Below are 54,833 nucleotides of genomic sequence, written 5' to 3'. Positions count from 1 at the left end.
ACACGTGGCCAAATCCGACCTCGGAACCAAGCGCATTTGCCCGACGACGGGTAAGAAGTTCTACGACCTGAACAAGAACCCGGTGATTTCGCCCTATACCGGCGAGGTCGTGCCGATTGCGCCGATTGCGCCGCCCCGGGGCCGCGGCGATGCCGCACGTGCCGCTGCCGCCGCAACCACCGCCGCCGACATGCCGGAGCCCGCCGAGGCCGAAGAGTTGGTCTCGCTCGAGGAGGCCGATGCCGAGGAGAACACCGGCAAGGTCAAGGCCCAGGTTCCCGAATCGGAAGACGACATCGAGATCGATGAGACCATCGAGGACGATGACGACGACGATTCGACCTTCATTCCGGACGAGGAAGAGGGCGATGAGGACGTTACCGACATCATCGGTGACGTCGGAGGTGATGAAGAGACTTGAGATCGTCCCAGAACTGTGTTCTGGGTCTCCCCGCGAGTCGCCCAAGGCTCGCGGGAGAGCTTGATCTGGAAAAGTAGTTTTCCGAAATGATCGTGCTCAGGCGTTAGAGTTAAGGGGCCATAGCTCAGCTGGGAGAGCGCTTGCATGGCATGCAAGAGGTCGGCGGTTCGATCCCGCCTGGCTCCACCAGCCTTCGCTTGCTTCGCAAGCTACGGCTCGGCAAGCCACGCCGAGCCCTCTCGTAGCGAAGCAAGCGAAGGCTGCCGCGGCGTAGCCCGAAGGGCGAAGCCGGGCTCTATCCGACAGTACTGATAAACCTGCCCCGAAAGCGGTATCCTGCGAAGGCTTTCTCAGCGTGGCCAGCAGCAGGGCAGCCGGATGAAATACGTCTACATTCTGGAAAGTCTCGATTCGGCGCACTTCTACGTCGGCATCACCGACGACTTGCGCGCACGATTAGCAAAGCACAACGCTGGCGAGGTCCCGCACACTTCGAAGTACGGCCCGTGGCGAATCAAAACGTATGTGGCGTTCAGCAACGAGGCGCAGGCTGTGGCATTCGAGAAGTACCTGAAGTCTGCGTCCGGCCGCGCCTTCGCGAAGAAGCGCCTCTAGCCTTCGCCCCCTACTCCCGCAGCACCGCATTCAACCGATCACGCAGCGCGACGATCTCGTTCTTCATCGCCACGAGTTCACCGACGGAGCAGGCTGATGCCGCCAGGATCGATTGCGGCACGGCTCGCGCTTTCTCCCGCAGCGCCTCGCCCTTTGCCGTCAGCGCTATCAACACCTGCCGCTCGTCTTCGGTGCTGCGGGTTCGCTTGATCAGCTCGGCGGCCTCCAGCCGCTTGAGCAGCGGCGTCAGCGTGCCGGAATCCAGGAACAGCCGCTCCCCGATATCCTTCACCGGCACGCCATCGCGCTCCCACAGCACCAGCATGACCAGATATTGCGGATAGGTCAGACCGAGCTTGTCGAGCAGCGGCTTGTAAACGCGGTTGAACGCGTGCGCGGTGGAATACACCGCAAAGCAGATTTGATTGTCGAGCCGCAGCGGAAAATCCGCCGAAGATTTCCTGGCCATCACGACCTCGTTAACGGGCAGCGTCCATGCCCCGATCTAGAGTCCCTAAGCGCTTGATTTCAATTGCATACAATCAAATTGCGCCGCCTGCAATAATATATATTGCGCACAATCTAATTGTGTGCAATATATAATCCATCGAAACGGCAAACCAAAGGGAGACCACCATGTCCGTGAACGTGCTCTACAAGACCAGCGCCAAGGCCACCGGCGGCCGCGACGGCACCGCCGCAACGCTCGACGGCGCGCTCGATGTCAAGCTCGCCACGCCGAAGGAACTCGGTGGCGGCGGTGGCGCCGGCAACAATCCCGAGCAGTTGTTCGCGGCCGGCTATGCCGCCTGCTTCATCGGCGCGATGAAGTTCGTCGCCTCGCAAGGCGGCCCGAAGGTGCCGGCGGACGCTACAGTGACCTCCACTGTCGGTATCGGACCACGCTCGGAAGGCGGCTTTGGCCTTGATATTGATCTCGCCGTCTCGCTGCCCGGCGTTCCCAAGGCGGAAGCGGAAGCCCTGGTCGCCAAGGCCCACCAGGTATGCCCCTACTCCAACGCCACCCGCGGCAACGTGGATGTGCGCCTGACGGTCGTGTAACGACCGGCGGTCATGTAACGACCGGCGTCGTCTGACAACGCGACCCGGACGGCCCGTCGCCGATACGACGGGCCGTTCACCTCGCGGAATTTTTTCGACACCTGCTACGGCGGCGGCGTCATGCGCCTGTGCGCGCGACGCCATTGCTGCCACGCCTGAAGACCGCTAGCTCAGGGCTTCCATTCTCATCCTGAGCGAAGGTTTTCTCCATGAGTTCTACCGGCGCAATGACCGGCCTGCGCGTGATCGATCTGACGCGCGTGCTCGGCGGCCCCTATTGCACGCAAATTCTCGCCGATCACGGCGCCGACGTGATCAAGGTCGAGCCGCCGGCCGGCGACGAGGTGCGCGACTGGGGTCCTCCCTTCCACGAGGAGGACGCGGCTTATTTCGTCGGTATCAACCGCAACAAACGCTCGATCGGGCTCGACCTCGCCTCCGAAGGCGGGCGCGCGGTGCTGATGAAATTGCTGGAGACCGCCGACGTCCTGATCGAGAATTTCAAGCCGGGCACGCTCGACAAATGGGGCATCGGCAACGACGTGCTGCGCGCGAGATTTCCGAAGCTGGTGCATTGCCGGATTTCCGGCTTTGGTGCCGACGGCCCGCGCGGTGGCAATCCCGGCTATGACGCGATCATCCAGGCCATGACCGGCATGATCGCGGCGACCGGCTCGCCCGAAAGCGGCCCGATGCGGATCGGTGTTCCCCTCGTCGACATCACGACAGGACTTTATGCCGCGATCGGCATCCTGATGGCGCTGTCGGAGCGGCAGCGTTCCGGTTTGGGACAGTTTCTCGAAACCACGCTGTATGAAACCGGCCTTGCGATCATGCATCCACATACCGCGAATTATTTCATGCACGGCAAGCCGCCGGGACTGACCGGCAATGAGCATCCGAATCTGGTGCCGTATGCGATCTTCCCGACCAAAACCGACAACATCTTCATCGGCGTCGGCAATGACGGTACCTTCCGCAAGCTCGCCAAGGAAATCGGCAAGCCCGAGCTCGGCACCGATCCGCGCTTTGCCCGCAACAAGGACCGCATCGCCAACCGCGACGCGCTGCGCGCCGAGCTTGCCGCCGTGTTCAGCCAGCACGAGGCTGAGCCGCTCTGCAATCGCCTGCTCGCGGCCGGTCTGCCGGCCGGCCCGGTGCAGAAGATCGACCAGGCGCTGGCCAATCCGCATACGCTGCATCGCGGCGATATCATCGAGAAGGACTGGTACAAGGGCGTCGCCTCGCCGATCCGGCTGGAGCGGACCAAGCCGAGCCTGCGCCGTACTCCGCCGAAATTCAGCCAGCACACATCAGAGGTGCTCGGCGAGTTCGGCTATTCGAAGGGCGAGATCGAGGCGCTGGTCGCCACAGGCGCGGTCTGCGGCTCCGACCGCAAGCGGTAACCGTCGGTCGCCCCTGCCTTGTGCGCAATTGCGCACAGGCGCAGGGGGCCTATACGCCGCGGCGTCGCTTTGGGGCGCCGTGGCGGCCGCCCTTCTGCAATCACACACGGCTGTGGTTATGGGCCCCTGCGTTCGCAGGGGCGACGGCTACATTTGCCCTTCGCCTATTTTCCGGCTTCCCTCCGCGGACGCTTTCCCACTACGATCCTTTCGCTTATACGGTCATTTGCACGTCATCCGGCGCTGTTATCGCGCGAAACGAAGGTGACGAACCCAACCCGGAGGGAATTCCATGGCACTTCGACAATTCGGCGCAGCGGCGACAGTGACGGTTGCGCTGGCGCTTGCAACGCCTGCCCACGCTGTGACCGAGATCCAGTGGTGGCACGCCATGACCGGCGGCAACAACGACATCGTCAACAAGCTGGCCGAAGAGTTCAACGCCAGCCAGTCCGACTACAAGGTCGTGCCGTCCTACAAGGGCAGCTACCCCGACACCATGAACGCCGGCATCGCCGCGTTCCGCGCCGGCAATGCGCCGCATATCATGCAGGTGTTCGAGGTCGGTACCGCCACCATGATGAGCGCCACCGGCGCCATCAAGCCGGTCTACCAGTTGATGAAGGATGCCGGTGAGCCGTTCGATCCCAAGGCGTACCTGCCGACCATCACCGGCTACTACTCGACCTCAAAGGGCGACATGCTGTCGTTTCCTTTCAACTCGTCCTCCATGGTGATGTGGATCAACAAGGACGAATTGAAAAAGGCCGGCATCGCCGAAATCCCGAAGACCTGGCCGGAAGTGTTCGATGCTGCCAAGAAGCTGAAGGCAGCGGGGCATGCGACCTGCGGCTTCTCCAACGCCTGGGCAAGCTGGGCGCATATCGAGCAGTTCTCGGCCTGGCACAACGTGCCGATCGGCACCAAGGCCAACGGGCTCGACGGTTTCGATACCGAGCTGAAGTTCAACTCGCCGCTGCACGTCAAACACCTGCAGAACCTCGTCGATCTGCAGAAGGACAAGACTTACGACTATGGCGGGCGCACCAGCACCAATGAGGCCCGTTTCGGCTCCGGCGAATGCGCAATCTTCCTGACTTCATCGGGCTATTACGCCACTGCCAAGGGCACGGCCAAGTTCGACTTCACGTCGGCGCCGATGCCTTACTACCCTGATGTCGCCGGTGCCCCGCAGAACTCGATCATCGGCGGCGCATCGCTCTGGGTGATGGGCGGCAAGAAGCCGGAAGAATACAAGGGCGTCGCCAAGTTCTTCACCTTCCTGTCGGATACCAACCGGCAGGCCAAGCTGCACCAGGAGTCCGGCTATCTTCCGATCACCAAGGCAGCCTATGAGAAATCGATCAAGGACGGCTTCTATGAGAAGAACCCGACCCTGCAGACTCCCTTGAAGGAACTCACCAACAAGGAGCCGACCGAGAACTCGCGCGGCCTGCGCTTCGGCAACATGGTGCAGATGCGCGACCTCTGGTCCGAGGAGATCGAGGCGGCGCTGGCCGGCAAGAAGACCGCCAAGGAAGCCCTCGATGCGGCCGTCGCCCGCGGCAATGCCATGTTGCGCACCTTCGAGAAGACTGCAAAGTAGGCGAAGCTGAACCAGACTACCGGCGCTCCCTCCCGAATTGCGGGAGGGAGCGCTCGCATCACCGGTAAGACCGCGACGCCTGAATGGAAAAGTCCACCGTCTTCAACAACCGTCTGCTGCCCTATCTGCTGCTGCTGCCGCAGCTCGTCATCACGGTTGTCTTTTTCTATTGGCCGGCGAGCCAGGCAATCTGGCAATCCTTCCTGCGCGAGGACGCGTTCGGCCTCGTTTCCGAGTTCGTCGGCCTGGAAAACTACCAGGCGCTGTTCGCTCAGCCGGAATATTACCAGTCGATGCTGACGACGGTGATCTTCTCGACGCTGGTCGCCACGCTCTCGCTGTCCATCGCACTCCTGTTCGCGACCCAAGCCGACAAGAATCTCAAGGCGGGCGGCCCTTACAAGACGCTGATGATCTGGCCCTATGCGGTGGCGCCCGCAGTTGCCGGCGTACTCTGGTTCTTCATGTTTCAACCCTCGCTCGGCATGCTCGCGCGCCCACTGCGCGGCATGGGCATCGACTGGAATCCCCTGCTCAACGGCGGCCACGCCATGACCCTGGTGGTGATGGTCTCGGTGTGGAAGCAGATCTCCTACAATTTTCTGTTCTTCCTCGCCGGTCTGCAGGCGATCCCGAGGAGCGTGATCGAGGCCGGCGCCATCGACGGCGCCCGTCCGATGCGCCGCTTCTGGACTATCGTCTTCCCGCTGCTGTCGCCGACGACGTTCTTCCTGGTGGTGGTCAACATCGTCTACGTCTTCTTCGACACGTTCGGCATCATCGACGCCGTCACCGGCGGCGGCCCTGCCGGTGCCACCACCACCATGGTCTACAAAGTCTATGCCGATGGCCGTCTCGGCGGCGACCTCGGCGGCTCGGCCGCGCAGTCGGTGATCCTGATGATTATCGTGATCGCGCTGACCGCGATCCAGTTCCGCTACGTCGAACGCAAGGTGCAGTACTGATGGTCGAGCACCGTCCCCTGAGTGATTTCATCGCCTACGCCATCCTGACGCTTGGCGTACTCATCGTCGCCTTCCCGGTCTATCTCGCGCTGATCGCCTCGACGCATGACGCCGCGACCGTGGTCGGCGGCCACATGCCGGCAACACCCGGCAGCCAGACGCTGGAAAATTACTACCGCGCGATCTTCATCGGCGGCTCCCGCACCAGCCGTGAGCCGGTCGCCAACATGCTGATCAATTCATTCGTTTCGGCGATCGGCATTGCCGTCGGCAAGATTTTTATCTCGATCCTCTCGGCTTACGCGGTGGTCTACTTCCGCTTTCCATTCCGCAAGACCGCATTCTGGATCATCTTCATCACCCTGATGCTGCCGGTGGAAGTGCGCATCTATCCGACCTACAAGGTGGTCGCCGACCTGCGCATGCTCGACACCTATGCCGGGCTGATCCTGCCGCTGATCGCGTCCGCCACCGGCACGCTCCTGTTCCGGCAATTCTTCATGACCGTGCCGGATGAACTACTGGAAGCTTCGCGCATTGACGGCGCCGGTCCGTTCCGCTTCTTCTGGGATACGCTGCTGCCGCTGTCGGTCACGACCATGGCGGCACTGTTCGTGATCCAGTTCATCTATGGCTGGAATCAATATCTCTGGCCGCTTCTGATCACCACGCAGGATTCGATGCAGACCATCGTGATTGGCATCAAGAAGATGCTCGTGGCCACCGATGAGCTCGCCGAATGGCAGCTCGCCATGGCGACGACCGTCCTTGCCATGCTGCCGCCGGTCGCGGTGGTCATCTTCATGCAGCGGCTGTTCGTGCGCGGCCTGGTCCAGACGGAGAAGTAAGGTAGTCATGGCCAACGTCACGCTTCGCAACGTCCGCAAGACCTATGCCGGTGGCTTCGAGGCCATCAAAGGCATCGATTTCGAGGTCGGCGACGGCCAGTTCTGCGTGCTGGTCGGCCCTTCCGGCTGCGGAAAATCCACGCTCTTGCGCATGGTGGCGGGGCTGGAGACCATCACCGGCGGCGAGATCGACATCGGCGGCCGCGTCGTCAACCAGATCGAGCCGGCCGATCGCGACATCGCGATGGTGTTCCAGAACTACGCGCTCTATCCGCACATGAGCGTCTACAACAACATGGCCTACGGCCTGCGCAACCGCCGCATGCCCGAGCCCGAGATCAAGACCCGCGTCGAGGAAGCCGCCCGCATTCTCGAACTCGGCGCCATGCTCGACCGCAAGCCGCGGCAATTGTCCGGCGGCCAGCGCCAGCGCGTGGCGATGGGCCGTGCCATCGTGCGGCAGCCGAAAGTATTTCTGTTCGACGAGCCGCTGTCGAACCTCGACGCCAAGCTGCGCATCGCCATGCGGGTTGAAATCCGCAAATTGCAGCGCCGCCTCTCCACGACCTCGATCTACGTCACCCACGACCAGCTCGAGGCGATGACACTGGCCGACATTCTCGTGGTCATGAATGGCGGCCAGGTTGAGCAGATCGGCAATCCGCTGGAGATTTACCAGAAGCCGGCGACTACCTTCGTCGCGTCCTTCATTGGTGCCCCGCCGATGAATCTGATGCCGCTACGTTCCGATGAGCTCAAATCGCAACTGGCCGGCGACGCCCGTGCCAATGAAGCCGGCATCCTCGGCATCCGGCCGGAGGATTTCGTCATCACCAACGAGACGGTAACCGGCGGCGTGGCGCTCGGCCTCACCGTGGAAGCGATCGAGCGCGTCGGCGCCGAAACCTTTGTCTACGGCACCAGACAGAAGGAGGAGCAGGGCGTCGCCGCCACCCCGGGCGAACTGCCGCCTGGCGAGATCATCGTCCGGATTCCGGGCGCCGTCGGCCCGGCTATCGGCGAGCGAATCAGAGCGGCGGCAGCGAGCGACAAGCTGCATCTATTTACCGCCGATGGAAGGAAGCGGGTGGGCTAAGGTTGGCATTCCGGGGCGCGAAAACACCCGCCGCGGCCGATTTACGCAGCTTTCAGAGGTGCTTGAACCCTTCCCAAATCACCCCCATATTGTTCGTTGACCGGACGGCGAGTCGGCCGGCCGGTTGAATGGGGCGCCGCAAGGGCCCCTCAAAGTCGCTTCGAGAGGACTTTGTGATGTCTCGTGTTCCTTCGTTATCCAGTCCGTTCCTGCTTGGGTTCGACGAAATCGAGCGTGCGCTCGATCGCGTCGTCAAAGGCGCCGACGGTTATCCTCCCTACAACATCGAGCGGTGCGACCGTGCCAACGGCCAGCCCGAACGCCTGCGCATCACGCTAGCGGTGGCGGGTTTTACCCGCGACCAACTCGATGTGACCACTGAGGAAAACCAGCTCGTGATCCGGGGCCGCCAGCAGGACGACAAGGCCCGGCAATACATCCATCGCGGCATCGCCGCGCGCCACTTCCAGCGCACCTTCGTGCTGGCCGAGGGGATGCTGGTGCTGGGCGCGGATCTGAAAAACGGGCTGTTGTCGATCGACCTTGCCAGGCCGGAGCCTGAAAGGGTCGTTAAGACAATAGCTATCAATGAACACGAATAATGGAACAAGTAGCGGACTCGACCGCTTAGACCCAGAAGGAGTCGAGACCATGAGTGACGTGAGTGTGACCTTCGAATCCGAAAAGGTTTCCGTTGAGGCACTGGCCCATCTTGGTGAAGGCCACATCGCCTACGTGAAACAAGTCCGTTCCGAGGACGTGCCGGGACTGTTTCCGCAGGCGCCGAAAATCGCGCCAGGGCTAAAACTGTTCGCGCTGCATGCCGCCGACGGCACCCCGATCATGCTGACCGACAGCCGGGAAGCTGCGATCGCCAACGCATGGAGCAACGAGCTTCAGGCCGTCAGCGTGCACTGACGCGACGCTTGCCGCTGTCGCTGAAGCAGCACGTGCTGCTTCAGTCGCGCGGCGGTCGCCGGGAAGCGCTGATGTGATGGCCGATTGAGGCCGCAACGAAAGTTCATCATACGCGGGCGCGTCCTTCAGGACCGGCCCGCGTATTTTTTTGCGCCCTCTCACGCCGCGCGAACGGTGGAGAGGAATTTCTCCACCTCGCCCTTGAGATGGTTGCTCTGTCCGAGCAACGAGCGGGCCAGCCCGTGCACATGCGTCGAGGCCGTGCCGGTATCGGTCGCGCCGCGGTTGACGTCGGTGATGCTACCAGCAACTTGCGTCGCGCCCTGCGCCGCCTGCTGCACGTTGCGCGAAATTTCCTGCGTCGTGGCGCCCTGCTCTTCCACGGCTGCCGCGATCGCCTGCGAGATTTCCGCGATGCGGCCGATCGTGCCGCCGATTTCCTGGATCGCCGACACCGACTGGTTGGTCGCCGACTGCATCTGGCCGATCTGGTCCGAGATTTCCTCGGTCGCCTTCGCCGTCTGCGCGGCAAGCGCCTTGACCTCGGAAGCGACGACCGCAAATCCGCGGCCCGCCTCGCCGGCGCGCGCGGCCTCGATCGTGGCGTTCAGCGCCAGGAGGTTGGTCTGCTCGGCGACCGCGCTGATCATCTTGACCACTTCGCCGATCCGGCTGGCGGACTGGGCGAGGTCGGCGATCCGTGCATTGGTCTGTTCGACCTGGCTGACCGCCTCGCAGGATATCTTGTGCGAGTCCTGAACCTGGCGGCTGATCTCCGACACCGATGACGCCATCTCTTCGGCGGCCGCCGCAGCGGACTGCGCGTTGGCCGAGGATTGCTCCGATGCGGAGGCAACGGTAGCCGAAAGCACCTGGGTCACTTCGGCGGTCTTGGTCAATTGTCCGGCCGATGATTCGAGTTCGGACGAGGCGGTCGATACGGTCTGGATGATTTTTCCGATCGCGGCATCGAAGCCGTCAGCCATCTGCTGCATCGCGGCCTTCCGTTCGCCGTCCGCCTTCTGCTTCAGGCTGGCCTGTTCCGACTCCATCGACTGCACGCGAATAGCATTGTCCTTGAACACCTGAACCGCGCGCGCCATGGCGCCGACTTCATCGCCGCGGCTGAGCGCCGGCACCGAGACGGTAAGGTCGCCGCCGGCAAGGCCTTTCATTACGGAGGTCATTTCGGCAATCGGACGAATGACGCCGAACGCCACGCCGAAAATGCCGGCGCCGATGACGAGAAACACCGCGGCCGAAACACCCCACAGCACCCATGTGAACATGCTGACGCGTCCCGTCGCCGCGACTTCCGTCGCCGCATTCTGGTCATTGGTCTGCTTGACGATGTCGTCGATGATGGCGCGGTGCGCGGCATACCGTGCGGCGATCTCGGCATAGGATTTCGCGGCCGCAGCGCTGTCGCCCTTGGCGAGCGCGGGCAACAGGCCTTGCTCAATCGCAGTCCAGAACCGTTTCACTTCGCCGTCGGATTTGTCGACCAGCTTGGTCTTGAGCACCGGGTCGAGATCGGACTTCACCCAGAATGCGTGCCGCTCATCATATTCCTTCTTGAGCTGCGCAAGCCGGTCACGATGGCCCGCAAGCTTCGCCGGGTCGTGCAGCACGAGGGTCGCCTCGAGATAGGCTTCGATGACATATTCCGGCGGCGGCAGGATGTCGGCGATGAGGTCGTTGCCGAGCTTGATCTGGTTATAAAGCGGACCGCCGACCTTGAGCTGTGACAGCCCGTAGACACTGGTGGCAATTACGGCACCGAGACCCAAGGCGGTGACCAATCCGAAAATCAATATCGCGCGCGAAATCGTCAGCCGCAGCGTCATGGCAATGTTCTCCGGGCAAAAAATGGAAAGATCCCAGCGCCCGAAATAACCGCTATTTAGCTTAAAATTGCGTTTAACCCGTTCTCTACCGACAGGAGAACCGCAGGTCGGACCTATGCCGCGCTCGCCGGCGGCAGTGCCAAGACCGAATAGATCGCCTGGGCGTCGCGCGAGGCGCGCAGCTTCTTGGCGACATCAACGTCACGCAGCAGGCGCGCGATTCGCGCCAGCGCTTTCAGATGATCAGCGCCCGCGCCTTCCGGAGCCAGCAGCAGGAAGATCAGGTCGACCGGCTGGCCGTCCATCGCCTCGAAATCGATCGGGCGCTCAAGCCGGGCGAACAGCCCGAACAGCTTTTCCAGTTTCGGCAGCTTGCCGTGCGGAATGGCAACGCCATAGCCGACGGCGGTGGTGCCGAGCTTCTCCCGCTGCAGCAGCACCTCGAATACCGAGCGTTCGTTCTGGCCGGTCAGGGCAGAGGCGCGCGCCGCCAGTTCCTGCAGCGCCTGCTTCTTGCTGATGACCTTCAACGCGGGGAGAATCGCCTCGGGTGCGACCAGATCGGTAATCGTCATGGGGCGTTCCGAGGTGAATAACCGTCAGGTTGGGAGATAGGTTCTAGAACCGGGGCGATCAAGAAGATGAGGCGGGAGGCGGGCTTAGTCCGGGTCCCGATTTGCTGGGCTTCTACTCCAACGCTTGGCCGGTGCCAACTCCCGGATGCGGGTTCCTGCACTGCCATCGTTAAGGGCGGCGGACCATAGGGAGGGCGCCCCGGGGCGTCAATGCGGTTAGCCATATAAGTCAGGGGGTAACCGCCGGGGGGTCGACCCATCCGACATTGCCGTCCGTACGGCGGTAAATGATGTTCACCCGGCCGCTGGAGCCATGCTGGAATACGATGCAGGAGGCCCCGGTCAGGTCGAGTTCCATAACGGCCTCGCTGACCGAAAGCCGTTTCAGCGACGTGGTCGCCTCGGCAATGATGACGGGGCTGTAGGAGGTGACCTCCTCGTCGCCTTCCGCCGGCGCCTCGATCACATAGCTCGGCGCGTCGAGCACCGGGGCGTTGTCGATCTCCGCCAGCGCCGCGGAGGCGGCATAGGCCTTGCGGGCGGAGCGGTCCTTGAGTCGGCTCTTGTAGCGGCGCAGGCGCTTCTCGATCATCAAAAGCGCCTGGTCGGCGCTGGCATAGGCGTCGGTGGCGTTGGAATCGGCCTCCAGCGTAATCCCCGAATCAAGGTGCAGTGCGCAATCGGTGCGGAAGCCGAAGCCGTCCTTGCTCAGCGTAATGTGGCCGGAATAGTTGCCGTCGAAATATTTCCTCAAAACCTCATCGGTGCGCTCGCTGACGCGCGAACGAAGCGCCTCGCCGACGCTGATGCTTTTGCCGGAGATTCGAAGGGTCATTGGATGCCTCGCTTGATGGCTCGACTGCTCTGGCCTTCCCGGACCGGCCTTGGGGGAACTGAGACTATCGCGATCTGAGGCGAACGCAATCAGGCTGGCGCCGTGTCGCGGGACCGGTCGGAGGAGGTGGCGGGAGCAGAAAGTGCGTTACCGAGCATGCTTTGTTTGTCACGGCGGCGCTGGACCGAGGAAGGAATACGCATGGCCTCGCGGTATTTCGCGACCGTGCGGCGGGCAATATCAATGCCGGATTCGCGCAATCGTTCCACAATCGTGTCGTCGGAGAGGATCGCGCTCGGGGCTTCCGCGTCGATCAATTGCTTGATGTGATGACGGACCGCCTCCGCCGAATGCGCCTCGCCGCCATCGGCCGACGCGATCGAGGCGGTGAAGAAATATTTCAGTTCGAAGCTGCCGCGATTGGTCGCCATGTATTTGTTGGCGGTAACCCGCGACACCGTCGATTCGTGCATCTGGATCGCGTCCGCCACCGCTTTCAGATTCAGCGGCCGCAAATGCGCGACGCCATGGGTAAAGAAGCCATCCTGCTGACGGACGATTTCGCTGGCAACCTTCAGAATGGTGCGGGCGCGCTGATCGAGCGCGCGGACCAGCCAGGTCGCGTTCTGCAGGCAGTCGCTGAAATAGGATTTGTCGCCGTCCTTGCGGATCGTCTTCGACAGCTCGGTGTAATAGACCTGATTGACCAGCACGCGCGGCAAGGTGTCGCTGTTGAGTTCGACATGCCAGCCACCGTCCGGGCCGGGCCGCACATAGACATCCGGCACCATGGTCTGCGTGCGGGACGTGCCGAATCGCAGGCCCGGCTTCGGATCGAGCCGCCGGATCTCGCCGATCATGTCGGTGATGTCCTCGTCGTCGACGCCGCACAATTTACGCAAGGCGGCAATGTCCCGCCGCGCGAGCAGGTCGAGATTTTCCACCAGCGCCTGCATCGCGGGGTCGTAGCGATTGAGTTCACGGAGCTGGATCGCAAGACACTCGCTCAGATTCCGCGCGCAGACGCCGGGCGGGTCGAACTTCTGCAGCACGGTGAGCACGGCATCGACGTCGGCCTGCGCGGCGCCCAAGCGCTCCGCCGCCTGCCCGAGATCGGGCGGCAGGTAGCCGGCGTCGTCGACGAGGTCGATCAGATATTGTCCGATCATGCGCTGTGCCGGCGCGGAGAACGCGACCGCAAGCTGTTCGGCGAGATGGCTGCCGAGCGTCACTTCGGCGGCGACGAAGGCTTCGAGATTGTAGTCGTCGTCGTTGGAGGCGCCCCCGCCCCATTCGGTATAGGCGGTGGGCGCGGCATCCTGCGCGGCACGCGCGGCGGCTTCCGCAGGCTCCTCGGAAAAGACGTTGTCGAGCGGGGTGTCCAGCGTCTGCTCGATCTCGGTGCGGCTGCCGAGGTCGCGGTTCAGCCAGTCCTCCTGGCCGGGCTCGAAGGCCTCGCCGCCCGCGCCTGCGGCCATATCGGAGGCATCGCTGCCGCCTTCATCGCCATCGTGGCCGGAATCGGAGAATTCGGCGCTCTCGGCCACCGGCTCGCCAGCGACCGGGGGTTCGGGGCCGTCGCTGGCCCGTTCCAGCAGCGGATTGCGCTCCAGCTCCTCCTCGACGAAGGCCGACAGGTCGAGATTCGACAATTGCAGCAGCTTGATCGCCTGCATCAATTGCGGCGTCATCACCAGCGACTGCGACTGGCGGAACTCTAATCTCTGTGTCAGCGCCATGAGAACAAGAACCGATCCACTGAAAGTTGGTCCGATTCTTGCTTATATTAGTCCAAAGCCCTTGTACACGTCTTGACGGATGCAAAAAACGGGCTAAGGCGCGGCCGGCAACGGCGAAGGCCGATTTCGGGCCCCGGCTCACCACAGGTTCCTGAATAAGCACAATACCTTAACGCCAAACCGTCCGGGCACGCGCTACAGTCGGAATTCCTCGCCAAGGTAAAGGCGGCGTACATCCGGATCGTTGACGATTTCTTCCGGACTGCCCTCGGTCAGGATCTGCCCGGCATAGACGATATAGGCGCGGTCGGTCAGGCCGAGCGTTTCGCGCACATTGTGGTCGGTGATCAGGACACCGATGCCACGGTTGGTGAGGTGGCGGACCAGGTCCTGAATGTCGCCGACCGCGATCGGATCGATGCCGGCAAAGGGCTCGTCGAGCAGCATGTAGTTCGGACGCGTTGCCAGCGCACGCGCAATTTCGACGCGGCGACGCTCGCCACCGGAGAGCGCGATCGACGGCGATTTGCGCAGGCGCGTGACGTTGAATTCGTCGAGCAGCGCATCGAGCTCGCGCTCGCGCTTCTTGCGGCTGGGCTCGACCACTTCGAGCACAGCGCGGATGTTCTGCTCGACGGTCAGGCCGCGGAAAATCGAGGCTTCCTGCGGCAGATAGCCGATGCCGAGCCGCGCGCGCTGGTACATCGGCAGCTTGGTCACGTCGTGACCGTCGAGCTCGATGGCGCCGCGGTCCGCCTTGATCAGGCCGGTGATCATATAGAACACCGTGGTCTTGCCGGCACCGTTTGGACCGAGCAGGCCGACCGCCTCGCCGCGGCGGACATAGATGCTGACGCCGCGTACGACCTGGCGCGTGCCGAAACTCTTTTCCACGCTGTGCACGGCAAGGAAGCCGGGCCGCTTGATCAGGTGCGGCGCTTCGCCGCCATTGGCCTTGACGTTGGCCTTGACGTTAGCCTTGGGCCGCGGCGCCGGGCCCCTCGAACGTGACCTCTCCTCGCGCGGCGGTTCGACGTCGGGCTCGACCTGCGGCAAGTCCAGCGCGGGCAGCGAGGCGGCACGCGCCATCGGCGGCGCATCGCGCACCGGGCTCGTCATCATGTCGCCGAAGGAATCGCCGAGCGCCGTGATGTCCTCGCGCGAACGCGCAAAACCGGGTGCGCCGCGTTTCGCGGGGCGTCGACGGAACATGCCGAGTAAATCCACCATCCCGCTTCGCTTAAGCCTTTCACGGTGATCCCGCGACGCGCCCGCCTGGCGAATCGCATCGCCCGCGAACCATGAATGAATGGATGTCCCCTGCCCAGCGAAACACCCCGCCGTGCTGCCCAGTAGATACAGGCTCGCACCTCAAGCTTCAACCATGCGCGGCCATAAGAATCTTTAAAGCATTGATCTGTCTTATTTTTTACCGGGGATCAGCGACGGTATGGCGACCGGAGCCTGCTTTGCCCCACCCGAGCCGGACCCGCAATTCTCTCCCTGGATGAACATGCCCTGCACCTTGCCGCTGTCGGATTCGACCCGCGACACGCCAGTGGTCATGTCGACCTTGAGGCGGTCGCCGCGGAGCACGTTCTTGCACTGGGTGAGCACAACGCCACCCACCATGGTGATGAGGTTGGCCCGCGTATCGAAGATCGCGGTCTCGCCGGTCACGACCTGGTCCTTCTGCGTCACCACGACCGAGCCCTTGGCCTCCAGCCGGCGGATCGACGAACTGCCGCCGGGGCCGGGGGTCGCGGACTGCATCGATCCGGATTTCGATCCCTTCGGCGCGGCAGGCGGCGGCGCGGCCTGATCCGAGCCGGAATCGTAAAACACCACCAGCGACTTCGAGGTCATGGTGGTGTCGCCCTGCACGACCTTCACGTTGCCGGCAAAGGTCGCCTCCTTTTTCTTGTCGCGCATTTCGAGCGACGCCGCCTCGATCTGAATCGGCTGATCGCGGTTTTGCGAAAAGCCCTGCATCGCATTCGGCACACCCGACATCGCGCCTTGCGCGAAGGCGTTACCGGAGGCGGTCAAGGCGAGCGCAAGTGCTGCTGCCGCAAAACTGCGCGAGAAGGACTGCATCATAAATTTCATTTCGTGTTGGCGGACTTGCCGGTGACGGACCGCGTCTTCGGCGGCGGCGCAGGCTCCGGCTCGGGCTCAGGTGCCGGAGGGCTTTCCATGATCAGGTTCATCACGACATTGCCTTCGAAACGAACGATCTCACCGCTGTTGATGATCCTGAGCCGATCGGCGGTCAGCGTCCCGTTCAGCAATTTGACGTCGACATGCTCGTCCGACGTCACCGAACCCTTGTTGATGTCGACATAGGCCTGCGACAGCTTCGCCTCATAGCCGGTGGAGGATTGCAGGAAGATATCCTTGCGCAGGTCCAGCATCTGCTGCTTGCTGTCGAAAAATCCGGTGCGAGCGTCCATCGTCACCGTGCTCTTGTCCTCCATCATCACCTTGGCCCGCAGCGTCTGAAGCTCGACGTGATCGGGGTTGGTCAGATCCTGGATCGCAGCCTTGGCCCACAATTCGTAAGGCCGCTGGTCGGTGGAGAAGCCGGCAAGATGCGGCGTTTCCATCGTGATCTTGGTGCCTGACACCACGAGATTGCTGATGTCGACGGGCAGGTTCGGCAGCGATTTCCAGTACGGATTCAAGAAGACCTGGATCAGGACGATACTGGCCATTGCCAATGCCACGGCTGCCGGAACCGCAACCCGCAGCATCCGCACCATCCGGCTGTGACGGGCGGCCGCGGCGAAGCGGACCTCCAGTCCGGGGTCGTAGGCTGGGTTCTGTATCGAGTTCACCGTGGCTCCAAAGACGCTCCGAGGGCGTCATTCTACCCGCAATCGCGGGATTATGCAGCCCGGACACTCGCGATGAGTGTGACCGAAACGGGGCGGACGCCGGTATCGTGGCGCTTCAAATGGTCCCGGTCACGAATGCGCGAAGATGTCCTCGGCCTCCCAGCCGCCGAGATCGAGCCTGGCCCGGGTCGGCAGGAAGTCGAAGCAGGCCTGCGCCATGGCGGTTCGCCCCTCGCGCGCCAGCACGGCATCGAGCCGCTCGCGCAGGGCGTGGAGATGCAGCACGTCGGAGGCGGCGTAAGCGAGCTGCGCCTCGCTGAGGCTCGCCGCGCCCCAGTCGCTCGACTGCTGCTGCTTCGAGAGGTCGATGTTGAGCAGTTCGCGCACCAGATCCTTCAACCCGTGGCGGTCTGTATAGGTGCGGGTCAGCCGCGAGGCGATCTTGGTGCAGTAGACCGGCTGCGGCATCACGCCAAAGGTGTTGTAGAGCACCGCGACATCGAAGCGCGCGAAGTGAAAGATTTTCGTGATGGCCGGATTGGCCAGCAGCGCCTTCAGGTTCGGCGCATCGGTGTGGCCTTGCGGGATCTGGATGACATCGGCGCTGCCGTCGCCGTTCGACATCTGCACCACGCAGAGCCGGTCGCGATGCGGGTTGAGCCCCATGGTCTCGGTATCGATCGCCACCGAATCCTTGTAGCGGGACAAATCGGGCAGATCGCCGCGATGCAGGCGGATGGTCATGAAGGAAAGCCTCGTGTCTCTAGTGGATTCGACGGGAACACTAGCGCCCGGAGCCGCGGGTGGCGAGCGGCTGGGCAAGGCTTATAGGGCGGGAATTTGAGTTCGTCGCGATCCCTGTGTTTCCACCAGGGCATTCGCCCACGTTCGATGAGGTTGTCGCGGCAATCTTGCTGGCTGAGCCTCAGGAAGTCAGGCCGATTTCTCGTCGGTCGATTTCGGCGGTTGCAGTCCCGGACTATTCGCCCAACGGTCGAGATTTTCGATGACGTCAGCATGGCTCGGCCGCCGCGGCGGGGGCGCCTGTTGCTCTTCGGAAAGTTTGCGAGGCAGCTTGATGTTCTCGGTCATGGCCATGCTCCAGGAAGCCGATCATGCACTCTGAGAGATCGCAAATCAATATCTAACTTATTGTTTTTATTTATGTATTTATCCAACTTGGCTCTGGAGTCTGGTTTGGTGGAACCGTCTTCAAAGACAAGCGTTGAGTAATTTGCTCAGTTGAATAAACTAGCTCAACTGTCTCAACCGGACAACCGCCGATGGCCGATCTCCGTGGTGAACGATTGCAGGTGATGCTCTCGCCTGAAGAACTGACGGTGATTGACGATTTCCGCTTCAAGCACCGGATGCCAACCCGCGCAGCCGCCGTACGCGAGCTGTTGAAGCTCGGACTGACCGTTTTGGCGAAGGACGGCGACGGCATGAAATCCAGCGATTATGGCGTGTTCAGCCGCGGTCCGGACGGACACCAGTCCGATCCGGATTCGGCGGCATAGCCCCGCCCGATCTATCGCGTCAGCGCGGCCGCGGGCCTCGCGCTTCAGAACAAAGTTCCGCCCGCGAACATAGTAGCCTTGCGACCCCGAACCCGGTGCACCTCCACGGCGACCAAATCCTCGGCGAATTGGCATCGAGGTGTGGGGGCTATGGTTCGCAACGTCATATTGCTGCTCGGGCTTGCCCTCGGCCTCGCCGCCTGCTCGCCATCCGACTTCGCGGCCTGCACGGCCGTTGACGGCGGCCATGACGCCATCAGCGCCTGCTCGCGGATCGTCATGGTCGCGAAAATCCCGCTGCTCAAAGCGCAATTCACGACCCACGACGTCGCCAAGGCTTACATGGCGCGCGGACGCCATCTCGCCGCCATGGGCGAACTCGATCCGGCGATCCGCGATTTCGGCGAGGTGATCCGGCGCGAACCGCGTGAGACGCAGGCTGTGCTCGAGCGCGCCGCGGCCTACCAGAAGCGCGGCGACTTCGATCTCGCCATCGCCGACCTCGGCAAGCTGATCCGCGGCGACCCGCGGCGTGCAAGCCATTACGCCGCGCGCGGCAAGGCCTATCAGGTGAAGGGCGACGACGAGAGCGCGCTCAGGGATCTCAACCAGGCGGTCGCGATGGATCCGGGCGATCCGTTCTACAGAAACTCCCGGGCGGCGAGCCACCGCCGCAAGCGCGACTACGACCGCGCCATTGCCGACGCCTCTGCTGCGATCGCGATCCAGCCCTATTTCGCCGCGTTCTATGTCGAGCGGGCCGACAGCCTGCTGCGCAAGGGCGGCAACGCCGAGCGCGTGCTCGCCGACCTCGATCAAGCGATCAAGCTCGAGCCTGGCCTAGCCAACGCGCACAGCCGCCGCGCGGTCGCCCTGACCTTGATGAAAGCGCACGGCGAGCCGCTGGCGGAAGCCGAAGAAGGCGTGCGGCTCGATCCGAAATCGGCCGAGGCGCGGGTCACGCGCGGCACGATCGCGTTCGCCGCCGGCCAGCGTGAGCGCGCGGCGGCCGACTTCGACGAGGCGATCCGCCTCGATCCCGGATATGCCGAGGCCTACGAGGCCCGCGGCATCCTGCGGCGCGCCGGCGGCGACCTCGATGGCGCCATCAGGGATTTCAGCGAGGCGATCCGCCTCGACCCGCGCATGGTCGGCCCCTATCTGCAGCGCGGCGGCATCTCTCGCGAGCGTGGCGCGCACGCCAAGGCGCTCGACGACTTCACGCTCGCGATCCGCAACGCGCCGATGCAGGCCGGCCTCTATGTCGAGCGTGCGCAAAGCAACGAGAAGCTCGGCCGGCTGCCGGAAGCACTCGAAGATTTCCGAATCGCGCGCGGGCTAGACCCGCGAATGCCTGCCGCCAGCGAAGGTTATGCGCGCATCGAGGCGGCGTTCGCCGCGAGCGGCCGGCCGAAGCCGTCGGAAAATCCGTGAGTTCGGTGCGCAAGAGGGCCTATTAGCCGCGGTCTGCACGAACGGTACCAACCGATCACTACAGTTTGAATTGAGCTCTTAAGCAGACCATAGCGCCTGCTCGCTTAGAGGTTATTTCATATCCTTGGACGCCCACGTAGGTTGTAGGCCGGAAACGGCCGGTCTCCCACTCCCGGCGGAGCATCTACCTCATGAAACGGTTCTTCCGCCGTCTGACCGCTTCCTTGAAACAGGACGATTTGTTCGAGCGCATCGTTTTCGTTTTGTCTGGTCTGCTGTTCGGTGGGCTCGGAGTCGTGCTACTGGCTTTCCTCTTGACGGATGCGAGCGCGTCACCATTGGCCAACGCTCTCTTATGGACGTTCGCAATCCTGCTCACGTCCATGGGAGGACTAATGGCTGCGCGTTGCGCCCTGCCGGCGCAATCGCGACTTGCTCGATTTCTGGACAGAAATCTGCCCGATGACGTGGGATCGGAGGGAATCGTTCTCTTGATTTTTGCTATCTATTTGCCGGCCATGTTGCTCACATTGCTGATGCGTCGTCTCGGTATTCGGGGCCAGCGCAGCAGCATATACGACAGCGGTAGTCGGATCGCACGGGCGCCGGCGCGGAAGTCCCATCGTTCGCACGGCGCCAGTCGCTAGTTCGTCGTTGCTTCTGCCTCGGCACTTCCGCCCGACAAGCTGCAAAAGCCGGTAAGTATCAATGCTTCCATCGCCGCTTCCGCCCAGACTATTCGTCATTTTTGCCAACAGCGCGCATGAAGCAGTGATTTTCAGGCGCGGACCGACCGCGTGGTATCACGTCATTCGCTGGAATACTCGGAACGATACCTTTGTCAGGGGAGCTTGGTTCAAGGGGCGCATTTTTCCCGAGAAATGCGACTTGTCACCGGATGGAGAGCTACTCTTGTACTTCGCGCATCAAGGGCGTCGCGTGCATACAAATTATACTGATGCCTGGACAGCGATCAGTCGCACTCCCTGGCTGACCGCCATAGGGCTATGGCCTCAGGGAACAACGTATGGCGGAGGCGGTCGTTTCACAGATAATCGCAGTGCCATCATCAGGGGGTGTATGAGCGCGCACCCCGATCATCCCGGCGCCGGGATTTCCATCACTTTTGGCGATGTACCTCACCATGTCTCATCCGAAGAAGTTGAAGGCTCGGAATGGTCGGGACGTGATCAGAATGGAAGATTGGTGTTCGCTCAAAATGGCCTGCTAATGCACAGAAATGCCAACGGAGATGATAATTGCCTGGCGGACTTCAATAGTTACACGCCTGATCCGCAGCCTGCGCCGCCATCCGCCGGCCGACCATTGAGCGCCCTCCGACAAAGAAGCAATCCGAGAAGCAGAAAGAAGAAGGGTCCATAGCCGGCTCGCCGCGGTCATAGCTCGCCGGGCATTCATCGCGCTGTGACCGGTTTCGTGCACCGGTCAGCGGACCTAACCAGGCCGCAGTTCAGCGAATCATGGGCAAGGGCAATGGTGCCCAGGAAAGGACTCGAACCTTCACGGCCGTGAAGCCACTGGCACCTGAAGCCAGCGCGTCTACCAATTCCGCCACCTGGGCCCGGGCGGGTTAGTAAGGAACGGTCACGCGCTTGTCAAATCGCTTCATCGCCCTCCGAATACGCTGTACAGCGGGGTCGCGTTGGCGTATCGCGAATCCGCTAAATCCCACCGATATCGTTCGAATTTGACCGGCAGGAATTGACCCGATGACATCGAACCTGGAAACGCTCGTGACGGTCTTTGGCGGATCGGGGTTTCTCGGACGAAACGTGGTGCGGGCGCTGGCCAAGCGCGAATACCGGATCAGGGTGGCGGTGCGGCGGCCGGAACTGGCCGGGCACCTGCAGCCGCTCGGCCGGGTCGGCCAGATCCACGCGGTGCAGGCCAATCTGCGCTATCCGGCCTCGGTGGAGGCGGCGATGCGCGATTCGGCGGTCGCCATCAACCTGGTTGGCGTCCTGGCCGAGAGCGGCGCGCAGACCTTTGACGCCGTCCAGGCCAAGGGGGCCGAAACCATCGCCAGGGCGGCAAGCGCCACCGGCGCGCGGATGGTGCATGTCTCCGCCATCGGCGCCGATGAGAACTCGCCCTCGGCTTACAGCCGCGCCAAGGCGGCCGGCGAGAAGGCGGTGCTGGCGGCGGTGCCGTCGGCCACGATCCTGCGGCCCTCGCTCCTGTTCGGGCCCGAGGATCAATTCACCAACCGCTTTGCTTCGCTGGCCCGGATCTCGCCCTTCCTGCCGCTGATCGGCGGCGGCGAAACCCGGATGCAGCCGGCCTATGTCGCCGACGTCGCGGCCGCAGTGGCCGATGCCGTCGACGGCAAGACCAAGGCGGGCGCAACATACGAGCTCGGCGGGCCGGAAGTGCTGACCATGCGCGAAATCATGGAAGTCATTCTGAAGATCACCGAGCGCAAGGGCATGCTGGTTTCACTGCCGTGGGGACTGGCGAAGATGCAGGCGATGTTCCTGCAATTCGCGCCGGGCCCACTGAAGCTGACACCGGACCAGGTGACGCTGCTGCAGTCGGACAATGTGGTGTCTGATACCGCCAAGGCCGCGGGTCTCACGCTGGAAGGCCTCGGCATCACGCCGGAGTCGATGGAAGCGATAGCCCCACAATATCTCTGGCGGTTCCGCGCCGCCGGGCAGTTTCAGCGCAAGAGCGCGTAGGCCTTTATAGGGTGGGCAAAGCGCAGCGTGCCCACCATCGCGAGCACAAATGTTGGATGGTGGGCACGCTTCGCTTTTCCCACCCTACGCGCACCGAATCCTACTTCCCCAGCGCCAGTGCAATCAGGCCGATCGTGCCGGCAACCACGCGCCACCATGCGAAGAACGTAAAACCGTGGCGGGTGACGTAGGTGAGGAACGTCTTCACCACGATCGCCGCCGTGATGAACGAGACCACGAATCCGATCGCGAGGACGCCGACGTGATCGAGCGTCATCTCGGCGCGGTTCTTGTAGAAATCATAGGCGAACGCACCGATCATGGTCGGGATCGCGAGAAAGAACGAGAACTCCGCCGCCGACCGCTTGTCGCCGCCGAGCAGCATCGCCGCCACGATGCTGGCGCCGGAGCGCGACACGCCGGGAATCATCGCCACGCACTGCGCGATGCCGATCCACAGATACATCATGAGCGGATACCGCGTGGCGTCATCCTCGGTCGGCTTGAGTTCGAGCTGATCGACCCACAGCAGGATCGCGCCGCCGACGATCAGTGTGAAACACACCACCCACGGATTGAATAGCAGCTCCTTGATATATTTGCCGCCGATCAGGCCGATGATAACAGCGGGCAGGAACGCCAGCAGCACGCCGATCACGAACCGGCGGTCGTCGGGATTGGTGAACATGCCGAGCGCGACGCGCCACAGCCTGGCGAAATACAGCATGACGATGGCGAGGATCGCGCCGAGCTGAATCAGGATCACAAAACTCTGCCAGAAGGCGCCATCGCCAAGGCCGAAGAAGCGTTGCGCGAGCAGCATGTGTCCCGTGGAGGAGACGGGGAGAAACTCCGTGATACCCTCGATGATGCCGAGAATCACCGCCTTCACTGCATCCGACATCATGGTGTGGTCCATTCTGGCTGGAAAAAGCGCGTCCTTCTCGCCTATTCCTCCCCATGCCGCAATCGCAAAAAAAAGCCAAAACACCATTGTCTCGTGCGCATGCTTGGCTAGTGTCCGATTCGCATGACGCGGCATTTATTGCCCTTTAAGGGTTCCTTGAACGCCGCGAGCTATCCAAGGACTACATGTACACGCTCTATCACCACCCGTTCTGCCCGCATTCGCGCTTCATTCGCCTGGTGCTCGGCGAACATGGCCTCGACCTGCGCCTGGTGGAAGAGCGGGCCTGGGAACGGCGCGAGGGGTTTCTCGTGCTCAATCCCGCCGCTACCACGCCGGTGTTGATGGCCGACGGCTTTCCGCCGATTCCGGGCGCCGGCATCATCGCCGAATATCTCGACGAGACGCACGGACTGGAAGCGGGCGACCGGCGGCTGCTGCCAGCCTCGATGGGCGAGCGTATCGAGGTGCGCCGGCTGATGGCGTGGTTCAACGAAAAATTCTTCGAGGAGGCCTCGAACCCGCTGGTGACCGAGCGCATCTACAAGCGTTTCATGAGCGAGGAGAACGGCGGCGGGGCGCCGGCGGCCGACGTGATCCGCGCGGCCAAGGCCAATGTGCGCTATCATCTGGCCTATATCGGCTGGCTGGCGCAGACGCGGAACTTCCTCGCCGGCGACCGCCTGTCCTACGCGGACCTCGCCGCCGCGGCGCATCTTTCGGCGATCGATTATCTGGGCGACGTGCCATGGAGCGAGGACGACGCGGCAAAGGCGTGGTACGCGCGGGTGAAATCCCGCCCGTCGTTCCGCCCGCTGCTGAGCGAATGGCTGGCGGGCGTGCCGGCCTCGCGGACCTACGTGGACCTCGACTTCTGAATTCGAAACTCTCGCCAGCCGATCTGAAAGACGCGCTCGCCCGCGAGGCGCAATCCCTCGGATTCGACTGCATCGGCGTCACCGATCCCGAGGCGATCGGCAAGGCGGGAAAATATTTCCGCGAATTCCTCGCTGCCGGCGGCCATGGCGACATGGACTGGCTTGCCGCGCAACCCGAACGGCGAATGGATCCGCGCGTGCTGTGGCCCGGCGTCCGCTCGATCATCATGCTCGGCGTCAACTACGGGCCCACTGAAGATCCTCTCGCGCTTCTTGCCAGGCGCACCAGCGGGGCGATCTCCGCCTACGCACAGGGCGACGACTATCACGACGTGATCAAGAAGCGGCTGAAGACGCTGGCAAGGTGGCTGGTTGCGGCCTCCGGCGAAGAGGTGAAGGTGTTTATCGATACCGCGGCCGTGATGGAGAAACCGCTGGCGCAGGCGGCGGGAGTTGGCTGGCAGGGCAAGCACACCAACCTGGTCTCGCGCGAATTCGGCTCATGGCTGTTTCTCGGCGCGATCTTCACCGCCACTGACCTGCCGCGCGATACCGCCGACACCGATCATTGCGGCTCCTGCAATGCCTGCCAGGAGATCTGCCCGACCGCGGCATTCCCCGCGCCCTACAAGCTCGATGCGCGGCGCTGCATTTCGTACCTCACGATCGAGAACAAGGGCCCGATCCCGCGCGAATTTCGCAAAGCCATCGGCAACCGCATCTATGGCTGCGACGATTGTCTCGCAGCGTGCCCGTGGAACAAGTTTGCGCAAGAAGGCCGCGAAGCGAAGCTTGCTGCACGCGAGGAGTTGCGCGCGCCGTCGCTGGCGCAGCTTGTCCGGCTCGACGACACCGCGTTTCGCGCCCTGTTTTCGAAATCCCCGGTCAAGCGCATCGGCCGCGACCGTTTCATCCGCAATGTGCTGATCGCTATCGGCAACGCGGAGGATGCGTCGCTGGCGGTTGAAGCCGAGCGCTTGCTTGACGATGCGAGCCCGCTGGTCCGCGGCGCGGCGGTGTGGGCGTTGTCGCAGTTGGTGAACCGCGAGAGATTCGACGCGCTGGCGACCGGGGCTTCGACGACTGAGCCAGATGAAAGTGTGCGGCAGGAATGGCTGCGAGCTTCGTAAGCCTTCGCTGTCGTGCCCCGCGAAGGCGGGGCATCCAGTACTCCCAGACCTCTCGGATAAATTGATATGTCTCGGCGTACTGGATCGTCCGCTTTCGCGGACGATGACAGACGCAACGAAATCCGTCATGGTCATCAGCCATGACAAAAAACCAGCCCTTCTTCACCCACGACCGCGCCAACGGCACCTTCATGCCCACGCCGGTTTCGAACGGTCCGTGGGACCCCAATTCGCTGCACGGCCGCGTCGTCATCGGCCTGCTTGCGCATGTGATCGAGCAGCGCCACGGCTCCGACGATTTCGTGCCGGCGCGGCTCACCGTCGACATGTTTCGGCTGCCTGATATCACGACGCCGATCGAGGTCAGGAGCAAGCAGATCCGTGACGGCTTGCGCATCAGGGTGGTGGAGGCCGAGTTCTTTTCCGGCGGCATCAGCATGGCGCGCGCCTCCTGCCAGCTATTGCGCAAGACGGAAAATGCGCCGGGCAATGTCTGGTCGCCGCCGAACTGGGATGCGCCGAAACCGGCGGATATTCCGAAGCCCACCGATCCCCGCCTCGGCATGAATGGCAAATGGACCACGCGACCAATCGTCGGCCACATGGGTTCGCTCGGGCCGCGGCGTCTCTGGATGAGCGAGGTGCGCGAACTGGTCGAGGGCATCCCGATGTCGCCCTTCGTCCATGTCGCGACCGGCGCGGACTTCGCCAGCCCTTTCGCCAATGCCGGCGACCAGGGCCTCGGCTACATCAACAGCGACGTCACGCTCTATCTGCACCGCCTTCCTGTCACACCCTGGGTCGGCTTCGAAGTGGTGAACCATCACGCCACCAACGGCGTGGCGATCGGCGAATGCTGGCTCTATGACGAGCAGGGACCGATTGGCACCTCGACGGTGGCCGCGCTGGCACAGCGCAAGCCGATGGCGAAGCCGCCGCCGCCGTAATCGAATCCGTCATAGCGAGCGCTCTCTCATCCGTCATTCCGGGGCATCGCGCAGCGATGAACTATGGTGCGCAATTGCGCACCTGAGAATCTCGATCCACGACCTCTGGATTCCGGGTTCGTGCTTCGCGCGCCCCGGAATGACGGTATTCATTCGGCCAAATGCCGCTTCATCTCCGGCCGCGCCTTCAGCGCCGCGCCCTGCTTGGCGACGATCTTCGTGATCCGCTCCGGCGCAAATTTGAGGTCGACAAAGGCCGGCGCGGTGTTGGCGACCTCGTGATACTCCACGATCTTGCCCTCGCGCAGCCGCATGATCGCAACGCCCTCGAACATCGCCCGTGCGCCTTGCGCTTCCGGCAGCGTCGAGCGGTAGCTGAACGTGTAGCGCGCATAGAGCGTCTCGCCGTCGCTGACGGGATCGTGCATGTCCCAGCGGAAATCGGTCGCCGTGCGATAGAACCAGTCGTCGATCATACCGGCGATCTTCGCCCGGCCTTCGAACGCGCCATAGAACACATCGTGATAGACGCCATCCTCGGCGAACAGGTCGGCGAACGCGTGGCCGTTGCGCTGTTCGACGGCGTCGCAGAAGGTGCGGAGCATGGCGGATGTGTTCATTGTTTTCCTCCCCGGCTGTCATGCCCCGCGAAAGCGGGGCATCCAGTATTCCAGAGACCGCGACTTTGATCGATAGGCCGCGGCGTACTGGATCGTCCGCTTTCGCGGACGATGACACCGTGGTTGCGGTGAGAACTCACCCCATCTCTGCCACCGCGGCCATGATGCGCGCGATGTCCTGCGGGCGGGACAGGCGGTGGTCGCCGTCCTGGATCATGGTCAGCACCACGTCCTCGGCCGGCAGCCGGTGCGCCAGTGCAAAGGCATGCTGCCAGGGCACGTCGGGATCCTGCGCGCCCTGCAGGATGCGCAGAGGGCAGCCGACCTCGATGGCACTGCCGAGCAGGAGGTGATTGCGCCCCTCCTCGATCAGCGCGCGGGTGATCGGGTACGGCGTGCCGTCGCCGTATTCCGATGGCCGCATCCATACGCCCTTGGTGGTGATTTCCTGCCGGATCTCGTCGGAGAAGCCGTTCCACATCAACTGCTCGGTGAAGTCCGGCGCCGGCGCTATCAGCACGAGGCCTGCGAGGCTGGCCGGTTTCGCATCGCGGCCGGCAATGGCGCGCGCCAGCAGCAGCGCCATCCAGCCACCCATCGACGAGCCGATCACGACCTGCGGCCCTCGGGCGAACTGCTCGAATACCGCAACGCTCTCTTCCAGCCAGCGCCCGATGGTGCCGTCGATGAAGGCGCCGCTCGATTCGCCGTGGCCGGAATAATCGAATCTGATACAGGCCCGGCCATGTTCCGCAGCCCAGGCGTCCAGCGCCAGCGCCTTGGTGCCCCTCATGTCGGAATTGAAACCACCGAGCCAGAACAGCCCCGGCCCGCTGCCGGCGCGGGCGCGCACGGCGATGCGGCGACGGCTGTCGCCCTCTCCCACCTCGATAAAGGCCGGTTCCTGGTCGATTGGTGCTGAATTGGTCATGGATCGATCTCTCGCCCTGCCGCTTTGTCCGCGAGCGCGCCTGATCGGTCAAGCGAGGACCGCCGGCGCTTGCGGATCAGGCGGCCGGTCTATATTTGGCTGAGGTGACCGAAATGCCTCGCATTTGACGGTTTTCGGGCGCAGTAAGCGAGTTCACCTTGCTGTCTTCGGCATATTGCTTCAAACTACGGCCCTTCCTTTCACAACTTTGGAGAGTTACCCATTCGCCGTCCCAACAGAGCCCCGCCCGCTGCAACCAAAGACGGGCCGCGCACCAATGATGATATCCGCAACGCGCAGATCCAGCTGATCGATCAGAACGGCACCAACCACGGAACCATCGAGACCGTGGTGGCCATCAAGATGGCCCTCGAGGCGGGCATGGATCTCGTCGAGATTTCGCCGAACAACAATCCTCCCGTCTGCAAGATTATGGACTACGGGAAGTTCAAGTATTCGGCACAGAAGAAAGCGGCCGAAGCCCGCAAGAAGCAGAAGATCGTCGAGATCAAGGAGATCAAGCTGCGGCCGATGATCGACGATCACGACTACGACGTGAAGATGCGCGCGATGCAGCGGTTCTTCGAGGAAGGCGACAAGGTCAAGATCACCTTGCGCTACCGTGGCCGCGAAATGGCGCACCAGGAGATCGGCACCAAGCTGTTGGACAAGGTGAAGGCCGACGTCGCCGAGTTCGCCAAGGTCGAGCAGGACGCCAGGTTCGAGGGCCGCCAGGTCGTGATGGTGCTGGCGCCGCGTTGATTTGGGGTGGTTGGAATTGAAAGCGGCCCGTCGGATGATCCGGCGGGCCGTTTTTCTTTGGTCCCGGGTTTCGCTGCTACGCGCTACCCGCCTACGTCCGCGTGGCCTGCCAGGTGCCGCTGCAGCGGTCGCCGGTGATGATGCCGCGCCAGGAGCCTGCGCCAAAGGTGCCGGCGAGCCGGCCGCCGCCGCTCGCTTTGGATGCGCCGACCGACACATTGACCGCCACCGCACCGGCACGGTTGACCGAGCCCGACACACGGCCGCCACCAGCCGACGAAACCCGGCTGCCGATGACGGTGAAGGGGACGCTGTAGCCCGAACTGCAATTGCCCCGCGTGGTAGCGAAGACCACGTTCCAGACGCCGTCATAGGCCCGCGTCCTGCCGCCCTTTGCCTCGGCGGCAGCGGGAACCGCGACCGCGGCTAGTGCGGCAAGAACGGGAAGCCAGCGCAGCCTGCGCAGGCGGGGAAAAGCGAGAGTGACGGCAATCGATCGATCGAAATGGGCCATTTTTCCTGCTCCGGGCCGGGAATGCTGATGGAGATAACCGTGTAGTTGCAGGACCCCCTTCCGCGGTTCATCGTTGCCTTCTGGCGTTTCCTCTGTCATAAGCCCGACCTTCATCGCCCGGCTGATCAAGGGCTGCCGTGTCGATGTCCGTGCGGGTTATTCCGTTTTCTGGAAAAACCTGAGCACTTTCAACGCTCTAACGAGCATTTTAGCCGGCACAACGCCTTCGCGGGCGTTTTCGTGTTGCGGCCTTTAGGAGAGCCAAATGCCCAAGCTGAAGACCAAGTCAGGCGCTAAAAAGCGCTTCAAGGTGACTGCTACCGGCAAAGTGATGCACGCCCAGCGCGGCAAGCGCCACGGCATGATCAAGCGGACGAAGAAGCAGATTCGTCAGCTCCGCGGCACCCGCGTGCTGTTCAAGACCGACGGCGACAACGTCAAGAAATACTTCTTGCCGAACGCCTGATCGCGTTCACGCCATCACAGCCGAGCCGCGCCCGCGCGGCGATCCCGTCACCTCATTTCTGATCAAGGATTACAGTCATGTCTCGCGTCAAACGCGGTGTGACCTCTCACGCCAAGCACAAGAAAGTCTACAAGGCCGCCAAGGGCTTTTACGGCCGCCGCAAGAACACCATCCGCGCCGCCAAGGCCGCCGTCGAGAAGGCCGGCCAGTATGCGTTCCGTGATCGCAAGCGCAAGAAGCGCACCTTCCGCGCGCTCTGGATCCAGCGTCTCAATGCTGCGGTTCGTCCGTTCGGCATGACCTACAGCGTGTTCATCAACGGCCTGTCGAAGTCGGGCATCACGGTGGACCGTAAGGTGCTGTCGGATCTCGCCATCAACGAGCCGGCGGCGTTCCAGGCGATCGCCGAGAAGGCCAAGGCCGCCCTCGCCGCCTGAGGCCGGCCTATTTGGCCTTGATCGCACGTTCCGAATAACGCTGGGCGACCTTCGCCCGGCAGAACGCCGCGAACGAAATGTACATGGTGCCTTCCTCGTGGCTGAACTTTCGGTCGCAGGCATCCTTCTCGCGCTGATAGGTCCGCTTCTGCCGCGCGCTGAGGCGGGCCAGGAAGTCACCCTCGCATCTCGCCTCAACGGCGTCGGTAAGCCCAACGTCGCCGGTGGCCCCGCCCGAGCAGGCCGAGGCTATCTGCATGGCGCGCTTGCAGCTCGGAGCCGCCTTGATCGCCGCCGTGACCTCGTCCCTCGACTTCGCCGGACAATCTTCGGCGGCGGCCGGCGCGGCAAACGATAGAACGAGGGCCAGAACGGCCATCCCGGGTCCAAAACGCATCTCGAGCTCCCTTGATCGAACTCATCTTGGTGCGCTGGTGCTCGAACTGGTTCATGCGCGCCCAAACCCCTAACGGGCTTTTTGCTTGACGTTTTGGCCCCCGAGCGGCGACAACCCGGCGGCCTTTTGCGAAAGAGATTGACCGTGTCCGACCTCGCCAAACTCGAAAAGTCTGTTCTCGACGATATCGCCGCCGCCGGCGATGAAGTTGCCCTTGAAGCCGTCCGCGTCGCAGCGCTCGGCAAGAAGGGCTCGATCTCGGCGCTGCTCGCCACGCTGGGCAAGATGTCGCCGGACGAGCGCAAGACGGAAGGCGCCAAGATCAACCTCGCCAAGGACAAGGTCACCGCGGCGCTCACCGCGCGCCGCGATGTCCTGAAATCGGCCGCGCTCGATGCCCGGCTGGCCTCCGAGACCATCGACGTCACGCTGCCGCTGCGCGAGCCGCCCGCGGAAGCGGGCCGCATCCATCCGCTGAGCCAGGTCTTCGAGGAGGTCAACACCATCTTCGCCGACATGGGATTTGCGATCGCCGAAGGTCCCGATATCGAGACCGACGATTACAACTTCACCAAGCTGAATTTCCCGGAAGGGCATCCGGCGCGGGAGATGCACGACACGTTCTTCTTCAACCCGAAGGAGGACGGCTCGCGCATGCTGTTGCGCACCCACACGTCGCCGGTACAGGTGCGCACGATGCTGTCGCAAAAGCCGCCGATCCGCGTGATCTGCCCGGGCCGCACCTATCGCATCGATTCCGACGCGACGCATACGCCGCAATTCCACCAGGTCGAAGGCCTCGTCATCGACAAGGGCTCGCATCTCGGTCACCTCAAATGGATCCTGCACGAGTTCTGCAAGGCGTTCTTCGAGGTCGACCACATCAACATGCGGTTCCGCCCGTCGTTCTTCCCGTTCACCGAGCCGTCGCTCGAGGTCGACATCCAGTGCCGGCGCGACAAGGGCGAGATCCGTTTCGGCGAAGGCGAGGATTGGCTCGAAATTCTCGGCTGCGGCATGGTGCATCCGAACGTGCTGCGCGCCTGCGACATCGATCCCGACGTCTACCAGGGCTTTGCCTGGGGCATGGGCCTCGACCGCATCGCGATGCTGAAATACGGCATCGCCGATCTCAGGCAGTTGTTCGAGAACGACGTGCGCTGGCTCAATCACTACGGCTTCAAGCCGCTCGACGTCCCGATGCTCGCCGGAGGCTTGAGCACGTGAACCTCGCCGAGACTGCCGTCGCGGAGAGAGCCCCCACCCTGACCCTCCCCCGCAAGCGGGAGAGGGAACAGATCTCGCTTGGCGCAACCAGTTTTCGCAACATGGATACGAACCGTCCATCCGAGCAATCGCTCGAACTCCCTCTCCCGCTTGCGGGGGAGGGTTGGGGTGGGGGTCTCTCCGCATCGGAGGTGTCGATGGTCGATCCGGAACATCCCAACTGGAAGGTCTCCGACCGGCTGCGCACGAATGCGCGGGCGCTCCGCAAGAATTCAACCGACGTCGAACGAATCCTTTGGTCGGAGCTCCGCGGCCATCGGCTGAACGGCGCGAGCTTTCGTCGACAGGTGCCAATCCAGAACTACATCGTCGATTTCGTCTGTCACGCAGCCAAGCTCGTGATTGAACTCGACGGCGGCCAGCATTTTTCCGATCAAGCCGAACAGAAAGACGCCGCCCGATCCGCCGTGATCGAAGCCGAAGGCTTCAAAGTCCTTCGTTTCAGCAATCTCGATGTGATGAAAAACCGCGCAGGCGTCCTCGAAGCAATTGCCGCTCCCGTCGCGGAGAGAGCCCCCACCCTAGCCCTCCCCCGCAAGCGGGAGAGGGGACAAGAGAAGCCATCGTCATGAAATTCACGCTCTCCTGGCTGAAGGAACATCTCGACACCGACGAGCCCCTGGAAAAGCTCGCCGAGAAGCTCACCATGATCGGGCTCGAGGTCGAGAGCATCGAGGACAAGGCGAAGGCGCTGGCGCCGTTCTCCATTGCGCGGGTGATCTCGGCCGAGCAGCATCCGAATGCGGATCGCCTGCGGGTTTGCATGGTCGATACCGGCAATGGCGCTGCGCCGGTGCAGGTGGTGTGCGGGGCGCCGAACGCGCGCGCCGGCCTGGTCAGCGTGTTCTCGCCGCCCGGCACATTCATCCCCGGCAAGAACATTACGCTCGGCGTCGGCACCATCCGAGGCGTCGAAAGCCGCGGCATGCTGTGCTCGGCGGCGGAGCTCGAGATTTCCGAAGACCATGACGGCATCATGGAGCTGCCGGCCGATGCGCCGATCGGCAAGGGCTATGCCGAATGGGCCGGCCTCGGCGATCCCGTGCTCGAAATCAACCTGACGCCGAACCGCCAGGACTGCACCGGCGTGCACGGCATCGCGCGCGATCTCTCCGCCGCCGACATGGGCAAGTTCATCGATCCCGGTATCAAGCCGGTGAAGGGTGAATTCCCCTGCCCGGTGAAGGTGACGGTGGAAGATGCCACGCTGTGTCCGGGCTTTGCGCTGCGGCTGGTACGCGGCGTCAAGAACGGCCCCTCGCCGGAATGGCTGCAGAAGCGCCTAACCTCGATCGGGTTGCGCCCGATCAATGCGCTGGTCGACATCACCAACTTCATGACCTACGACCGCGCCCGTCCCCTGCATGTGTTCGACGCGAAGAAGGTGAGAGGCAATCTCAGGGTTCGCCGGGCGAAGGATGGCGAAAGCCTGCTGGCGCTCGACGGCCGCACCTACACGCTCGACCCTTCGATCTGCGTGATCGCGGATGAGCACGGCGTCGAATCGCTCGCCGGCATCATGGGTGGCGAGACTTCCGGCTGCGACGAGAACACGACGGACGTGCTGATCGAATCGGCGCTGTGGAACGAGATCAACATCGCCCAGACCGGGCGCAAGCTCGGCATCAATTCGGATGCGCGCTACCGTTTCGAGCGCGGTGTCGATCCGGCCTTCATGGTGCCGGGGCTCGAACTCGCGACCAAGCTGGTGATGGAATTGTGCGGCGGCACGCCGTCGGAGACCGTTGTCGTCGGCAACGCCTTCGGCGACGACCGCATCATCGATTTCCCGCTTGCCGAGGTGAAGCGCCTCGCCGGGATCGAGGTGCCGCTGATCGAGATGCGGCGCATCCTCGTCCATCTCGGCTTCATGGTCGCCGGCAACGGCCCGGTGGTGAAGATCGCTGTCCCGTCCTGGCGCACCGACGTGCACGGCAAGGCCGATATCGTCGAAGAGGTTGTCCGCATCGTCGGCGTCGACAAGGTGCCGATGACGCCGTTCGAGCGCGGCGACGACGCTCGCAAGCCGGTGCTGACTACGATGCAGAACCGCATCCGCCGCGCCAAGCGTGCGCTGGCGGCGCGCGGCATGGTAGAGGCCGTAACCTGGTCGTTCATCTCAAAGCCGCACGCCGAATTGTTCGGCGGCGGCCAGGCGGAGCTTGCGCTCGCCAACCCGATCGCGTCCGATCTCTCCGACATGCGGCCGAGCCTGCTGCCGGGCCTCGTCGCTGCGGCGCAGGCCAATGCCAACCGCGGCTATCCGGATGTCGCGCTGTTCGAGGTCGGTCAGGTCTTCAAGGGCGACAAGCCCGAGACCCAGTTCGTTGCCGCCTCCGGCGTGCGCCACGGCTTTGCCTCTGCGAAGGGCATGGGCCGGCATTGGTCCGGTTCTGCCCAGACCGATGCGCTCGACGCCAAGGCGGATGCGTTCGCGGTGCTGGCTGCCGCCGGCGCGCCGATGCAGGCGTTGCAGATCGTGCCGGGCGGCGCGAGCTGGCTGCATCCGGGGCGCTCCGGCACCATCCAGATCGGGCCGCAGAATGTGCTCGGCTATTTCGGCGAGCTGCATCCGCGCACGCTGGAAGCGCTCGGCGCTGACGGCCCGTTGATGGCGTTCGAAGTGATCCTCGACCGCATTCCCGATGCCAAGAAGAAGTCGACCCGCGCCAGGCCGCTGCTCGAACTCTCCGCATTCCAGCCGGTGTCGCGCGATTTTGCCTTCATCGTCGACCGCACCGTCAAGGCCGGCGACATCGTGCGATCAGCGCAAGGCGTCGACAAGAAGCTGATCACGGATGTGTCCGTATTCGACCTCTATGAGGGCAAGGGCATCGATCCCGACAAAAAGTCGGTCGCGATTGCCGTGACGATCCAGCCGCGCGAGAAGACGCTGACCGATCAGGAGATCGAAGCGGTGGCGGCGAAGATCGTGGCCGAGGTGACGAAGAAGACCGGCGGCACGTTGCGGGGATGATGCCGCATGAGTCCGGCGGCGCTCATCCCGGCTGACATCAGCCTCAACGCGGCGATGGCGATCTGCGTGGTCGCCTTTGTCGCGGGTACGGCGCGGGGATTTTCCGGGTTCGGCTCGGCGCTGATCTTCATGCCGCTCGCGAGCTCGATCGCCGATCCGCGGCTCGTCGCAGCGCTGCTTTTGATCATCGACTTCGTCGCGGCCGCGCCGCTGCTGCCGAATGCGTGGCAGAAGGCCGACCGCAAGGCGACCGCGGTCATAGTGCTCGGCGCGCTGATCGGCGTACCGATCGGGACCTATTTCCTCAGCCGCCTCGAACCGGTAACGACGCGCTGGATCATATCCGTTTTCGTGTTCGCATTGCTGATGCTGCTGCTCTCCGGCTGGCGCTACCGCGGCAAGGACCACGCGGCGATCTCAGTCGGCATTGGTGGCCTATCAGGCTTTTGCAGCGGGCTGGCGCAGACCGGCGGTCCGCCGATCGTCGGCTATTGGCTCGGCCGCCCGATCCCTCCCGTCATCGCGCGCGCCAACATCGTGCTGTTCTTCGGCGCCTCGGATTTCTTTTCGGCCGTCAGCTACGCCGCGACCGGACTGATCACATTGAATGCGATCAAGTTCGCGTTGGTGGTCGGCCCGGTCTACGCCTGCGGCGTCTGGTTCGGCGCCTCGCTGTTCGGCAAGGCCAGCGAGGCCGTATTCCGCGCGATCTGCTACGCGCTGATCGCGGCGGCGGTGATTTTTGGATTGCCGGCGCTGGATGGCGTGCTGCGCTAACGAGCTGCGTAGGAAACGTAGGGTGGGCAAAGCGCAGCGTGCCCACCATTTCTTGCACGGTGCGTGATGGTGGGCACGGCGCAAGTGCGCCTTTGCCCATCCTACGATTGCTGCGTACGTGCTTATGGTCAGTTGGACGGGGACGCCGACCCACGCCGCCGCTGCTTCGCCGGCCGCGCTTCCGGTTCGGGATCCCTTAGCGCGCCGATCCGCCGCAACGCGGATTCGGCGGCGCGCTCGCCGCTTTCCCAGGCGCCGTCGATCGTTCCCCACAGCATTTCATGGGTGGCCTCGCCGGCCAGATACATGCAGCCGATCGGTTCGGTCAGAACCTTGCGCGAGGACTGCCCGCCGGGACCAGCCGCCGACATCGCACCGAGCGCGAACGGCGCGGCATTCCAGCGCGTCGCGCTCGATTTCTTCACCGCGGCTGCCGCTTCGCTGCCGTACAGTTTTGTCAGCCATTCCACCGCAAACGCCACCATGGCCTTCTCGCCCTCTGCGGAAAGATCGCGACCGAACGAGCCGCCGACATCGAGGGTGCAGAGCGAAGATCCGCCGATATTGGCGTACATCAGCGCCGTCTTCGTCGAGTTGCTCTGTTCGATGATGACATCGTCACGGGCGAGGCCCAGCGGATTTCCCGACATCTGCAGCGCGATCCGGTCGTAGCTGCCGAGAGTGAGTTTCGAAGCTGCGTCGAGCATGCGCTTCGGAATGTCAGGCGCGAATTTGATATTGCCCGCCGCAAGCACATTGGTTGACACCGTGACGACGGCGGCGCGCGCGACGATCTTTCCGGCTGGCGTCTCCACCATGACGTCGCGGTTGCTCCAGGACATCCGGTTGGCCGGCGTCGACAGCGCCACCGGCACCTGCTCGCCGAGTTTTGCGATCAACGTACCCAATCCCTGCCGGCAGCCGATCGCGGTGTTGCGATCCTGCGCACGGGCCTTGTCGCCGACCGAGACGTCCTTCAGATCCTTGCCGGAGAAACCGGCCCCCAACACGAACTCAGCCGTATCCGCCCACACGCCGAGATCCTTCGGCAGCACGGAGGCGCAGGAGACGTCGAGACGCCGCGCGGCCTCGTCGATGGCGCGGTTGGTTCGCACCAGCGCCGCCAGAAATTCCTCGGTCTCGCCGGCGCGGGCGTTGCGGCGGCCGATGCGGATCCTCTGGCCCGAAGGCGCGGTCGTGATCTCGAGGCCCGCTGCTCGCGCGAGCTTGATCATCGGATTGGTCTCTGGATTGTGCATCCAGCGCGCACCACGATCGAACGGCACGTCGAAGGTGGACGTGTCTGTCTGGCAGCGGCCACCGATCTGGTTGGCCGCCTCCACCACGATCACCTTGCGGTTCGCCGCCATGATCCGCCGCGCCGCAGCAATGCCGGCCGCACCTGCCCCGATCACGACGATATCGGCTTCCCGCGGCAGCGGCGCCGCTGCCGCCCCTCGCCCGGAAAAAACCGGAATCGCCGCCAGACCTGCAGACGCCGACAGAAAGGTGCGGCGGGTCAATGTCATGTCATGGTTTCCACGGCCTGAAAGAAGCGAGAACAGCTAGCGAACTGTGCCGCATCTCACGTGACGCAGCAACACTCATGGTAAATCAATCATGATTGATCCGTCCTTGGCATGAACTAAATTGAAACGGCTTGCGACCATGATAAGGAAACAAAAAAAGCGGAAGAAAAGCCGCGCTTGGGGAGTTTCATGGGCGTAATGCTCGACACCATCGGCCAAGTGATTGCGGGCTACCTGCAGAAGGAAGTCCCGGGCTATGAGCCGTTCACGCCCAGCGATCCCGAGCATCTGCGCGGGGTCATCCAGCCCGGCGACGTGCTGCTCGTCGAGGGCAACAACCGCATCTCAGGCATCATCAAATATCTTACGCAATCCACCTGGTCGCATGGCGCGCTCTATGTCGGTCCGGTCGATGGCGCGTTTGAGCCCGACGGCGAGCCGCATGTGCTGATCGAAGCCAATATCGGCGAAGGCGTGACTTCGGCGCCGCTGTCGAAATATTATCCCTATCACACCCGCATCTGCCGCCCGATCGGCCTGTCCTACGAGGACCGCACCACGGTGTGCCGCTATGCCATCAACCGGATCGGCTTCGGCTACGATACCAAGAACATCGTCGACCTGATGCGCTATCTGATCCCGCTGCCAGTGCCGCAGCGCTGGCGACGGCGCATGATTGCGTTCGGTTCCGGCGATCCGACAAAAATCATCTGCTCGGCGCTGATGGCGCAGGCGTTCGACGCCGTCCGTTATCCGATCCTGCCCAAGATCACCCGCGCCGCCTCGCGCAAGGCCCGGCGCGAGATCCTGCATATCCGCGATTCCTCGCTCTACATGCCGCGCGATTTCGACATCTCGCCCTATTTCGAAATCGTCAAACCCACCATCGTGCACGGCTTCGACTACACCGCACTCCACTGGGCCGACAAACAAAAGCCGCTCGCGGAGGTAGCGGGCGAGTTCGCCGTGTTTCCAGAAGTCAAGTCGCCGCCGCTTGTTCCTGAAGAGATTGACCAAGAAGCGCCGCTTCCGGTTGAAGAAGTGATCGTCGAGGAAGTGACCATCGAAGCCACGATGATCGAGCGCGTCACCGTGTCGGAACATTATCTCGCCGTCGAATATGTCGCCGTCCGCCCGCCGGAGCGCCGCATGAAGCCGCGGACGGAATTGGTGACGTAGAAATGGATCGTAGGGTGGGCAAAGCGAAGCGTGCCCACCATCTAGACTACCGACTCGGATCAATGGTGGGCACGGCGCGTCGCGCCTTTGCCCACCCTCATATGAGGCGTTTTGAGTCAAGCATCCCGACAGGGCTTGGATGTGATTTTTACGTTCGGTGGAGCGGCGGCGCGCGGAGCCATGCGTAGCGCAGCGTGCCGCCGCGGTCGGTGCGCTCAGGGACTGGCTTCCGGCGATTTATGCAGTTGCTCACTGCATCACCTCATATCCGGTCGGACCGTTGTCCGTACCCACATTCCGCATGCATGCGGCGAGGAAGCCACGAGGATGAGACCCATCTACGAAACAGCCTGTTTGCTGGCCCAAGGGTGGCACGGTCATCATCCATCCCGCGCTGACCGCGGCAGATGCCGCGACGCTGACGCATTCGTTGAAGTGGTTAGATCTTTACAGCCTTGAGCGCCGCGCCCTCGGGCACGAGGCCGGTCGTGAGATAGCGCCAGAGCGCCACCATCAGCTTGCGCGCCAGGGCGACGATGGCGACGCGCTTGATGCGCTTGCCGGCATCGAGCGTGCGTTTGCGGTACTCCAAGGTCAGCTTGCTGTCCGGCTGATGCCGCAGCCACAGCCAGGCCAGTTCGATCGCGGCACAGCGGGCGCGCGGGTTGCCCGCCTTGCTGATGCCCTGGTCGCGGTCGATGCCGCCGCTCCGCCACGGACTGGGCGTCAGCCCGAAATAGCTCCCGACCTCGCGCCGGTTGCGGAAGTCCTTGTAGAACACCTCGCTGGTCAGCGTCGTCGCGAACGCCGGGCCAAGGCATTTGAGCCGGCGCAGCAGTTCGCTGCGCCGGCTCATCTCGGCTTCCGCAGGGGATGGCTCCGCTGCGGCCGCCTCCTGCGCGAGCGCGTCGAGCCGATCGCGCACCAGCATCAGCCGCGCGTGCTCGGACCTGATCTCGCTCAGCATCCGCGGCGGCACCGCCTGGCCTTGCCAATCCCGCTGCGTTGCCAGCCAGCTCAGCCAGTCGCGCCGCCGCGGGTTCCCGACCGCCATGCCCCGCAGCCGCAGCAGTGCCTTGATCCGGTTGGTGTGAGCGGTTTGCTCCTTGATCAGCCGGTCGCGTTCGCGGCTGCCGCGGCGGGCGTCCTCCTGTTCGGCGGCAGGCACCCGGACGATCCGCACCACCCGCGGCTCGCCGCGCAGATACGCCATCAGCGTGCGCAGCATCCGCTCGCCATCGATCCGGTCGGTCTTCACCCGCCGCGCCCGCTGGTCCACCGCAATGCTGGCGGGATCAAACACGTAGTTCGTGATGCCGGCCGCCAGCAGCAGCCGGTGCAGCCAGAACCCGTCGTAGCCCGCCTCGTAGCAGCTCGCCACCGCCGGAACGCCTCCCAGCGTTCGAGCCGCCCGCTCCCGAACCCGACCCACCAACGCCAACAGCTCGGCATGATCGCCACCCTCCAGCTTGTGGTGCGATATCTTGTCCTTGTCCGGGCTGTGCAGCGCGACCCGCCAGCTCCGCTGGCTCAGTTCGATTGCAACGAAAATTGTGCCAATATGGCCGGCGGTGGGCGTGGCTACGGTGGATGCTTGCATCTGACTCTCCGAGGGGTTCGAGTGTGGAAACCCAAACCTTATCGGAAAGGCCACGCTCACCGCCTCATGGAATCTACAACCTAGAACCTCCCCGCCAGCGTCAACCGCACCGCCAACGGCTCGACCGGATGCACGTGTCTGTCCGCCACGCCGCCGATCGGTTCGCCCGGCAATCGCGACAGATAGTAATATTCAATCTGGTTGGTCTTCGCGTTGAAGAGATTGAGCACGTCGAGCTGCAGCTTTAGCCCGTTGTCGAATCTGTATCCCGCCCGCGCATTGAAGATCAGCGATGGTTGCGAGCGAACGCTGTCGTCCTCGATCAGGGGACGCGGGCCGAAATAGCGCCCGCGCAGCACGCCGAACCAGCCGGTCTCACTGCCGAACGTTACGCCGCCGGCTGCGACCCATGCCGGCGCGCCCGGAATGAAATTGCCGGCGGGATCGAAATCGGTGAAGCGGGCGCGGGTATAGGCAACATCCAGATCAAGCCGCATCCACGGCAGCACCTGATACTGGTTGGTCCACTCGACGCCGACGCGGCGGCTGGGTCGGCTCGGCTCGGTGGTGCCGGCATCGCCGACAAACAACAATTCCGAGTCGAAATTCAGCACGAACACCGCGAGCGAACTCGTGAGCCCTTCGACCGCCCTGGTGCGAATGCCGAGTTCGGCGCCCTTCGAGCGAACCAAGAGCGGCACGCGATCCTGCAGCGTCACCTTGTCGATCGGATCGACGGTGATGGTCGCGCCCCTGATGTCGTTGGAGTGCAGGCCGTAACCGGCATTGCCGTAGAATTCGGTCTTGTACCACGGCCCCAGCACGATGCCGGCCTTGGGGCTCGTCATCGATGCCTGTGCGTTGCCGGAATTCTCCGGCGTGTCGCTGATCACTCTCCCCGCAAAATAATCCTCGCGGATGCCGATCGTGGTGCGCAGCCAGTCGGTCCAGCGCGCCGTGGTGTCGGCCCACAGGCCCACATTGCCTTCCCGAACGCTGTCCTGGCGCACGGTCGAGAGCGTCTCGCGCTGCAACGTCTTGAACAGGCCGACCCTGATATCGTCACCGCGCGTCTGCAGCCCGACACGCGTCTGCGTTTCGATACCGCCCACGCGCATGTCGAAGGCGTGGCTGGCGTTGAGGCCATAGACCGTGCGCCGGTCCATCTGGCTGAACTGATCGCCATTGACGGGATCATCGAGGAAGTAAGTGAAATTGTTGTAGAGCCGCAGCGACGAGTTGATCACATAGGCGTTGATCTTGCTCTGCCCGTATTCGCTCGATTGCGCCCAGTTGCTCGACAGCGAGAACCGGCTCGCGACGCCGCCATCGGTCGGATCGAGCGAGCCGAACCGGCCGATCACGCCTTGATCGATCGCGCGCTGCGCCACCTGATCGGTCGAATTCCAGCCGTTGGAATAGGCCATCGCCGAGAGCGTAAAGCCATCGGTCGCGGTGCCCTGGCTGTAGCGCAGCACGCCGTTGAGCTTGCGCACATTGTCGGGAACGTCCCACGGGCCATTGTATTTGACGCCCTCGACAGCGGCGAGCAACGTCCCCGCACCGACCGCGGTCGACCCTGCTGCCAGCCCGCGGTGGTAGCCGAAGCTGCCATTGGTCGTCTCCAAAATGTTCTTGGGCAGCCTGTTGATGTAGTCGATGGCGACGGCGCCGGCGGACCCGAAGTCGCCGACGTCAGCGAAGTACGGACCTTTTCGTACATTCACCGACTGGATCAGTTCGGGAATCATGAAATTGATATCGGCATAGCCCTGCCCATGGCCGTGGGTCGGCATGTTGACCGGCATGCCGTCGACCTTGATCGAGAGATCCGTGCCATGGTCGAGATTGAAACCGCGCAGAAAATACTGGTTGGCTTTGCCCTCGCCCGAATGCTGGGTGACGATCAGCCCCGGCACGACCTCCAGCGCCTCGCCGGGGCGCGAGAAAGGCTGGGCATTCACGTCCGCGCCGCTGATGGTCAGGGCGCTGGCCGCTGTGGGCTGCATGTATACCGGCCCTGAAGTTGCGGCGCCGGACGTCACGCCGCTGCTGACCTCCGGCGGAACTGGCGCGCTCGGTTGAACTGCGGATGGATTTCGCGCACTTCGCTCGCGGCGGGGCGGCTTGGTCCGGTTGCGCGGCCTCGATTCGGGAGGATCTACTGTCACAGCGGGGAGCTGGCCGGACCCAGCCGCAACGGGGCTCTGCGCGTCCGCGGGGGACATTATGACAAATAATGAAGCGGCGGCGGAAAATGCCCCCAAAGCAGATCTGCGCAACGCTCATGCCCCCGCATGATAACTGCTACAATCGGCGCGCGACCGCATCAGTTCGACTTAAACCGGCGCTTCACGCTAGCAAGCGCAGTATGACGATACAATAGAAATATCATACTGCAGCTCAGGACAGAATTTTCCATGCAACGGATCACCATCACGATCGAAGACGATCTGCTCGCGGAGATCGACGCCGCGGCGGAAGCCCGCGGCTATCAGAACCGCTCCGAGATCATCCGCGATCTCGCGCGCGCCGGACTGCAGCAGAGCGCCGAGGACGCAGCCGCCTCGGGCCAATGCGTGGCCGCACTGGTTTACGTCTACGATCACGCCGCGCGCGACCTGTCAAAACGGCTGGTGCAGAGTTTCCATGGCCACCACGATCTGTCGCTGGCGACGCTGCACGTCCATCTCGACGACGATAGCTGCATGGAAGTGACCGCCCTGAAGGGCGCCAGCGGCGAGGTCCGGCATCTCGCCGATCACATCATCGCCGAGCGCGGCGTGCGCTACGGCCGCGTGGTGATGATCCCGACGGCGTCCGACAAAAAGCCGAAGGCGCGCAAGCACGGCCATCATCACGACTGAGGCGCGCCGCTGTCTTACCTGTCGGAGCGGCCGATCACGGCCATCAGTTCCGCGATCTTCTCGCGCTGGTCGGCCTTGTTGCCGCTGGTGATGGCATGCTCGACGCAATGCGAGACGTGATCCCGCAACACTTCCTCCTCGACGCGGCGCAGGGCGGCGCGCACGGCGGAAATCTGCGTGACGATGTCGATGCAGTAGCGGTCCTCGTCGACCATTTTTGAGAGGCCGCGGACCTGGCCCTCGATCCGGCTGAGGCGCTTTTGACAGGATGCCTTGATGTCTTTTCGCATGCGGCCTATATACCCCTACAGGGTATCGGTTTCAAGCGCCGGAGCGGACGATGAACAAGAATGAAAGCGCCGATCGAAACGGCGCCCCGAAGAGCGCCTGCTGCGGCGGCCATGGCCACGCTCACCATCATCACAGCGACGCCCAGGCGACCGTACGCGATCCCGTCTGCGGCATGACGGTGAATCCCGCGACCAGCAAGCACCGCTTCGATTACAGGGGCGAGAGCTTTCATTTCTGCTCGGCCGGCTGCCGGACCAAATTCGCCGCCGATCCGCTCGCCTATCTCGAGAAGGACAAGCGACCGAAGGCCGCCGTGCCGGAAGGCGCGATCTACACCTGCCCGATGCATCCCGAGATCCGCCAGGTCGGTCCGGGAAGCTGCCCGATCTGCGGCATGGCGCTGGAGCCGGAGGTCGCAAGCCTCGACACGCCGCCCAATCCTGAACTCGCCGACATGACGCGCCGCTTCTGGATCGGCCTCGTGCTCGCGCTGCCGGCGGTCATCCTCGAAATGGGCGGCCATCTCGTTGGCGGTCACGGCTGGGTGGATCCGACACTGTCGAACTGGATCCAGCTCGCCTCCGCCACGCCCGTCGTGCTCTGGGCCGGCTGGCCGTTCTTCGTCCGCGGCTGGCAATCGCTACAGACACGCAACCTCAACATGTTCACGCTGATCGCAATGGGCACCGGCGTCGCCTATGTCTACAGCGTCATCGGCACGGTCGCGCCCGGCATCTTCCCCGCCACCTTCCGCGGCCACGGCGGCGCGGTCGCGGTCTACTTCGAAGCGGCAGCCGTGATCACCGTGCTGGTGCTGCTCGGCCAGGTCCTCGAGTTGCGCGCGCGCGAGGCGACCTCGGGCGCAATCAAGGCGCTGCTGCAGCTCGCGCCGAAAACAGCGCGACGTATTGGCGATGATGGCGCAGACCACGAAGTCGAGATCGACACGCTCGCGGTCGGCGACAGATTGCGGGTGCGGCCGGGCGAGAAGGTGCCGGTCGACGGCATCATCCTCGAAGGCCGCTCCTCGCTCGATGAATCTCTGGTGACGGGCGAATCCATGCCGGTCACCAAGGAACCCGGCAGCAAGGTCATCGCCGGCACGCTCAACCAGTCCGGCGGCTTCATCATGCGCGCCGAAAAAGTCGGACGCGACACGCTGCTCTCCCAGATCGTCAAGATGGTGGCGGATGCGCAGCGCTCGCGTGCGCCGATCCAGCGGCTGGCCGATAAGGTCGCCGGCTGGTTCGTGCCGATGGTGATCGTCGTGGCGCTGCTCGCGTTCGGCGCCTGGACCTGGTTCGGACCCGAGCCGCGCCTGGCGTTCGGCCTCGTCGCCGCCGTCAGCGTCCTCATCATCGCCTGCCCCTGCGCGCTGGGCCTTGCCACGCCGATGTCGATCATGGTCGGCGTCGGCCATGGCGCGCAGGCCGGCGTTTTGATCAAGAATGCCGAAGCGCTGGAACGCATGGAGAAGGTCGATACGCTGGTGGTCGACAAGACCGGCACGCTGACCGAAGGCAAACCGAAGGTGGTCGCGATCGTGCCCGCCGCGGGATACGAGGAGACCGATATTCTGCAGCAGGCGGCAACCGTCGAGCTGGCAAGCGAACACCCGCTGGCCGACGCCATCGTGCGAGCAGCCAAAGAGCGTAATCTCAACCTTGGCAAAGTCGATGAGTTCGACTCGCCGACCGGCAAGGGCGCCACCGGCAAGGTCGATGGCAAGACAATCGTGCTTGGCAATTCGAATTTCCTGCAATCGCTCGGCATCGACGCGCAGTCGTTGAGCGAACGAGGCGAGCGTCTGCGTGGCGAGGGCGCGACCGTCATCAACATGGCCGTCGACGGCAAGCTGGCTGGACTGTTCGCCATCGCCGACCCGGTCAAGGCATCGACGCCGGACGCGCTAAAGGCGCTGGCGGCCGAAGGCATCAAGGTCATCATGCTGACCGGCGATAACCGGACCACGGCGAACGCCGTCGCAAAGAGCCTCGGCATATCGGATGTCGAGGCGGAAGTGCTGCCCGATCAGAAGAGCGCGGTGGTGGCAAGACTGCAGAAGGCCGGAAAGATCGTCGCGATGGCCGGCGACGGCGTCAACGACGCCCCGGCGCTGGCCGCCGCCGAAGTCGGCATCGCCATGGGCACCGGCACCGATGTCGCGATGGAAAGCGCAGGGATCACGCTGCTGAAGGGCGATCTTGTCGGCATCGTCCGCGCCCGCCGCCTGTCGCAGGCGACCATGAGCAACATCCGCCAAAACCTGTTCTTCGCCTTCATCTACAACGCCGCCGGCATCCCGATCGCGGCCGGCATTCTCTATCCCGCGTTCGGCCTGCTGCTGTCGCCAATCATCGCCGCCGCCGCGATGGCGCTGTCGTCAGTGAGCGTCGTCGGCAACGCGCTACGGCTAAGGATGACGCGGCTGTAATTCATCGAAAGCGAACCAATAGTGAGTCGTCATGCCCGGGCTTGTCCCGGGCATCCACGCCTTAACGGCGTCGCGGCAAGAAAGACGTGGATGGCCGGGACAAGCCCGGCCATGACGGGCGGTGGTTTATGCCACCTTCTCCCTCCCGCGCGGCAATCCGGCGCGCGCTAGTCCGCCGTACAGCGCCTCGCCAGGCATTTCCGATTTCAAGATTCCGCGCACCGCAATCAGTTTCTCGATATCGATGCCGGTCTCAAAACCCTTGCTCTCGCACAGGAACACAAGATCCTCGAACACGACGTTCCCCGTCGCGCCCGGCGCGAACGGGCAGCCGCCGAGGCCGCCGAGCGATCCATCGAGCACGCGCGCCCCGGCATCGAGGGCGGCGGAAGCGTTGGCGATGCCCATGCCGCGGGTGTCATGCAGGTGGATACAGATCGGTTTTGCGCCTGCGATCTTCACCGCCCCTGCGACGAGTTCACCGACCTGCTTTGGCCCGGCATAGCCGACCGTGTCGGCGATCGCGACCATGTCAACGCCGGCGTCGAACAGCTTTTCCGTCAGCCGCAACACTTCCTTTGGGTCCACCGCGCCCACGATCGAACAGCCCAGCGCCATCGAGATCGCGGAGTTCACCACCGGCTTGTGCGCGCTGGCGTCCCGCAGCTCGCAGAGCCGCCTGACGTTGGCGATTGCCGACTCACGCGAGCGGTTGGCGTTGGCCTGGCTGTGCTCCTCGGTCGCCGAGACCACCGTCGCCACTTCAGCCACGCCAGAGGCCAGCGCCTCGTTGACGCCGCGCTCGTTCAGCGTCAGCGCGATGCCGTAGGCCCCCGGCAGCGACGCCACGGTCGCGACGATGTCACGCACATCGGCGAATTGCGGAAAGGTCTTGGCCGGCAGGAACGAGCCGACCTCGAAATGGCGCACGCCGGCGGCATATTCATCGCGGATCCAGCGCTGCTTGGCGGAAGTAGATGGAAACGCCTTCACGAGCTGCAGGCCGTCGCGCAGGCCCACCTCACGCAGCACGATCTTGTTGTCGGGATAGAGTTCCTGGACACGGGTCATGGCAGCCTCTTCTCAGCTCTTGCGGCGTTGTTTTTGACGGCGGTCTTGTCTCCCGGGGGCTCGCCGGCTCTTGCCGAAGCCCCTGCGGCTATCTACCTCTCGCAAGGGTTTTTTCACAAGAGGCCAGACCGCCATGTTGGACGCCGCCGTCAAGGCGCTATCGCAGATCCTGTCGCCGCCGATGCGCACCATCCTGTGGCGCTCGATCGGGCTGGCGCTGGTGCTGATCACGGTGCTGGCCGTCGGGTTGCAGCGGCTGTTGAGCTGGTTTGCCGATTACGGCGAAGGCTGGGCCGAGGCGATGCTCGGGCCGGGCTTCCACACCTCGCTCCACATCCTGTCCTGGATCATCTCGATCGCGGCCGGGCTTGGCGTCGTGCTCGGCGGCATCTTCCTGATGCCGGCGGTCACCTCGCTGATCGCGAGCGTGTTCGTCGACGATGTCGCCGAGCATGTCGAGCGCGAGCATTATCCGGCGGAGCGACCCGGCGATGCGCTGCCGCTCGGCATCGCGATTCCCGAGGGCATCAAGACCGCGCTGCTGACGATCCTTGTTTACCTGATCGCCCTGCCCTTTGTGCTGTTCGCCGGCGCAGGTTTTATCATTTTCTTCATCGCCACCGCGTGGCTGTTGGGGCGCGAATATTTCGAACTCGCGGCGATGCGCTTCCGCTCGCCGGCGGAAGCCAAGGCGATGCGGAAGGACAATGCGGCGATCGTGTTCACCGCGGGCCTGTTCATCGCGGCCTTCGTGTCGATCCCGATCGTCAATCTGGCGACGCCGGTGTTCGGCATGGCCTTCATGGTCCACATGCACAAGCGGCTGTCAGGCCCGCGGCCGGAGTTGATCGAGCCGGTAAGGAAGATGCCGGTGGTGTGAGATAGCTGCTGGTCCCGTCATTGCGAGGAGCGAAGCGACGAAGCAATCCATCTATCCCCGTGCAGAGAGATGGATTGCTTCGCTGCGCTCGCAATGACGGCAAACCTCACACCGTCTTTTCCGGCCAGCGGCAGAGGTCATTGATCAGACACACCTCGCAGCGTGGCTTGCGGGCCAGACACGTGTAACGCCCGTGCAGGATCAGCCAGTGATGGGCGTGCAGCATGAACTCGGACGGGATCACCTTCTCCAGTCCCAGTTCGACTTCCAGCGGCGTGTTGCCGGGCGCGAGGCCGGTGCGATTGCCGACACGAAACACATGCGTATCCACCGCCATCGTGTGTTCGCCATAGGCCATGTTGAGCACGACATTGGCGGTCTTGCGTCCGGCGCCCGGCAGCGACTCGATTTCGGCGCGCGTGCGCGGTACCTCGCCGCCGAACTCGGCGATCAGCTTTTCCGACAGCGCAATGACGTTCTTGGCCTTGTTGCGATAGAGCCCGATGGTCTTGATATACTCGCGCACTTTCTCCTCGCCGAGCTCAAGCATCTTCTCCGGCGTGTCGGCGACCGCGAATAGCGCACGCGTCGCCTTGTTGACGCCGGCATCGGTCGCCTGCGCCGACAGCACCACCGCCACCAGCAGCGTGTAGGGGTTGAGATGTTCGAGCTCGCCCTTCGGCTCCGGATTGGCCTTGCGAAAGCGGCTGAAAGCCTCATGGATCTCGGCCGGCGTCCAGGCTTTTGATTTTGACGGCTTTGGCTTTGGCTTTGACGCTTCTGGCTTTGATGCCTTCGGCTCACCAGCCCTCTTGGCCGGTTCGCCGGGCGAGGATAGAATGCCCGCTTTTTTGGCACCCGGCTTTGCAGCGCTCTTGGAGCGGATGATTTTGGCCATGATCGGGATATACTGATACGCGATGACCGCAAGCAACGACTTTGATCCGGCGCGAGACCAGCCGACCCTGTTTTCGGCGCGGGTCACGCCGCATCGCTCGCTCAATCGAACCGGCTTTCTGGTGCTGATGGCGTTCATCAGCGCGGTAAGCTTTGTCACCGGCGTTGCGTTCTGGATGATGGGCGCATGGCCGGTGTTCGGCTTTTTCGGCCTCGATGCGCTGGTCATCTATTGGGCGTTCCGGGTCAATTTCCGCAGTGCTGATGCCACCGAGGACATCGTGGTGACGCCGTCGGAATTGCGGGTACGGCGGGTCAGTCACCGCGGCCATCTGATCGAATGGTCGTTCAATCCGCTCTGGGTGCAGCTGGAGCAGACCGGCGACACAGAATTCGGGATCGAACACCTTTATCTGGTCTCCCGTGGCCGCCGGGTTTCGATCGGCCACGTCCTTGGGCCAGACGAAAAGGCGAGCTTCGCCAAGGCCTTACTGTCAGCGCTGCAAACCGCCAAGCGCGGCATCACCTACAACCCCGTCTCGTAAGGCTCCATTTTTTGACGCGTTTTCTTCAGGCGAACCGGTTCCCTTCGCTCGAAAACGCTACGTTGGCCTTATCGGAAATCGGGTGGTTTGGACCGCGCATGAGCCCTAAATCAGACCCCATGATGATATCAGCCATACATGACGAGCGCCTGGCCAGACCGGGCCTCCAGAGCGCCGCGCAGCGCGACTACGATTCCGTGCGCCGCGCCATCGCCTTCATCTCGGAGCACTGGCGCACGCAGCCGACCATCGAAGCGATGGCGGACGCCGCCGCCTTGACGCCGGATGAACTGCACCATCTGTTCCGCCGCTGGGCCGGGCTGACGCCGAAGGCTTTCATGCAGGCGCTGACGCTCGACCACGCCAAGGGCCTGCTGCGCGATTCCGCCAGCATCCTCGATGCCGCGCTCGATTCCGGACTGTCGGGACCCGGCCGGCTGCATGATCTGTTCGTGACCCATGAGGCGATGTCGCCGGGCGAATGGAAGAACGGCGGCGCCGGCATGATCCTGCGCTACGGCTTCCATGCCTCGCCCTTCGGCACCGCCATCGTGATCGCCAGCGACCGCGGGCTGGCAGGCCTCGCGTTCGCCGATCCCGGCCAGGAACACGTCTCCTTCGCCGACATGAAGCGGCGCTGGCCGAACGCTGTCTATGTCGAAGACCACGACGGCACCGTTGGCCTCGCGCAGCGCATCTTCGATACCAGGCTGTGGCGGGCGGACCAGCCGCTGCGCGTGGTCCTGATCGGCACCGATTTCGAGGTTCGGGTGTGGGAGACGCTGCTGAAGATCCCGATGGGCCGCGCGGTCTGCTACTCCGACATCGCCACCAAGATCAAAAGCCCGAAGGCCTCACGCGCAGTTGGCGCAGCCGTCGGCCGCAACCCCGTGTCGTTCGTGGTCCCTTGCCACCGTGCCCTCGGCAAGGGCGGCGCCCTGACCGGCTACCACTGGGGCATCACCCGCAAACAGGCGATGCTCGGCTGGGAAGCGGGACAGGTCGGACTGCACTGACGTTGTAGGGTGGGCAAAGGAGCGTAGCGACGTGCCCACCATCTTATCCCGATGACGACTGAGTGGTGGGCACGCTTCGCTCTGCCCACCCTACGGGTCCGTGCCTACGCCGCGAGATCCACCTTCGTCGCGACCGTCGAATCCGCATTCAACCGGTAGATCACCGGTACGCCGGTGGCGAGCTCGCGCTTCAGGATTTGCTCCGGCGTCAGCTTCTCCAGCACCATGATCAGCGCACGCAGCGAATTGCCGTGCGCCGCGACCAGCGTGCGCTGTCCGCGCAGCACGCCGGGCAAAATCTCCTGCACGTAATAAGGCAGCGCGCGCGCCAGCGTATCCTTCAGGCTTTCGCCGCCGGGCGGCGGCACGTCATAGGAACGGCGCCAGACCAGCACCTGGTCCTCGCCCCATTTCTTGCGGGCGTCGTCCTTGTTGAGCCCGGATAGATCGCCGTAGTCGCGTTCGTTCAGCGCGAGGTTCTTCGTCGTCGGCAATCCGGTCTGGCCGATCTCGGCGAGCATCAGCTTCAGCGTATGCTGGGCGCGGGTCAGGTCGGAGGTGAAGGCAACGTCGAACGTCAGCCCCTGCGCCTTCAATTTGCGGCCGGCCTCCTTGGCTTCGGCAATGCCCTGCTCGGTGAGGTCAGGATCCTTCCACCCCGTGAACAGATTCTTCAAATTCCAGTCGCTTTGGCCATGCCGCACGAGCACGAGAAGACGATCGCTCATTACAAATTCCGTTGTTCGATGGTTAGAAGTCGGTCAGGCCGAGCACGTCGGTCATCGTGTAGAAGCCGGGCGCCTTCCCCCGAGCCCATAGTGCGGCCTTGACGGCACCCATCGCGAACATGGTGCGATCCTCGGCGCGGTGGGTCAGTTCGATCCGCTCCATGGCGCCCGCGAAGATCACGCTGTGATCGCCGGTGACGGTGCCGCCGCGCAGCGAGGCAAAGCCGATATCGCCCGGCCGTCGCGCGCCGGTCTCGCCGTCGCGGCCGCGCGCTGAGCGCGCATGCAGGTCGACGCCGCGGCCGGCGGCGGCGGCTTCGCCGAGCAGGAAGGCTGTGCCCGACGGCGCGTCGATCTTGGCCTTGTGGTGCATTTCGACGATCTCGATGTCGAAACTTTCATCCAGCGACTGCGCGACGCGCTTGACCAGAGCGGCGAGCAGATTGACGCCGAGGCTCATATTGCCTGATTGCACGACGACGGCGCGCGAGGTGACGCTCTTGATGACAGCCATGTCTGATACGGACAGGCCGGTCGTGCCGATGATGTGGACCAGTCCTCGTTGGGCGGCGATGGCGACATTGGCGATGGTGGCGCCAGGAATGGTGAAATCAATGATCGCGTCGGCGTTGGCCGACAGCGCCCACAGGTCGGCCGAAAGTTTGACGCCGTTTTCCGGCAGTCCGGCGAGCACACCGGCATCCTTGCCCAGAAGTTCCGAACCCGGCGCTTCCAGCGCACCGGTCAGAACCGCACCCGGCGTTTCCGAAATGACGCGCACCAGCGCGCGGCCCATCCGGCCGCCGGCCCCCGCTACGATCAGTCGCATATCGGCCATGGCTTTCACCTCTGCACGCCCTATAGCGGGCGCGGGCCGTTCCGGCAACCAATCTGGCGCTTTTGAGGCTCCCGGCGGGCCGAGCGAATCCGGCCGCTATGGCAGGGCAATCAAGGGAGCGATCCTGCCCTTCCCGCTCGATTCTCGCCATCAGCGGCGTCGGTCTACCTCCGCTGTCTCGACCGGATGCCCCGAAAGCCCTGCGCCCCTAGAGGATGAATTCCAGCTCCTTCCTCAGAACGACCCGGCCGTCGCGCTCCACAACATAGCTGGCCTTGTATGTGCCGCGGTGCCAGCCGTTAGCCGGACGCTTCCTGCCGGTAAACAACATGTACTGCGCCTTGTTGCTCTCAAGTAGCGCCGCTCGATTTTCAGCGATGGCCTGTCCGGTTGGATCCTCGATGACGAGCCGTTGTGCATCGCCCGCCTTCAGGCCGATGACACGAACAAAAGCGACCATTGCCGGCGCGCTGGCCGACGGCAATTCCTTGCCCGCGCTTCCATCCTCGACAAGCTCCATCGTCACCGGACCGTTCGCGAAGCCTGCATTGAGGATGGTTCGTTCCTGATACGCAAGTTGCGCGTGAAGTGCGGGATGCCACAGCAGTTCGCCGCCCCCGCAAGAGCCGGAAACGGTACCGTAAGCGAAGGGATCTACCGTCGCTCCCTTATGCCTGACCGTGAAATGCAGATGGGGATATTCAGTCAGCCCCGAGAGACCGACCCGGCCAAGCGGTTGCCCGGCCTTGACTGACTCACCAGGCTTTACCAGCAAGCTGCCGTTGGCCATGTGGCAGTATTGGGTTTCCCAGTGATCCGCGTGTTCGATCACAACGCCATTGCCACATTCGACGTCGCGAACAGCTTCGCGCGCAGACTTGCCAAAGGCGCCATCTGGCGCGGCCTCTCGCGTGCGAAGAACGCGGCCGCTTGCGGAAGCGAGGACTTCCACGCCGGCCCTCTGCGATGCCAGTGACGGCAAGCGAAAGTCCGTCCCGTTATGACCGTCATACGTCAGGGTGCCGCATCTATAGTCTCGCGCTGACGCTGACGGGTCGACATCGGTGTAATTCTGGATGTAGCAAGTCCGGCCGGATTCGCAGGCGATCGGCAGGCCCAATTGAATGTTCTCGGCGATCGCGCTGGAAGAGAAGCCAAGTGCCGTCACAATGGCGATGGCTCGAGAGGAAGATACACGGCACATCAAGGCTTGGACCATCGCAAGAGCCCGGAGCATCAATCCAGTGGACGCTTGTCAGCCGCGCAGGGCAGCCGGCAATCCGACGACGCCGGGGCGACGGCCTTCTCTCGCCTGCCGGCACCAAACGGGGATTGCGTGAGATGATAGAGCAGAAAGAACTCCGCCTGCCGATTGATACCCAACTTCAGCATGATGCGCTTGGTGTAGGTTCTGACGGTCGCCTCGGTTAACCGGAGGTCGGTACCGATATCGCGAGGGCATTGGAACTGAAGAATCCGGGCGATGATCCTCTCTTCGGCCCAATTCAAGCCGAAGGCGGCCGCAATACGGTGCGCACCCAGCGCTTCGTCGAATTGCGGCACGATAACCAACGCTTTCCCAACGTCGCGATCTGTTGGTGCGGGACCGATCTTGGCGAACGCAAACTGCTGACGCTCCGTGGAGAGGGGTACGGTCGTATTCAGCCGAACCTGGCCGGGCCTCGGAATCAATGCCTCCCGGATTGCTTCCCTCAAACTCCCGGTAACCGGACCGCTGGGCCCGACGAGCCTGCCGCCATCCACCTTTAGGAGCTCGCCCTTTTCCAACAGTGCTCGCCCAAAGCGATTGGCCTCGTGGAGATGCAGGCCTTCGTCCACGATGAAGGCAGGCGAAGCCAGTTTTTCCAGCCAGATTTCTGGATCCGGCTGTCGATCGGACGAACATTGCGCGAGGGAATGCGCCGTCTCCCAAACCGTACGCACCGCGCGCGCGAGAGGAGGAATTTCGGCCCGAACGAGCGCAGCCTGCCGCCATCCCGCGACGAACACCACGGTTGACCTGTCGCGAGAGGCAAACCTGCCTATGACGGAATGACCACTCGTTCCCGGCTCGGAACCGATCAATCTTCGTACAAAAGTGGTGCGCGCATTGACACGTTCGAGAAAGGCGCAGTCTGCACCGGCGCCCTTGCGGGCAATTCGAGCGACGGTCATGGTGCATGACGGATCGACTTCGGCATGTCCGATTCGGACTTCTTTGAGCTCCGAGCCGCCCGTGTCAGACTTGACCGCGACGTAGCAACTGGCGCAATCGAAGAGCTCTGCAACAGCCTTGCCGAAATATTCCATCGCACTCTGGTTTGGACCTCGCTCCGCAGGTCCGCCTGGTTGAGCGTCATCGGCGTTCTGATGAGGCTCGCCGCCCACGGAGTTATTGAAACGAAATCCATCCGCCCTGGAAGGCACTGTTTTGCTATTCCCATGCATGGGGCGCCTCCCGCAAACAAGATGCACTCGTATTCACGCCAACGGGCTTAATGCTCCTTAAACGCGCGGTTGATGCGCAATTCCATTGGCTGCAGCAAATATTCGGCAAAGGTTCTTTCTCCCGTCTCTATAAATATCTCGACGGGCATTCCGGGCAGTAGTGAAGGAAGATACGCGGCGGTCGGCGCATTGATATCAAGTTCCAATTCTGCCATGTAAGACGTCACGCCACTCTTGGCGTCGGTTAGCGCGTCTGCCGCCACGGCGACAACTTTCCCATCGAGCATGGGCCTACGACGGATATTCAATGCGTGAACGCGCACGCGCGCGGTCTGCCCAGCATAAACCTCTTCCCGATCGATTGGTTTCAATGCTGCCTCGATAACCAGCCGGTCCTCCGTCGGCACGATTTCGAGGAGCGTTTCACGGGGCGCAAGCACGGCTCTAAGATCCCGGCTGTTGAGGCCGACGATCTTTCCACTCTCGGGGGCATGCATTTCAGACCTGCTCAATTGATCGCGCAAAGCAGTAATTCGATGCCGCAGGTCCCCGATCTCCTCGCCCGCCGCATGTCGAAGCTTCGCGACTTCCTGATTCTGATTGAAGCCCAGTTGTCGGCGCCTGTCCTCGAGCTCCGCCATCTTGCCTCGCATCTCCGCGACCGATGCCGAGTTGCGGGCAACCTGTCCGCTGGCTTCGGCTTCGGCTCGCTTCAGGGCCAACACGCGTGGCTTTCGAGCAAGACCTTTTGCCAGGAGATAGCTCGTGTCGGAGATCTCCTCCCGTAACAGCGCAAGCTGCTGCTCGACACCCTTGGTGCTGCTTTCGAGGCCGCGGATGGAATCCGTCAATTGCAGCATCTGCTGATCGATCATCTTGCGCTCATTCTCGATCGCGGCCAATCGCGCTGCAAACTCGGCCTCCTGGGTTTGCATAGCGATGCGCGCGGATGCACGGCTTGCGCTTTTCTTCAGTTCGTCGGGAAATGAGATCGATTGCGCGCGGGCCTCTTCCGCCGCCAGCCGCGCCTCCATCGCCAGGACCGAAAAATATTTCG

56 protein-coding genes and 2 tRNA genes (1 of these 58 cut by a window edge) are annotated in these 54,833 nt (G+C 63.3%); 31 read left to right on the top strand and 27 right to left on the bottom strand.

Going from position 1 to position 54,833, the window contains the following annotated elements:
• Positions 1-4: 4 nt before the first annotated feature.
• The 3 genes from LMTR21_RS00580 to LMTR21_RS00570 all read left to right on the top strand — a co-directional run bounded on the left by LMTR21_RS00580 (position 5) and on the right by LMTR21_RS00570 (position 1,036).
• Positions 5-421: a TIGR02300 family protein gene (locus LMTR21_RS00580; RefSeq protein WP_065752460.1), complete on the top strand. Its 417-nt coding sequence runs from the start codon at positions 5-7 to the stop codon at positions 419-421.
• Positions 422-534: 113 nt separating this feature from the next.
• Positions 535-610: transfer RNA gene (locus tag LMTR21_RS00575), tRNA-Ala, on the top strand.
• A 189-nt stretch (positions 611-799) separates the two neighbouring features.
• Positions 800-1,036 carry a GIY-YIG nuclease family protein gene (locus LMTR21_RS00570; protein ID WP_065752459.1) on the top strand — a complete coding sequence of 79 codons (237 nt, stop codon included), beginning with the start codon at positions 800-802 and terminating at the stop codon, positions 1,034-1,036.
• A 10-nt stretch (positions 1,037-1,046) separates the two neighbouring features.
• On the opposite strand, the gene LMTR21_RS00565 is transcribed toward LMTR21_RS00570, so the two are convergent.
• Entirely contained in the window at positions 1,047-1,505 is a 459-nt protein-coding gene (locus tag LMTR21_RS00565) for a MarR family winged helix-turn-helix transcriptional regulator (RefSeq protein ID WP_065752458.1), read from the bottom strand.
• Between the two features lie 167 nt (positions 1,506-1,672).
• On the opposite strand from LMTR21_RS00565, the gene LMTR21_RS00560 reads away from it, so the two are divergent.
• The 8 genes from LMTR21_RS00560 (at position 1,673) to LMTR21_RS00525 (ending at position 8,937) form a co-directional block, all read left to right on the top strand.
• Positions 1,673-2,098 (top strand): organic hydroperoxide resistance protein, encoded by a 426-nt coding sequence (locus tag LMTR21_RS00560; protein ID WP_057837514.1) that lies wholly within the window; start codon positions 1,673-1,675, stop codon positions 2,096-2,098.
• A 209-nt stretch (positions 2,099-2,307) separates the two neighbouring features.
• The gene (locus LMTR21_RS00555; protein WP_065752457.1) at positions 2,308-3,504 is read left to right on the top strand and encodes a CaiB/BaiF CoA transferase family protein; all 1,197 of its coding nucleotides are present in this window, start codon (positions 2,308-2,310) and stop codon (positions 3,502-3,504) included.
• A 292-nt stretch (positions 3,505-3,796) separates the two neighbouring features.
• Entirely contained in the window at positions 3,797-5,110 is a 1,314-nt protein-coding gene (gene ugpB / locus LMTR21_RS00550) for a sn-glycerol-3-phosphate ABC transporter substrate-binding protein UgpB (protein ID WP_065752456.1), read from the top strand.
• 83 nt (positions 5,111-5,193) lie between these two features.
• Positions 5,194-6,075 (top strand): sn-glycerol-3-phosphate ABC transporter permease UgpA, encoded by an 882-nt coding sequence (gene ugpA / locus LMTR21_RS00545; protein WP_065752455.1) that lies wholly within the window; start codon positions 5,194-5,196, stop codon positions 6,073-6,075.
• Entirely contained in the window at positions 6,075-6,923 is an 849-nt protein-coding gene (gene ugpE / locus LMTR21_RS00540; protein ID WP_065752454.1) for a sn-glycerol-3-phosphate ABC transporter permease UgpE, read from the top strand. The genes ugpA and ugpE overlap by 1 nt, the downstream gene beginning before the upstream one ends.
• Positions 6,924-6,930: 7 nt before the next feature.
• Positions 6,931-8,019, top strand: coding sequence for a sn-glycerol-3-phosphate import ATP-binding protein UgpC (locus LMTR21_RS00535; protein ID WP_065752453.1), 1,089 nt, complete (start codon positions 6,931-6,933; stop codon positions 8,017-8,019).
• 176 nt (positions 8,020-8,195) lie between these two features.
• Positions 8,196-8,621: an Hsp20 family protein gene (locus LMTR21_RS00530; RefSeq protein WP_057839164.1), complete on the top strand. Its 426-nt coding sequence runs from the start codon at positions 8,196-8,198 to the stop codon at positions 8,619-8,621.
• Between the two features lie 49 nt (positions 8,622-8,670).
• Positions 8,671-8,937 carry a BQ00720 family protein gene (locus tag LMTR21_RS00525; protein ID WP_028347912.1) on the top strand — a complete coding sequence of 89 codons (267 nt, stop codon included), beginning with the start codon at positions 8,671-8,673 and terminating at the stop codon, positions 8,935-8,937.
• 158 nt (positions 8,938-9,095) lie between these two features.
• Here the strand turns inward: LMTR21_RS00525 and LMTR21_RS00520 are convergent, their stop codons facing one another.
• The 9 genes from LMTR21_RS00520 to LMTR21_RS39855 all read right to left on the bottom strand — a co-directional run bounded on the left by LMTR21_RS00520 (position 9,096) and on the right by LMTR21_RS39855 (position 17,862).
• Positions 9,096-10,784, bottom strand: a complete 1,689-nt coding sequence (locus tag LMTR21_RS00520) for a methyl-accepting chemotaxis protein (RefSeq protein ID WP_065752452.1) — start codon at positions 10,782-10,784, stop codon at positions 9,096-9,098.
• A gap of 113 nt (positions 10,785-10,897) precedes the next feature.
• Positions 10,898-11,359 carry a PTS IIA-like nitrogen regulatory protein PtsN gene (gene ptsN, locus LMTR21_RS00515; protein ID WP_057839165.1) on the bottom strand — a complete coding sequence of 154 codons (462 nt, stop codon included), beginning with the start codon at positions 11,357-11,359 and terminating at the stop codon, positions 10,898-10,900.
• A 229-nt stretch (positions 11,360-11,588) separates the two neighbouring features.
• Positions 11,589-12,194 carry a ribosome hibernation-promoting factor, HPF/YfiA family gene (hpf, locus tag LMTR21_RS00510; protein ID WP_057839166.1) on the bottom strand — a complete coding sequence of 202 codons (606 nt, stop codon included), beginning with the start codon at positions 12,192-12,194 and terminating at the stop codon, positions 11,589-11,591.
• Between the two features lie 89 nt (positions 12,195-12,283).
• Positions 12,284-13,933 carry an RNA polymerase factor sigma-54 gene (gene rpoN / locus LMTR21_RS00505; RefSeq protein ID WP_065752451.1) on the bottom strand — a complete coding sequence of 550 codons (1,650 nt, stop codon included), beginning with the start codon at positions 13,931-13,933 and terminating at the stop codon, positions 12,284-12,286.
• Positions 13,934-14,128: 195 nt separating this feature from the next.
• Positions 14,129-15,163: an LPS export ABC transporter ATP-binding protein gene (gene lptB / locus LMTR21_RS00500; RefSeq protein ID WP_065752450.1), complete on the bottom strand. Its 1,035-nt coding sequence runs from the start codon at positions 15,161-15,163 to the stop codon at positions 14,129-14,131.
• Positions 15,164-15,355: 192 nt separating this feature from the next.
• The gene (locus tag LMTR21_RS00495) at positions 15,356-16,033 is read right to left on the bottom strand and encodes an LptA/OstA family protein (protein ID WP_065752449.1); all 678 of its coding nucleotides are present in this window, start codon (positions 16,031-16,033) and stop codon (positions 15,356-15,358) included.
• 5 nt (positions 16,034-16,038) lie between these two features.
• Positions 16,039-16,770, bottom strand: a complete 732-nt coding sequence (gene lptC, locus LMTR21_RS00490) for an LPS export ABC transporter periplasmic protein LptC (protein ID WP_065752448.1) — start codon at positions 16,768-16,770, stop codon at positions 16,039-16,041.
• A 129-nt stretch (positions 16,771-16,899) separates the two neighbouring features.
• The gene (locus tag LMTR21_RS00485) at positions 16,900-17,514 is read right to left on the bottom strand and encodes a ribonuclease D (protein ID WP_065752447.1); all 615 of its coding nucleotides are present in this window, start codon (positions 17,512-17,514) and stop codon (positions 16,900-16,902) included.
• A gap of 189 nt (positions 17,515-17,703) precedes the next feature.
• Entirely contained in the window at positions 17,704-17,862 is a 159-nt protein-coding gene (locus LMTR21_RS39855) for a hypothetical protein (RefSeq protein WP_187399290.1), read from the bottom strand.
• Positions 17,863-18,053: 191 nt separating this feature from the next.
• Between LMTR21_RS39855 and LMTR21_RS00480 the strand changes: the two genes are divergently transcribed.
• From LMTR21_RS00480 to LMTR21_RS00470, 3 genes are all read left to right on the top strand, one after another.
• The gene (locus tag LMTR21_RS00480) at positions 18,054-18,290 is read left to right on the top strand and encodes a hypothetical protein (protein WP_065752446.1); all 237 of its coding nucleotides are present in this window, start codon (positions 18,054-18,056) and stop codon (positions 18,288-18,290) included.
• A gap of 150 nt (positions 18,291-18,440) precedes the next feature.
• Complete coding sequence (locus LMTR21_RS00475) at positions 18,441-19,724, top strand: tetratricopeptide repeat protein (protein ID WP_065752445.1); 1,284 nt, start codon at positions 18,441-18,443, stop codon at positions 19,722-19,724.
• Positions 19,725-19,915: 191 nt separating this feature from the next.
• The gene (locus LMTR21_RS00470; protein WP_065752444.1) at positions 19,916-20,371 is read left to right on the top strand and encodes a hypothetical protein; all 456 of its coding nucleotides are present in this window, start codon (positions 19,916-19,918) and stop codon (positions 20,369-20,371) included.
• A gap of 848 nt (positions 20,372-21,219) precedes the next feature.
• On the opposite strand, the gene LMTR21_RS00460 is transcribed toward LMTR21_RS00470, so the two are convergent.
• A tRNA-Leu gene (locus tag LMTR21_RS00460) sits at positions 21,220-21,306 on the bottom strand.
• A 148-nt stretch (positions 21,307-21,454) separates the two neighbouring features.
• On the opposite strand from LMTR21_RS00460, the gene LMTR21_RS00455 reads away from it, so the two are divergent.
• The gene (locus tag LMTR21_RS00455; RefSeq protein ID WP_065752443.1) at positions 21,455-22,423 is read left to right on the top strand and encodes a complex I NDUFA9 subunit family protein; all 969 of its coding nucleotides are present in this window, start codon (positions 21,455-21,457) and stop codon (positions 22,421-22,423) included.
• A gap of 100 nt (positions 22,424-22,523) precedes the next feature.
• On the opposite strand, the gene LMTR21_RS00450 is transcribed toward LMTR21_RS00455, so the two are convergent.
• Entirely contained in the window at positions 22,524-23,330 is an 807-nt protein-coding gene (locus LMTR21_RS00450) for an undecaprenyl-diphosphate phosphatase (protein ID WP_065752532.1), read from the bottom strand.
• A 185-nt stretch (positions 23,331-23,515) separates the two neighbouring features.
• Between LMTR21_RS00450 and LMTR21_RS00445 the strand changes: the two genes are divergently transcribed.
• The 3 genes from LMTR21_RS00445 to LMTR21_RS00435 all read left to right on the top strand — a co-directional run bounded on the left by LMTR21_RS00445 (position 23,516) and on the right by LMTR21_RS00435 (position 26,285).
• The gene (locus LMTR21_RS00445; RefSeq protein ID WP_065752442.1) at positions 23,516-24,208 is read left to right on the top strand and encodes a glutathione S-transferase family protein; all 693 of its coding nucleotides are present in this window, start codon (positions 23,516-23,518) and stop codon (positions 24,206-24,208) included.
• Complete coding sequence (queG, locus tag LMTR21_RS00440) at positions 24,157-25,338, top strand: tRNA epoxyqueuosine(34) reductase QueG (RefSeq protein ID WP_065752441.1); 1,182 nt, start codon at positions 24,157-24,159, stop codon at positions 25,336-25,338. The genes LMTR21_RS00445 and queG overlap by 52 nt, the downstream gene beginning before the upstream one ends.
• Before the next feature lie 140 nt (positions 25,339-25,478).
• Positions 25,479-26,285 (top strand): acyl-CoA thioesterase domain-containing protein, encoded by an 807-nt coding sequence (locus LMTR21_RS00435; RefSeq protein ID WP_065752440.1) that lies wholly within the window; start codon positions 25,479-25,481, stop codon positions 26,283-26,285.
• Between the two features lie 149 nt (positions 26,286-26,434).
• On the opposite strand, the gene LMTR21_RS00430 is transcribed toward LMTR21_RS00435, so the two are convergent.
• Both LMTR21_RS00430 and LMTR21_RS00425 read right to left on the bottom strand, forming a co-directional pair.
• Positions 26,435-26,905 (bottom strand): nuclear transport factor 2 family protein, encoded by a 471-nt coding sequence (locus LMTR21_RS00430; protein WP_065752439.1) that lies wholly within the window; start codon positions 26,903-26,905, stop codon positions 26,435-26,437.
• Between the two features lie 136 nt (positions 26,906-27,041).
• Positions 27,042-27,836 carry an alpha/beta hydrolase gene (locus LMTR21_RS00425; RefSeq protein WP_065752438.1) on the bottom strand — a complete coding sequence of 265 codons (795 nt, stop codon included), beginning with the start codon at positions 27,834-27,836 and terminating at the stop codon, positions 27,042-27,044.
• Positions 27,837-28,058: 222 nt separating this feature from the next.
• Between LMTR21_RS00425 and infC the strand changes: the two genes are divergently transcribed.
• Entirely contained in the window at positions 28,059-28,598 is a 540-nt protein-coding gene (gene infC, locus LMTR21_RS00420) for a translation initiation factor IF-3 (RefSeq protein ID WP_057834032.1), read from the top strand.
• A 91-nt stretch (positions 28,599-28,689) separates the two neighbouring features.
• Here the strand turns inward: infC and LMTR21_RS00415 are convergent, their stop codons facing one another.
• Entirely contained in the window at positions 28,690-29,112 is a 423-nt protein-coding gene (locus LMTR21_RS00415; RefSeq protein WP_065752437.1) for a hypothetical protein, read from the bottom strand.
• A gap of 265 nt (positions 29,113-29,377) precedes the next feature.
• Here LMTR21_RS00415 and rpmI point away from each other — a divergent pair, with 265 nt between their 5' ends.
• Entirely contained in the window at positions 29,378-29,578 is a 201-nt protein-coding gene (gene rpmI / locus LMTR21_RS00410) for a 50S ribosomal protein L35 (RefSeq protein WP_008539890.1), read from the top strand.
• A 77-nt stretch (positions 29,579-29,655) separates the two neighbouring features.
• A complete protein-coding gene (gene rplT / locus LMTR21_RS00405; protein ID WP_029585523.1) occupies positions 29,656-30,015 on the top strand; it encodes a 50S ribosomal protein L20 in 360 nt (119 codons plus the stop codon).
• 7 nt (positions 30,016-30,022) lie between these two features.
• Here the strand turns inward: rplT and LMTR21_RS00400 are convergent, their stop codons facing one another.
• Complete coding sequence (locus LMTR21_RS00400; protein ID WP_065752436.1) at positions 30,023-30,412, bottom strand: hypothetical protein; 390 nt, start codon at positions 30,410-30,412, stop codon at positions 30,023-30,025.
• 144 nt (positions 30,413-30,556) lie between these two features.
• Between LMTR21_RS00400 and pheS the strand changes: the two genes are divergently transcribed.
• The 4 genes from pheS to LMTR21_RS00380 are packed head-to-tail and all read left to right on the top strand — an operon-like array spanning position 30,557 to position 35,453.
• The gene (gene pheS / locus LMTR21_RS00395) at positions 30,557-31,639 is read left to right on the top strand and encodes a phenylalanine--tRNA ligase subunit alpha (RefSeq protein ID WP_065752435.1); all 1,083 of its coding nucleotides are present in this window, start codon (positions 30,557-30,559) and stop codon (positions 31,637-31,639) included.
• Complete coding sequence (locus tag LMTR21_RS00390; protein WP_347339158.1) at positions 31,636-32,271, top strand: endonuclease domain-containing protein; 636 nt, start codon at positions 31,636-31,638, stop codon at positions 32,269-32,271. Before pheS ends, LMTR21_RS00390 begins: the two co-directional genes overlap by 4 nt.
• Positions 32,268-34,676, top strand: coding sequence for a phenylalanine--tRNA ligase subunit beta (gene pheT, locus LMTR21_RS00385; protein WP_065752433.1), 2,409 nt, complete (start codon positions 32,268-32,270; stop codon positions 34,674-34,676). Before LMTR21_RS00390 ends, pheT begins: the two co-directional genes overlap by 4 nt.
• A gap of 6 nt (positions 34,677-34,682) precedes the next feature.
• Positions 34,683-35,453 carry a sulfite exporter TauE/SafE family protein gene (locus LMTR21_RS00380; protein ID WP_065752432.1) on the top strand — a complete coding sequence of 257 codons (771 nt, stop codon included), beginning with the start codon at positions 34,683-34,685 and terminating at the stop codon, positions 35,451-35,453.
• 128 nt (positions 35,454-35,581) lie between these two features.
• Here the strand turns inward: LMTR21_RS00380 and LMTR21_RS00375 are convergent, their stop codons facing one another.
• The gene (locus LMTR21_RS00375) at positions 35,582-36,982 is read right to left on the bottom strand and encodes a flavin monoamine oxidase family protein (RefSeq protein ID WP_065752431.1); all 1,401 of its coding nucleotides are present in this window, start codon (positions 36,980-36,982) and stop codon (positions 35,582-35,584) included.
• A gap of 189 nt (positions 36,983-37,171) precedes the next feature.
• On the opposite strand from LMTR21_RS00375, the gene LMTR21_RS00370 reads away from it, so the two are divergent.
• On the top strand, positions 37,172-38,161 hold the full coding sequence (locus LMTR21_RS00370) for a YiiX/YebB-like N1pC/P60 family cysteine hydrolase (protein WP_065752430.1): 990 nt from the start codon (positions 37,172-37,174) through the stop codon (positions 38,159-38,161).
• Between the two features lie 439 nt (positions 38,162-38,600).
• On the opposite strand, the gene LMTR21_RS00365 is transcribed toward LMTR21_RS00370, so the two are convergent.
• Together LMTR21_RS00365 and LMTR21_RS00360 are read right to left on the bottom strand one after the other, a co-directional pair.
• Complete coding sequence (locus LMTR21_RS00365; RefSeq protein ID WP_148635923.1) at positions 38,601-39,761, bottom strand: IS110 family RNA-guided transposase; 1,161 nt, start codon at positions 39,759-39,761, stop codon at positions 38,601-38,603.
• Positions 39,762-39,841: 80 nt separating this feature from the next.
• Positions 39,842-41,989 (bottom strand): TonB-dependent receptor, encoded by a 2,148-nt coding sequence (locus tag LMTR21_RS00360; RefSeq protein WP_065754680.1) that lies wholly within the window; start codon positions 41,987-41,989, stop codon positions 39,842-39,844.
• A gap of 192 nt (positions 41,990-42,181) precedes the next feature.
• Between LMTR21_RS00360 and nikR the strand changes: the two genes are divergently transcribed.
• Positions 42,182-42,628 carry a nickel-responsive transcriptional regulator NikR gene (gene nikR / locus LMTR21_RS00355; RefSeq protein ID WP_065754679.1) on the top strand — a complete coding sequence of 149 codons (447 nt, stop codon included), beginning with the start codon at positions 42,182-42,184 and terminating at the stop codon, positions 42,626-42,628.
• Between the two features lie 14 nt (positions 42,629-42,642).
• On the opposite strand, the gene LMTR21_RS00350 is transcribed toward nikR, so the two are convergent.
• Positions 42,643-42,918, bottom strand: coding sequence for a metal-sensitive transcriptional regulator (locus tag LMTR21_RS00350; RefSeq protein WP_027540012.1), 276 nt, complete (start codon positions 42,916-42,918; stop codon positions 42,643-42,645).
• Between the two features lie 50 nt (positions 42,919-42,968).
• Between LMTR21_RS00350 and LMTR21_RS00345 the strand changes: the two genes are divergently transcribed.
• Complete coding sequence (locus LMTR21_RS00345) at positions 42,969-45,353, top strand: heavy metal translocating P-type ATPase (protein ID WP_065754678.1); 2,385 nt, start codon at positions 42,969-42,971, stop codon at positions 45,351-45,353.
• 126 nt (positions 45,354-45,479) lie between these two features.
• Here the strand turns inward: LMTR21_RS00345 and LMTR21_RS00340 are convergent, their stop codons facing one another.
• Positions 45,480-46,424, bottom strand: coding sequence for a hydroxymethylglutaryl-CoA lyase (locus tag LMTR21_RS00340; protein WP_065754677.1), 945 nt, complete (start codon positions 46,422-46,424; stop codon positions 45,480-45,482).
• A gap of 133 nt (positions 46,425-46,557) precedes the next feature.
• Between LMTR21_RS00340 and LMTR21_RS00335 the strand changes: the two genes are divergently transcribed.
• Positions 46,558-47,304, top strand: coding sequence for a sulfate transporter family protein (locus LMTR21_RS00335; RefSeq protein WP_065754676.1), 747 nt, complete (start codon positions 46,558-46,560; stop codon positions 47,302-47,304).
• Positions 47,305-47,410: 106 nt separating this feature from the next.
• On the opposite strand, the gene nth is transcribed toward LMTR21_RS00335, so the two are convergent.
• Complete coding sequence (nth, locus tag LMTR21_RS00330) at positions 47,411-48,202, bottom strand: endonuclease III (RefSeq protein WP_065754675.1); 792 nt, start codon at positions 48,200-48,202, stop codon at positions 47,411-47,413.
• Positions 48,203-48,224: 22 nt separating this feature from the next.
• Here nth and LMTR21_RS00325 point away from each other — a divergent pair, with 22 nt between their 5' ends.
• Complete coding sequence (locus LMTR21_RS00325; protein WP_065754674.1) at positions 48,225-48,746, top strand: DUF2244 domain-containing protein; 522 nt, start codon at positions 48,225-48,227, stop codon at positions 48,744-48,746.
• A 119-nt stretch (positions 48,747-48,865) separates the two neighbouring features.
• Positions 48,866-49,762 carry a methylated-DNA--[protein]-cysteine S-methyltransferase gene (locus LMTR21_RS00320; protein ID WP_065754673.1) on the top strand — a complete coding sequence of 299 codons (897 nt, stop codon included), beginning with the start codon at positions 48,866-48,868 and terminating at the stop codon, positions 49,760-49,762.
• 104 nt (positions 49,763-49,866) lie between these two features.
• Here the strand turns inward: LMTR21_RS00320 and LMTR21_RS00315 are convergent, their stop codons facing one another.
• The 5 genes from LMTR21_RS00315 to LMTR21_RS00295 form a co-directional block, all read right to left on the bottom strand.
• A complete protein-coding gene (locus LMTR21_RS00315; protein ID WP_057834048.1) occupies positions 49,867-50,490 on the bottom strand; it encodes a 2,3-bisphosphoglycerate-dependent phosphoglycerate mutase in 624 nt (207 codons plus the stop codon).
• Positions 50,491-50,512: 22 nt separating this feature from the next.
• Positions 50,513-51,328, bottom strand: a complete 816-nt coding sequence (gene dapB, locus LMTR21_RS00310; protein ID WP_065754672.1) for a 4-hydroxy-tetrahydrodipicolinate reductase — start codon at positions 51,326-51,328, stop codon at positions 50,513-50,515.
• 208 nt (positions 51,329-51,536) lie between these two features.
• Complete coding sequence (locus LMTR21_RS00305) at positions 51,537-52,547, bottom strand: M23 family metallopeptidase (RefSeq protein ID WP_246174998.1); 1,011 nt, start codon at positions 52,545-52,547, stop codon at positions 51,537-51,539.
• A 17-nt stretch (positions 52,548-52,564) separates the two neighbouring features.
• Positions 52,565-53,638 carry a helix-turn-helix transcriptional regulator gene (locus LMTR21_RS00300; protein WP_065754671.1) on the bottom strand — a complete coding sequence of 358 codons (1,074 nt, stop codon included), beginning with the start codon at positions 53,636-53,638 and terminating at the stop codon, positions 52,565-52,567.
• A 185-nt stretch (positions 53,639-53,823) separates the two neighbouring features.
• On the bottom strand, positions 53,824-54,833 hold the 3' portion of the coding sequence (locus LMTR21_RS00295) for an HlyD family type I secretion periplasmic adaptor subunit (protein ID WP_246174997.1). The gene runs 238 nt beyond the window's last position; only the last 1,010 of its 1,248 coding nucleotides appear in the window; the start codon falls outside the window, past its right edge; it ends in the stop codon at positions 53,824-53,826.

This window comes from Bradyrhizobium paxllaeri, assembly GCF_001693515.2.
GTDB classification, from domain to species: Bacteria; Pseudomonadota; Alphaproteobacteria; order Rhizobiales; family Xanthobacteraceae; genus Bradyrhizobium; species Bradyrhizobium paxllaeri.
Note: the sequence above shows the minus strand (reverse complement) of the source record. Positions and strands in the feature narration are given on the sequence as shown.

Bases quoted from the DNA above. Each gene is read 5' to 3' on its own strand.
- LMTR21_RS00570 (WP_065752459.1), top strand. From the start codon at position 800: ATGAAATACGTCTACATTCTGGAAAGTCTCGATTCGGCGCACTTCTAC.
- LMTR21_RS00565 (WP_065752458.1), bottom strand. From the start codon at position 1,505: ATGGCCAGGAAATCTTCGGCGGATTTTCCGCTGCGGCTCGACAATCAA.
- LMTR21_RS00560 (WP_057837514.1), top strand. From the start codon at position 1,673: ATGTCCGTGAACGTGCTCTACAAGACCAGCGCCAAGGCCACCGGCGGC.
- LMTR21_RS00555 (WP_065752457.1), top strand. From the start codon at position 2,308: ATGAGTTCTACCGGCGCAATGACCGGCCTGCGCGTGATCGATCTGACG.
- ugpB (WP_065752456.1), top strand. From the start codon at position 3,797: ATGGCACTTCGACAATTCGGCGCAGCGGCGACAGTGACGGTTGCGCTG.
- ugpA (WP_065752455.1), top strand. From the start codon at position 5,194: ATGGAAAAGTCCACCGTCTTCAACAACCGTCTGCTGCCCTATCTGCTG.
- ugpE (WP_065752454.1), top strand. From the start codon at position 6,075: ATGGTCGAGCACCGTCCCCTGAGTGATTTCATCGCCTACGCCATCCTG.
- LMTR21_RS00535 (WP_065752453.1), top strand. From the start codon at position 6,931: ATGGCCAACGTCACGCTTCGCAACGTCCGCAAGACCTATGCCGGTGGC.
- LMTR21_RS00530 (WP_057839164.1), top strand. From the start codon at position 8,196: ATGTCTCGTGTTCCTTCGTTATCCAGTCCGTTCCTGCTTGGGTTCGAC.
- LMTR21_RS00525 (WP_028347912.1), top strand. From the start codon at position 8,671: ATGAGTGACGTGAGTGTGACCTTCGAATCCGAAAAGGTTTCCGTTGAG.
- LMTR21_RS00520 (WP_065752452.1), bottom strand. From the start codon at position 10,784: ATGACGCTGCGGCTGACGATTTCGCGCGCGATATTGATTTTCGGATTG.
- ptsN (WP_057839165.1), bottom strand. From the start codon at position 11,359: ATGACGATTACCGATCTGGTCGCACCCGAGGCGATTCTCCCCGCGTTG.
- hpf (WP_057839166.1), bottom strand. From the start codon at position 12,194: ATGACCCTTCGAATCTCCGGCAAAAGCATCAGCGTCGGCGAGGCGCTT.
- rpoN (WP_065752451.1), bottom strand. From the start codon at position 13,933: ATGGCGCTGACACAGAGATTAGAGTTCCGCCAGTCGCAGTCGCTGGTG.
- lptB (WP_065752450.1), bottom strand. From the start codon at position 15,163: ATGGTGGATTTACTCGGCATGTTCCGTCGACGCCCCGCGAAACGCGGC.
- LMTR21_RS00495 (WP_065752449.1), bottom strand. From the start codon at position 16,033: ATGATGCAGTCCTTCTCGCGCAGTTTTGCGGCAGCAGCACTTGCGCTC.
- LMTR21_RS00485 (WP_065752447.1), bottom strand. From the start codon at position 17,514: ATGACCATCCGCCTGCATCGCGGCGATCTGCCCGATTTGTCCCGCTAC.
- LMTR21_RS39855 (WP_187399290.1), bottom strand. From the start codon at position 17,862: ATGACCGAGAACATCAAGCTGCCTCGCAAACTTTCCGAAGAGCAACAG.
- LMTR21_RS00480 (WP_065752446.1), top strand. From the start codon at position 18,054: ATGGCCGATCTCCGTGGTGAACGATTGCAGGTGATGCTCTCGCCTGAA.
- LMTR21_RS00475 (WP_065752445.1), top strand. From the start codon at position 18,441: ATGGTTCGCAACGTCATATTGCTGCTCGGGCTTGCCCTCGGCCTCGCC.
- LMTR21_RS00470 (WP_065752444.1), top strand. From the start codon at position 19,916: ATGAAACGGTTCTTCCGCCGTCTGACCGCTTCCTTGAAACAGGACGAT.
- LMTR21_RS00455 (WP_065752443.1), top strand. From the start codon at position 21,455: ATGACATCGAACCTGGAAACGCTCGTGACGGTCTTTGGCGGATCGGGG.
- LMTR21_RS00450 (WP_065752532.1), bottom strand. From the start codon at position 23,330: ATGATGTCGGATGCAGTGAAGGCGGTGATTCTCGGCATCATCGAGGGT.
- LMTR21_RS00445 (WP_065752442.1), top strand. From the start codon at position 23,516: ATGTACACGCTCTATCACCACCCGTTCTGCCCGCATTCGCGCTTCATT.
- queG (WP_065752441.1), top strand. From the start codon at position 24,157: ATGGCTGGCGGGCGTGCCGGCCTCGCGGACCTACGTGGACCTCGACTT.
- LMTR21_RS00435 (WP_065752440.1), top strand. From the start codon at position 25,479: ATGACAAAAAACCAGCCCTTCTTCACCCACGACCGCGCCAACGGCACC.
- LMTR21_RS00430 (WP_065752439.1), bottom strand. From the start codon at position 26,905: ATGAACACATCCGCCATGCTCCGCACCTTCTGCGACGCCGTCGAACAG.
- LMTR21_RS00425 (WP_065752438.1), bottom strand. From the start codon at position 27,836: ATGACCAATTCAGCACCAATCGACCAGGAACCGGCCTTTATCGAGGTG.
- LMTR21_RS00415 (WP_065752437.1), bottom strand. From the start codon at position 29,112: ATGGCCCATTTCGATCGATCGATTGCCGTCACTCTCGCTTTTCCCCGC.
- rpmI (WP_008539890.1), top strand. From the start codon at position 29,378: ATGCCCAAGCTGAAGACCAAGTCAGGCGCTAAAAAGCGCTTCAAGGTG.
- rplT (WP_029585523.1), top strand. From the start codon at position 29,656: ATGTCTCGCGTCAAACGCGGTGTGACCTCTCACGCCAAGCACAAGAAA.
- LMTR21_RS00400 (WP_065752436.1), bottom strand. From the start codon at position 30,412: ATGCGTTTTGGACCCGGGATGGCCGTTCTGGCCCTCGTTCTATCGTTT.
- pheT (WP_065752433.1), top strand. From the start codon at position 32,268: ATGAAATTCACGCTCTCCTGGCTGAAGGAACATCTCGACACCGACGAG.
- LMTR21_RS00380 (WP_065752432.1), top strand. From the start codon at position 34,683: ATGAGTCCGGCGGCGCTCATCCCGGCTGACATCAGCCTCAACGCGGCG.
- LMTR21_RS00375 (WP_065752431.1), bottom strand. From the start codon at position 36,982: ATGACATTGACCCGCCGCACCTTTCTGTCGGCGTCTGCAGGTCTGGCG.
- LMTR21_RS00370 (WP_065752430.1), top strand. From the start codon at position 37,172: ATGGGCGTAATGCTCGACACCATCGGCCAAGTGATTGCGGGCTACCTG.
- LMTR21_RS00365 (WP_148635923.1), bottom strand. From the start codon at position 39,761: ATGCAAGCATCCACCGTAGCCACGCCCACCGCCGGCCATATTGGCACA.
- LMTR21_RS00360 (WP_065754680.1), bottom strand. From the start codon at position 41,989: ATGTCCCCCGCGGACGCGCAGAGCCCCGTTGCGGCTGGGTCCGGCCAG.
- nikR (WP_065754679.1), top strand. From the start codon at position 42,182: ATGCAACGGATCACCATCACGATCGAAGACGATCTGCTCGCGGAGATC.
- LMTR21_RS00350 (WP_027540012.1), bottom strand. From the start codon at position 42,918: ATGCGAAAAGACATCAAGGCATCCTGTCAAAAGCGCCTCAGCCGGATC.
- LMTR21_RS00345 (WP_065754678.1), top strand. From the start codon at position 42,969: ATGAACAAGAATGAAAGCGCCGATCGAAACGGCGCCCCGAAGAGCGCC.
- LMTR21_RS00340 (WP_065754677.1), bottom strand. From the start codon at position 46,424: ATGACCCGTGTCCAGGAACTCTATCCCGACAACAAGATCGTGCTGCGT.
- LMTR21_RS00335 (WP_065754676.1), top strand. From the start codon at position 46,558: ATGTTGGACGCCGCCGTCAAGGCGCTATCGCAGATCCTGTCGCCGCCG.
- nth (WP_065754675.1), bottom strand. From the start codon at position 48,202: ATGGCCAAAATCATCCGCTCCAAGAGCGCTGCAAAGCCGGGTGCCAAA.
- LMTR21_RS00325 (WP_065754674.1), top strand. From the start codon at position 48,225: ATGACCGCAAGCAACGACTTTGATCCGGCGCGAGACCAGCCGACCCTG.
- LMTR21_RS00320 (WP_065754673.1), top strand. From the start codon at position 48,866: ATGATGATATCAGCCATACATGACGAGCGCCTGGCCAGACCGGGCCTC.
- LMTR21_RS00315 (WP_057834048.1), bottom strand. From the start codon at position 50,490: ATGAGCGATCGTCTTCTCGTGCTCGTGCGGCATGGCCAAAGCGACTGG.
- dapB (WP_065754672.1), bottom strand. From the start codon at position 51,328: ATGGCCGATATGCGACTGATCGTAGCGGGGGCCGGCGGCCGGATGGGC.
- LMTR21_RS00305 (WP_246174998.1), bottom strand. From the start codon at position 52,547: ATGGTCCAAGCCTTGATGTGCCGTGTATCTTCCTCTCGAGCCATCGCC.
- LMTR21_RS00300 (WP_065754671.1), bottom strand. From the start codon at position 53,638: ATGGAATATTTCGGCAAGGCTGTTGCAGAGCTCTTCGATTGCGCCAGT.